At 60.3% G+C, this 45,940-nt stretch carries 37 protein-coding genes, 2 tRNA genes and 1 pseudogene (1 of these 40 only partly in view); 13 read left to right on the forward strand and 27 right to left on the reverse strand.

What is annotated here, in order from left to right:
* Together ptsI and crr are read left to right on the forward strand one after the other, a co-directional pair.
* Positions 1-934, forward strand: the 3' portion of a protein-coding gene (ptsI, locus tag AACT07_RS01010) for a phosphoenolpyruvate-protein phosphotransferase PtsI (RefSeq protein ID WP_021229076.1). It extends 794 nt beyond the left edge of the window; the window shows 934 of its 1,728 coding nt (coding positions 795-1,728); the start codon falls outside the window, past its left edge; it ends in the stop codon at positions 932-934.
* Between the two features lie 42 nt (positions 935-976).
* Entirely contained in the window at positions 977-1,486 is a 510-nt protein-coding gene (gene crr, locus AACT07_RS01015; RefSeq protein ID WP_005338264.1) for a PTS glucose transporter subunit IIA, read from the forward strand.
* 98 nt (positions 1,487-1,584) lie between these two features.
* On the opposite strand, the gene AACT07_RS01020 is transcribed toward crr, so the two are convergent.
* The 5 genes and pseudogenes from AACT07_RS01020 to pykF form a co-directional block, all read right to left on the reverse strand.
* Positions 1,585-2,517 (reverse strand): GGDEF domain-containing protein, encoded by a 933-nt coding sequence (locus AACT07_RS01020; RefSeq protein WP_069526334.1) that lies wholly within the window; start codon positions 2,515-2,517, stop codon positions 1,585-1,587.
* A 339-nt stretch (positions 2,518-2,856) separates the two neighbouring features.
* Positions 2,857-4,888, reverse strand: a pseudogene (locus AACT07_RS01025) (M13 family metallopeptidase).
* A gap of 54 nt (positions 4,889-4,942) precedes the next feature.
* The gene (locus AACT07_RS01030) at positions 4,943-5,347 is read right to left on the reverse strand and encodes a hypothetical protein (RefSeq protein ID WP_021230513.1); all 405 of its coding nucleotides are present in this window, start codon (positions 5,345-5,347) and stop codon (positions 4,943-4,945) included.
* A gap of 405 nt (positions 5,348-5,752) precedes the next feature.
* The gene (gene mscK, locus AACT07_RS01035) at positions 5,753-9,082 is read right to left on the reverse strand and encodes a mechanosensitive channel MscK (RefSeq protein WP_069526335.1); all 3,330 of its coding nucleotides are present in this window, start codon (positions 9,080-9,082) and stop codon (positions 5,753-5,755) included.
* Between the two features lie 150 nt (positions 9,083-9,232).
* Positions 9,233-10,645 (reverse strand): pyruvate kinase PykF, encoded by a 1,413-nt coding sequence (gene pykF / locus AACT07_RS01040; protein WP_031227651.1) that lies wholly within the window; start codon positions 10,643-10,645, stop codon positions 9,233-9,235.
* A 308-nt stretch (positions 10,646-10,953) separates the two neighbouring features.
* Between pykF and AACT07_RS01045 the strand changes: the two genes are divergently transcribed.
* Both AACT07_RS01045 and AACT07_RS01050 read left to right on the forward strand, forming a co-directional pair.
* On the forward strand, positions 10,954-11,190 hold the full coding sequence (locus AACT07_RS01045; RefSeq protein ID WP_069526336.1) for a hypothetical protein: 237 nt from the start codon (positions 10,954-10,956) through the stop codon (positions 11,188-11,190).
* A gap of 173 nt (positions 11,191-11,363) precedes the next feature.
* The gene (locus AACT07_RS01050; RefSeq protein ID WP_069526337.1) at positions 11,364-12,128 is read left to right on the forward strand and encodes a DODA-type extradiol aromatic ring-opening family dioxygenase; all 765 of its coding nucleotides are present in this window, start codon (positions 11,364-11,366) and stop codon (positions 12,126-12,128) included.
* Positions 12,129-12,221: 93 nt separating this feature from the next.
* On the opposite strand, the gene AACT07_RS01055 is transcribed toward AACT07_RS01050, so the two are convergent.
* The 3 genes from AACT07_RS01055 to AACT07_RS01065 all read right to left on the reverse strand — a co-directional run bounded on the left by AACT07_RS01055 (position 12,222) and on the right by AACT07_RS01065 (position 17,729).
* Positions 12,222-15,974 carry an AAA family ATPase gene (locus tag AACT07_RS01055; RefSeq protein ID WP_069526338.1) on the reverse strand — a complete coding sequence of 1,251 codons (3,753 nt, stop codon included), beginning with the start codon at positions 15,972-15,974 and terminating at the stop codon, positions 12,222-12,224.
* Positions 15,971-17,197: an exonuclease SbcCD subunit D C-terminal domain-containing protein gene (locus AACT07_RS01060; RefSeq protein WP_069526339.1), complete on the reverse strand. Its 1,227-nt coding sequence runs from the start codon at positions 17,195-17,197 to the stop codon at positions 15,971-15,973. Before AACT07_RS01060 ends, AACT07_RS01055 begins: the two co-directional genes overlap by 4 nt.
* A 103-nt stretch (positions 17,198-17,300) precedes the next feature.
* Positions 17,301-17,729: a GNAT family N-acetyltransferase gene (locus AACT07_RS01065; RefSeq protein WP_005338252.1), complete on the reverse strand. Its 429-nt coding sequence runs from the start codon at positions 17,727-17,729 to the stop codon at positions 17,301-17,303.
* A gap of 177 nt (positions 17,730-17,906) precedes the next feature.
* On the opposite strand from AACT07_RS01065, the gene rdgC reads away from it, so the two are divergent.
* Together rdgC and ggt are read left to right on the forward strand one after the other, a co-directional pair.
* Positions 17,907-18,818, forward strand: coding sequence for a recombination-associated protein RdgC (rdgC, locus tag AACT07_RS01070; protein WP_005347467.1), 912 nt, complete (start codon positions 17,907-17,909; stop codon positions 18,816-18,818).
* A gap of 177 nt (positions 18,819-18,995) precedes the next feature.
* Positions 18,996-20,777 (forward strand): gamma-glutamyltransferase, encoded by a 1,782-nt coding sequence (gene ggt, locus AACT07_RS01075; protein WP_069526340.1) that lies wholly within the window; start codon positions 18,996-18,998, stop codon positions 20,775-20,777.
* A 64-nt stretch (positions 20,778-20,841) separates the two neighbouring features.
* Here the strand turns inward: ggt and AACT07_RS01080 are convergent, their stop codons facing one another.
* Both AACT07_RS01080 and AACT07_RS01085 read right to left on the reverse strand, forming a co-directional pair.
* Positions 20,842-21,312, reverse strand: a complete 471-nt coding sequence (locus AACT07_RS01080; protein WP_005347462.1) for an FKBP-type peptidyl-prolyl cis-trans isomerase — start codon at positions 21,310-21,312, stop codon at positions 20,842-20,844.
* 174 nt (positions 21,313-21,486) lie between these two features.
* Positions 21,487-22,635, reverse strand: a complete 1,149-nt coding sequence (locus tag AACT07_RS01085; protein WP_005359054.1) for a sodium:phosphate symporter — start codon at positions 22,633-22,635, stop codon at positions 21,487-21,489.
* A gap of 249 nt (positions 22,636-22,884) precedes the next feature.
* On the opposite strand from AACT07_RS01085, the gene AACT07_RS01090 reads away from it, so the two are divergent.
* Positions 22,885-23,259, forward strand: a complete 375-nt coding sequence (locus AACT07_RS01090) for a hypothetical protein (protein WP_005359057.1) — start codon at positions 22,885-22,887, stop codon at positions 23,257-23,259.
* 94 nt (positions 23,260-23,353) lie between these two features.
* Here the strand turns inward: AACT07_RS01090 and AACT07_RS01095 are convergent, their stop codons facing one another.
* The 5 genes from AACT07_RS01095 to AACT07_RS01115 all read right to left on the reverse strand — a co-directional run bounded on the left by AACT07_RS01095 (position 23,354) and on the right by AACT07_RS01115 (position 30,228).
* A complete protein-coding gene (locus AACT07_RS01095) occupies positions 23,354-24,700 on the reverse strand; it encodes an APC family permease (RefSeq protein WP_069526341.1) in 1,347 nt (448 codons plus the stop codon).
* Positions 24,700-24,840 (reverse strand): hypothetical protein, encoded by a 141-nt coding sequence (locus tag AACT07_RS01100; RefSeq protein ID WP_171902751.1) that lies wholly within the window; start codon positions 24,838-24,840, stop codon positions 24,700-24,702. Before AACT07_RS01100 ends, AACT07_RS01095 begins: the two co-directional genes overlap by 1 nt.
* Before the next feature lie 664 nt (positions 24,841-25,504).
* The gene (locus AACT07_RS01105; RefSeq protein WP_005359067.1) at positions 25,505-26,854 is read right to left on the reverse strand and encodes an APC family permease; all 1,350 of its coding nucleotides are present in this window, start codon (positions 26,852-26,854) and stop codon (positions 25,505-25,507) included.
* 366 nt (positions 26,855-27,220) lie between these two features.
* A complete protein-coding gene (gene gabT / locus AACT07_RS01110; protein ID WP_069526343.1) occupies positions 27,221-28,510 on the reverse strand; it encodes a 4-aminobutyrate--2-oxoglutarate transaminase in 1,290 nt (429 codons plus the stop codon).
* 254 nt (positions 28,511-28,764) lie between these two features.
* Positions 28,765-30,228, reverse strand: a complete 1,464-nt coding sequence (locus AACT07_RS01115; RefSeq protein WP_069526344.1) for an NAD-dependent succinate-semialdehyde dehydrogenase — start codon at positions 30,226-30,228, stop codon at positions 28,765-28,767.
* 413 nt (positions 30,229-30,641) lie between these two features.
* Here AACT07_RS01115 and puuR point away from each other — a divergent pair, with 413 nt between their 5' ends.
* Both puuR and AACT07_RS01125 read left to right on the forward strand, forming a co-directional pair.
* Entirely contained in the window at positions 30,642-31,244 is a 603-nt protein-coding gene (gene puuR, locus AACT07_RS01120; protein WP_069526345.1) for an HTH-type transcriptional regulator PuuR, read from the forward strand.
* Positions 31,245-31,289: 45 nt separating this feature from the next.
* Entirely contained in the window at positions 31,290-32,567 is a 1,278-nt protein-coding gene (locus tag AACT07_RS01125; RefSeq protein ID WP_069526346.1) for an NAD(P)/FAD-dependent oxidoreductase, read from the forward strand.
* A 127-nt stretch (positions 32,568-32,694) separates the two neighbouring features.
* On the opposite strand, the gene AACT07_RS01130 is transcribed toward AACT07_RS01125, so the two are convergent.
* The 6 genes from AACT07_RS01130 to AACT07_RS01155 form a co-directional block, all read right to left on the reverse strand.
* Complete coding sequence (locus AACT07_RS01130; protein ID WP_005338226.1) at positions 32,695-32,943, reverse strand: DUF3297 family protein; 249 nt, start codon at positions 32,941-32,943, stop codon at positions 32,695-32,697.
* 112 nt (positions 32,944-33,055) lie between these two features.
* A complete protein-coding gene (locus AACT07_RS01135) occupies positions 33,056-33,484 on the reverse strand; it encodes an N-acetyltransferase (protein ID WP_069526347.1) in 429 nt (142 codons plus the stop codon).
* A 138-nt stretch (positions 33,485-33,622) separates the two neighbouring features.
* Positions 33,623-33,904: a putative quinol monooxygenase gene (locus tag AACT07_RS01140; RefSeq protein ID WP_069526348.1), complete on the reverse strand. Its 282-nt coding sequence runs from the start codon at positions 33,902-33,904 to the stop codon at positions 33,623-33,625.
* Between the two features lie 244 nt (positions 33,905-34,148).
* The gene (locus AACT07_RS01145; protein ID WP_139123722.1) at positions 34,149-34,799 is read right to left on the reverse strand and encodes a hypothetical protein; all 651 of its coding nucleotides are present in this window, start codon (positions 34,797-34,799) and stop codon (positions 34,149-34,151) included.
* Between the two features lie 372 nt (positions 34,800-35,171).
* Positions 35,172-36,557, reverse strand: a complete 1,386-nt coding sequence (locus AACT07_RS01150; RefSeq protein WP_005338217.1) for an ATP-binding protein — start codon at positions 36,555-36,557, stop codon at positions 35,172-35,174.
* Positions 36,557-37,231 (reverse strand): response regulator transcription factor, encoded by a 675-nt coding sequence (locus AACT07_RS01155; protein WP_040066247.1) that lies wholly within the window; start codon positions 37,229-37,231, stop codon positions 36,557-36,559. The genes AACT07_RS01150 and AACT07_RS01155 overlap by 1 nt, the downstream gene beginning before the upstream one ends.
* Before the next feature lie 199 nt (positions 37,232-37,430).
* Here AACT07_RS01155 and AACT07_RS01160 point away from each other — a divergent pair, with 199 nt between their 5' ends.
* Positions 37,431-38,111 carry a bactofilin family protein gene (locus AACT07_RS01160; RefSeq protein ID WP_069526349.1) on the forward strand — a complete coding sequence of 227 codons (681 nt, stop codon included), beginning with the start codon at positions 37,431-37,433 and terminating at the stop codon, positions 38,109-38,111.
* 87 nt (positions 38,112-38,198) lie between these two features.
* On the opposite strand, the gene AACT07_RS01165 is transcribed toward AACT07_RS01160, so the two are convergent.
* A complete protein-coding gene (locus AACT07_RS01165) occupies positions 38,199-38,747 on the reverse strand; it encodes a cytochrome b (protein ID WP_069526350.1) in 549 nt (182 codons plus the stop codon).
* A gap of 288 nt (positions 38,748-39,035) precedes the next feature.
* Positions 39,036-39,740: a tRNA (N6-threonylcarbamoyladenosine(37)-N6)-methyltransferase TrmO gene (gene tsaA, locus AACT07_RS01170; RefSeq protein ID WP_069526351.1), complete on the reverse strand. Its 705-nt coding sequence runs from the start codon at positions 39,738-39,740 to the stop codon at positions 39,036-39,038.
* A gap of 213 nt (positions 39,741-39,953) precedes the next feature.
* On the opposite strand from tsaA, the gene AACT07_RS01175 reads away from it, so the two are divergent.
* Positions 39,954-40,949: an NAD-dependent epimerase/dehydratase family protein gene (locus AACT07_RS01175; protein ID WP_069526352.1), complete on the forward strand. Its 996-nt coding sequence runs from the start codon at positions 39,954-39,956 to the stop codon at positions 40,947-40,949.
* Between the two features lie 160 nt (positions 40,950-41,109).
* On the opposite strand, the gene AACT07_RS01180 is transcribed toward AACT07_RS01175, so the two are convergent.
* The 4 genes from AACT07_RS01180 to cydD form a co-directional block, all read right to left on the reverse strand.
* Positions 41,110-41,496: a DUF488 domain-containing protein gene (locus tag AACT07_RS01180; RefSeq protein WP_069526353.1), complete on the reverse strand. Its 387-nt coding sequence runs from the start codon at positions 41,494-41,496 to the stop codon at positions 41,110-41,112.
* Positions 41,497-41,505: 9 nt separating this feature from the next.
* Complete coding sequence (gene rcsF, locus AACT07_RS01185; RefSeq protein ID WP_013723982.1) at positions 41,506-41,877, reverse strand: Rcs stress response system protein RcsF; 372 nt, start codon at positions 41,875-41,877, stop codon at positions 41,506-41,508.
* A 174-nt stretch (positions 41,878-42,051) separates the two neighbouring features.
* Complete coding sequence (gene cydC / locus AACT07_RS01190; protein WP_069526354.1) at positions 42,052-43,782, reverse strand: heme ABC transporter ATP-binding protein/permease CydC; 1,731 nt, start codon at positions 43,780-43,782, stop codon at positions 42,052-42,054.
* On the reverse strand, positions 43,775-45,544 hold the full coding sequence (gene cydD, locus AACT07_RS01195; protein WP_021230490.1) for a heme ABC transporter permease/ATP-binding protein CydD: 1,770 nt from the start codon (positions 45,542-45,544) through the stop codon (positions 43,775-43,777). The genes cydC and cydD overlap by 8 nt, the downstream gene beginning before the upstream one ends.
* Before the next feature lie 201 nt (positions 45,545-45,745).
* On the opposite strand from cydD, the gene AACT07_RS01200 reads away from it, so the two are divergent.
* A tRNA-Gly gene (locus tag AACT07_RS01200) sits at positions 45,746-45,819 on the forward strand.
* Positions 45,820-45,834: 15 nt separating this feature from the next.
* A tRNA-Gly gene (locus AACT07_RS01205) sits at positions 45,835-45,909 on the forward strand.
* Positions 45,910-45,940 lie beyond the last annotated feature (31 nt).

A 45,940-nucleotide genomic window follows, 5' to 3' on the forward strand; every position in this document is an offset into this window, starting at 1 on the left:
TGGTCACCAGGTCGAAGTGTGCGCCAACATCGGTACCGTCAAGGATACCGAAGGTGCTATCCGCAATGGCGCCGAAGGCGTGGGTCTGTACCGTACCGAGTTCCTGTTTATGGACCGTGACGCGCTGCCGACCGAAGACGAGCAGTTCAAAGCCTACAAAGAAGTGGCCGAAGCGATGCCGGATCAGCCGATCATCGTGCGTACCATGGACATTGGCGGCGACAAAGAGCTGCCGTACATGAATTTCCCGAAAGAGATGAACCCCTTCCTGGGCTGGCGTGCCGTGCGTATTTTCTTCGACCGCGAAGACATCATGCACGCTCAGCTGCGGGCCATTCTGCGCGCCTCTGCCTTCGGCAAACTGCGCATCATGTTCCCGATGATCATCTCTGTCGAAGAGTTCCGTAGCCTGAAAGCTACCGTAGAGACGCTGAAGGCCGAACTGCGTGCCGAAGGCAAAGCCTTTGATGAATCCATCGAAGTGGGTATCATGATCGAGACCCCGGCCGCTGCCGTGATGGCTCATCATCTGGCCAAGGAAGTGGATTTCTTCAGTATCGGTACCAACGACCTGACCCAGTACACCCTGGCTGTCGATCGTGGTAACGAGATGATCTCCGCCATGTACAACCCGCTGTCACCCTCCGTCCTGACCCTGATCAAGATGGTTATCGATGCGTCCCACGCCGAAGGCAAGTGGACCGGTATGTGTGGTGAACTGGCTGGTGACGAGCGCGCTACCCTGCTGCTGCTGGGTATGGGTCTGGATGAGTTCTCCATGAGCGCCATCTCTGTACCGCGTATCAAGAAGCTTATCCGCAACACCAACTTCGAAGATGTGAAGGCAATGGCTGATCAAGCACTGAGCTTTGCCACCGCCGCTGAAATCGAAGCGTGCGTAGATAACTTTATTAAGCAGAAGGCAGTCTGCTAAGATCGGCTGCAAACAGCGACAAATCATCTCTAGGAGCTTTATATGGGTCTGTTTGATAAACTGAAGAAACTGGTTTCCGACGATAGCTCTGACACCGGCGGCATCGAAATCTTTGCTCCGCTGTCTGGCGAAATCGTGCCGATCGAAGATGTGCCTGACGTTGTCTTCGCCGAGAAGATCGTTGGTGACGGTATCGCCATCAAGCCGGCTGGCAACAAGATGGTTGCGCCGTGCGATGGCACCATCGGCAAGATTTTCGAGACCAACCACGCGTTCTCTCTGGAATCCGACTCCGGTATCGAGCTGTTCGTTCACTTCGGTATCGACACCGTTGAACTGAAAGGCGAAGGCTTCAAGCGTATCGCTCAGGAAGGCCAGCAGGTCAAGCGCGGCGACACCATCATCGAGTTCGATCTGGCCGTTCTGGAAGCGAAAGCCAAGTCTACCCTGACTCCGGTTGTCATCTCCAACATGGACGAGATCAAAGAGCTGATCAAAATGACTGGTGCCGTGACTGTGGGCGAGACCCCGGTTATCCGTATCAAGAAGTAATGCCCGGCTGGCTCACGCCAGTTGCGCAGTAAAAAACCGAAGCCTTGTGCTTCGGTTTTTTTATGGCCGCGAGTCGGCTTTCCTTTCTGGTTATTACTCTATTCTGTCGAAATGACAACCCGGTTACGGCCCTGATCCTTGGCCTGATAAAGGGCCCGGTCGGCCATCATCAGCAGATAGTCGATGCCCTCCTGCCCCTTCATGCTGGCACACCCCAGACTGATGGTGAGGGATAGCTGCGTCCCTTGCCATGGCAAGCGGGTGGTACTGACATGCTGGCGCAGCTGTTCGGCGCGCCGTGCCGCCTGTTCAATATCGCAACCAGGCAGGATCAGCAGGAACTCCTCTCCGCCCCAACGGGCCAGACTCTCCCCCGGCAACAGCTGGCTCGCCATGGCGTGGGCGACGGCGCAGAGCGCGGCATCGCCCGCAGGATGGCCGTAGCGGTCATTGACCTGTTTGAAATGGTCGATATCTCCCAACACCACCGAGAGGGGCTCACCTTGCAACCAAAGGGCCTGCAACTGTTGCTGGGCGCCACGCCGGTTGGTCAGTTCGGTGAGCGGATCGGTGCAGGAGAGGCGGCTCACCTCTTCCACCATGCACTGCAGGTCGTGGATATCGCGAAAGGTGACGATATGGCCATCCGGGATGGCATCGGCTCCCAGCTGGGCAGTGACGATAAACCAGCGCGACTGACCGCTCTTGCAGCGGATCAGCGCAGGCATTTCGGCGACCTCCAGCCCTTGCGACAAGCTCTGTTCCACCTGGGAGTGCCAGGAGTCGATGATGGTGCGGCGATATCCTTCATCCGGGTAGGCGACCTGAAACCAGGAGGCCATGTCCGGCAGATCGTCAAGGTTGTAGCCCAGCTGCTCAATAAAGGCTTTATTCAGGAAGCGGTGGCGCCGCTGCGGGATCATGTCGGGTGAGCAGCCATCGTGACGGGCAATGGATTCGGACACCAGAATAGGCAGCGGGATCACATCGAAGGAGCGAAACAGGATCTGTTGCAGTTCTCGGTCATTCATAGGAAAAGCAGCTCCACGATGCATCTTTTATATGCTTTACCATAGGTCAGACCAGTGTGGTGGTAAACCGATTTATGGCGGTTACGCCGCCGGTTTTTCAGCCAATGGCAAAGGCGAGAAAACGACGGAGTTGTTTGCCGTGGCCGTATCGGGTGAAAGCTGGGCAGGCTGAGGAGAAGGGGTAGAGCAAAAGGGTCAAAAAAACCCACATGGTCAGGCACATGTGGGTCGGGAAAAACCAGGCAGGGTAAAACAGACACTCCCTGTGTCGGTCATCTTCAGCTCAGGTGGAGGTGGTCCATCTGCTGGAGCTTTTCGGGCCAGGGCCCCTGCTGGTGGTCACCAAATCTTCACACGCTCGGAAGGTGGCAGATAGAGCTTGTCTCCCGGCTTGATGGCAAAGGCGCTATAGAAGGCCGGAATATTAGCGACGACGCCGTTGACCCGGTACTCCAGCGGCGAGTGGGGATCTGTCTTGAGCAGAACGGCAGCGAGCTCGGGCCGGTACTTTCCTTTCCACACCTGCGCCCAGCCGATAAAGAAACGCTGCTCGGCAGTGAAGCCATCGAGCACCGCTGGCTGGCGGTTGCCCAGGGCGAGCCGGTACGCCTTGTGGGCGATGGTCAAGCCGCCGAGATCGCCGATGTTCTCGCCAAGGGTCAGCTGGCCATTGACATGCTCCCCCTTGATGGGCTCGAAACGGTCGTACTGTTTTGCCAGTTTTTGCGCTCTGGCGGTGAACTCCTTGAGATCGTCCGGAGCCCACCAGTTGTGCAAGGCACCGTTGCCATCGAATTTGGCTCCCTGATCATCGAAACCATGGCTCAGCTCGTGACCGATGACCGCGCCGATAGCGCCATAGTTGACCGCATCATCCGCCTTCAGATCGAAGTAGGGCGGTTGCAGGATGGCGGCCGGAAAGACAATCTCGTTGTTGTTCGGGTTGTAGTAGGCGTTCACCGTCTGCGGATTGTCGAACCACTCCTCCCGATCCACCGGTTGATGGAGGCGGGCAAGGTGCTCGTTGTAACGCACTGTGGCCGCTCGCTGGGCATTGCCGACCAGATCATCGGGACGGATCTCGATTGCGCTGTAATCCTGCCACTGGTCCGGATAGCCGATTTTGACCCGTACCTTCTCCAGTTTCGCCAGCGCCTGCTGTTTGGTCGGAGCAGACATCCAGTCGAGCTCGCCGATCTCCTGGCGATAGGCGGCGATCAGATTGCGCACCATGGTCGCCATCTGTGCCTTGGCCTCGGCCGGGAAGTAGCGCTCCACGTAGAGTTTGCCCACCGCCTGACCCAGATAGTCGTCCAGCACCTCCATGGCCTGCTTCCAGGGCTCCCGCTGCCGGAGGATGCCGCTCAGGGTCGTGCCGTAGAAAGCGAAGTGCAGGGCATTGCTCTGGCTGTCGAGATAGGGCGCATAAGTACGTAGCAGATGGAACAGGCAGTAGGATTGCCACTGCGCGATGCTGGTCTCCTGCATCACGGCGGCTAGCTTCTCCAGATAGTCCGGCTCACTGACGATGATCTCCGTTTCCCCGGCGATACCGGCCTCTGTCAGGTAGCGTTGCCAATCCAGGGGGGGCAGCAACTGACTGAGGCGGGCGAGGGGCAGTTTGTTGTAGGTGAGGTTGTCATCCCGCAGCTTGACTCTGTCCCACTGCAGGCTGGCGAGGCGGGTCTCCAGCGCCAGAATGCGATGGGCCTGTTCGCTCGCCCCCTCGACGCCGGCATGGTTGAGCAGGGCGGTAATGAACTGCTCGTAGCTGGCCCGCAGTGCCTTGCTGGCGGCATCTGCTTTCAGGTAGTAGTCCCGATCCGGCAGACCGAGGCCGGATTGCTGCAGGTAGATCCCGTAGCTGTCAGGCTGCTTCTTGTCGGCCATGAACCCGATACCAAAGGGAGCTCCGCCCCCCAGCTTGTTAACCCGGGCAAAGTAGGTGGCCAGCGAGGCGCCATCATGGATGGCCATGATCTCGTCACGTAGTGGCTGAATGGGGGTCAGCCCTTTGGCATCCCGTCCGGCCTGATCCAGATAGCTGGCGTAGAGGTCGGCTATCTGCTGGCGAGGGGGTTCCGGCTTGTTGCGGGCGCTTGAGCAGCTCCTCCAGCAACACCTTGCGATCCTCCAGCGACTTGTCCGCCAGCAGATTGCCGATGGTCTGCCCCGGCAGGTCATCCGGTATTTGGGTCTGGGCCAGCCAGTTGCCGTTGACGTGGCGAAACAGATCGTCCGCCGCGCGCACGCTGTTATCCATGCTGGCCAGATCCACCCCGGAGTGGCCGCTGGTGGCACCGGCGCATGGGACGAGGCCAAGCAGGGCCAGCGCAATGAGGCTGGCGATCATGCTGCGTTGCTGTTTCATCGTGAGTGTCCTGTATGGGGGGCCAGTGGTGAATTGGCTGTAACCGATGGTCAATCAGCTGCGAACGACCGAGAGGAAGCGACCGTCGTGATTGAAGGTGCAGGTAAAGTCGACCAGATCATCGTCGGTTTCGTACTGGCCATAGACCTTGTATCTCTGGCCACTCTCTTCTGCCGACTCGGTGGTGATATCGCGCGGGGAAACATGGAATTTGCTGGCCGCTTCCCCCGAGCAGTAACGGGGCATCTTGCTGGTGGCCATATGCTGGTCATCGCTATCGTCATGCTGGCCATCATGCTCGTGTTTGTTATCGCTGTGCTTTTTCCCGGCGTAATAGCCAGCGGCGCCGATGGCCCCCAGCGCAGCTGCACCTATCAGGACTTTCTTGGTGTCCATATTCTGGCAGCCGCTTAATGCCAGACAGGCGGCTATTCCCATTACCATCAAGGGGTGTTTCATCTCTCGGATCCTTTCAATTATCAAATGAGCAAGTCGGTGTCAGCCGGGCGGTGGTCACAGTGCCCGGCGCTGGAATGGCGCCACTTTGCAATGGACAGGATGAAGAGGACACTCAAATAAAATTAAAAAAAGTTATAAAAGTCCGGGAGCCGGAGCGAGCGCAGTATGGGGTAAGCGGTGAGGGGATAAGGGCGCAGGTTTCATCCATGCGGTAAGTAGTGGTGTGGGGCAAGTGTCTGTTTTTAGACTTTTATTTCTCTTTATATTTTATCAAGGGTGATGGCTTCTTGTTGTGCGGCGGCCAGCCATGCTGGCGGTGGATAGCCGTCTCTATCTTCAACTGGGCATAAAAAAGCCGCTCACCTGGGTGAGCGGCTGTTACCATCAGAACCGTGCAGTTCGCTATCAGGCTGGCTGCTTGCCATCTTCCGCGGGCGGCGGCAGGGCGGCGGAGTTGGACTCCACCTTCTGCTCTTCGCCCTGCATGTTCTTGATGTAGACATCCATCTGGTTGAAGGCGATCTCGATGCCATTCTCGCGGAACAGCTGGTCGATCTTGCGGTTCAACTCGTCCACCGCCGGGTTGCGGTCTCCCAGTTCGCTCACGAAGAAGCGCAGCTCGTGATCCAGAGTACTGGCGCCAAAGGTGAGGAAGTAGACGATGGGGGCCGGGTCTTTCAGCACGCGGCTGTTTTCGTCGGCCGCCTGTTTGAGCAGGGTGCGGGTCAGCTCCAGATCCGAGCCGTACGCCACGCCCACCCGCACGATCACCCGGGTGACGGTGTCACTCAGCGACCAGTTGATGAGCCGTTCTGTCATCAGCTGCTGGTTGGGGATGATCACCTCTTTGCGGTCGAAGTCGGTCAGGGTGGTGGCGCGAATGCGGATCCGCGAGACGGTACCGGAGAAGGAGCCGATGGTAACTGTGTCACCGATCCGCACCGGACGCTCGAACAGGATGATGATGCCGGAGACGAAGTTGGAGAGGATCTCCTTCATGCCGAAACCGATACCGACTGACAGACCACCCGCTACCCACTGCAGCTTGTCCCACTGTACGCCCATCATGGAGAGAGCGGTGAGGGAGCCGAAACCGATCAGCACGTAGTTGAGCATGGTGGTGATGGCGTAGGCGGTCCCCTGAGCCAGGTTGAGCTTGGAGAGCACCAGCACCTCCAGCAAGCCCGGCAGGTTGCGCGCCAGTGACCATGCACCGCCGAGCAGCAGGAAGCCGATCAGCACGTCACTCAGGCTGATGGGGAACAGCACGGCGTTGGCGCCGGTGCCTTCACTGCGGTGCCACAGCACCATGCTGTCGAGGTAGGAGAAGACCGCGACCAGATCGGACCAGAGCCAGTAGAAGGCGACACCAAAGATCAGCATCAGCACGGTACGGGTCAGACGCAGGGACTGCTGGCTGACATCCTCCAGATCCATGGGCTGCTCTTCAATGGATTCACCACCTTCCGCATCTTCCGAAGATTTGTGCTCACGCTTGGCCACCGCACGGCGGTAGGCCAGACGACGGGCAGCCAGCTCCAGACCACGCAGGGCGGTGCGGTAGACCAGGCTCCAGATGATGATGAGGTAGAAGGATTCGATCAGGCGACCGGTCAGCTTCAGCGCGGTGTAGTAGTAACCGAGCACCGCCAGCACGATCAGCGCCACCGGCGCCAGCGCCAGGGCGATGGCGATCAGCGACTTCTGCATGCTCGCCTCGCCCTTGATGCGGGCGCGGGAGATGGGGAACACCAGATAGGCGGCCAGCCCCAGCAGGGTCAGGGTCATGGCCTGGCCGATCACGTCGTTGCCCAGGGTGGAGGGTTCAACCACAGCCTTGGTTGCGAGCATGATGAGCGGCAGCAGTGGCAACCAGATGTAGCGCATGCTGTTGCGCTTGGCTTGCAGCTCCGCTTTCGGGATCCGGAAGTGGGTTTCGGCGATACCGCCCGGGCGCATCACCGCCAGATAGACGCTGAACACCAGATAACCGAGGGCGAGGTTCAGGGTGATCTGGAACATCAGCTTGGGACTGAGCAGACCGCAGTAGGTCAGCAGCAGACCGCCAGCCAGAATGAACATGCTGCCCGGCAGGCGTTGCAGTACGGTATAGAGCAGGGCGCGCGGGGTGTGCCACTGGCTGTCCTGACGGAAACGGCCAAGGTCCTTGGTGATCTTCTTCTCGCGCTCAACCAGCGCCGGACGTTTCCAGACCAGCAGGCCGCCGATCAGCAGCAGCGGGAAGGCGAGCAGGGAGATCCCCAGCAGCTCTTCGCGCCAGCGTTTCCAGTCCGGTTTCAATACCCAGTCGGAGGCCTGTTTGTAGGCCTGGGCGGGCCAGCTGATAAACCACTTGCTGTCGATGGGCTTGTTGCTGCTTACCCAGAAGATGTGTTGCTGCAGGGTAAATTCGATAGAGGCATAGACCCGCGCCAGCTGCTGCTGGGTCAGCTGCAGGCTGATGGCGTTGGTGAGCTGGCTGTCGAGTTGGCGGTTGAGCTGATCGAGCAGATTGATGCGGGTATCGAGCAGCTTGGCAAGGCTCTGCTTGTCCTCCTCGCTCACCGGATCCTTGCTGCCGGCGATCAGATTGTCCAGATAGAGGTTCTTCTGGAACAGCTGGTCACGCTGCTGGCTCAGTTCAAACTGGGCCAGATGGAGATCGGCGATCTGCTCTTCCAGGTTTTTGACGGCGATGGTGGGCGCCGCTTCCAGCTGCTGGTAGAGCTGATAGAGGATGCGTGACAGCAGCAGATTGCCCTTGAGCATCTGCACCTGTTCATTGAGGTTGCGCTCGGTCTGGATGCCGCGCTCCAGCCAGCTCTTGGCTTGCAGGTTCTTCTGTACCAGCGAGTTGAGGCTGGTGGTGGCACCGATCAGCTGCTGGCTGAGCTGGTGGTTGAGCTCCTGCTCTTTTTGCACCAGCGGGCTGTCTTCGGTCGCCACCAGTTCACCGGTCTGCTCGGCGGTTTTTTCGGTGTCGCCGAGGCGCTTGGCGCTGCTCTGATCCTGCAACAGCTGCAGTTTCTGCTCTTCGCTGGCGAGACGGGCACTCTGGTAGTCGCGCTGCTTGATCGCCAGATCCTGCATGCTGGTTCGGTTATCCAGCTCCTTTTGCAGGTGGGCCAGTTGCAGGTCGAGCAGGGCCAGCTCGGCACCGAGCTTCATCTTCTCGGCGCTGGAGACGCTTTCACCGGCGTTGAGGCGGGTACGGATCTCCTGACTGCGCTGGTAGGCGCGGCTCATGCTGGCCTGGGCCCGCTCCGGCAGGGTCTGCAAGCTGGTGAGCTGGCTGCCGATGGCGCCGAGGGCCTCCTGGGCCGCCTGCATGTTGGCCAGCACTTCCGGCTGACGGCTGTCGAGCTCTGCCAGACTCATGCTGGCGTATTCGCTCTTGATCTGCTCGGCACTCTTGCCCTTGGTCAGAGCATCGAGCTTGGCGCTGATCTCTCTGAGTTCGGTGGGCAGGTTGCGGATCCGCTGGGCCTGGGTCTTGGCCTTTGCCTCTTCCTTGTCGATGCTGTCGAGCAGGGCGAGGGTTTCGGTCAGCAACTTCTGATCCGCTTGCTGACTGACGGTCAGGGTCTCTGATTTACCCAGACCATCCAGCGCTCGCTGAACTGCGTTGCGAGAGGGGACATCTTGCGCCATGGCTTGCGGGACGCAGAGGCTGGCGAGGAGACAGAGCAGCGGCAACAAGGTAGCCGAGACTCTTTTAAAACGTATTGAGGGCATATAACTTCCGGGTTATTACGCGATATTCGGGAGATTTCCCGCATAGATTAAATTCGCGTGGATTCTAACACCGGGCTTGTCAGGTAAGCAGGGGGGAGGGACAAAAAAAACGGCGCCCGCAGGCGCCGTTTTCAACTCGTTCAGCTCTGATTAAAGAACGTGAACAGAAGCGGTGTTGGTGGTGCCGCTCGGTACCAGAGCACCGGAGACCATCACAACCACGTCACCTTTCAGACCCATGCCGATTTCCAGCGCGGCTTCTTTACCGATGCGATAGAAATCGTCGGTAGAGGCGATGCTGTCAACCACGTGAGCAACCACACCCTTGGTCAGAACCAGCTGGGCAGCAGTTTTCTTGTTGGTGGTGATAGCCAGGATCCAGGCTTTCGGGAAGTACTTGCGAATGGCCTTGGCAGACTTGCCGCCTTCGGTAGCGACCACGATCAGCGGGGCGTCCAGCTTCTCGGAGGTCTCTACGGCGCCTTTACATACGGCTTCGGTGATGCGCAGCTTGTTGCTGTCGTTGGCAGCAGACAGGTTGGACGGCATCACGGCATCGGTACGCTCGCAGATGGTGGCCATGATGGTCACGGCTTCCAGCGGGTACTTACCCTTGGCGGATTCACCAGACAGCATCACTGCGTCGGTACCGTCCAGGATGGCGTTGGCCACGTCACCAGCTTCGGCGCGGGTCGGACGCGGGTTCTTGATCATGGAGTCCAGCATCTGGGTGGCAGTGATAACCACTTTGCGGGCTTTGTTGCACTTGGCGATGATCATCTTCTGGGCGAAGATAACTTCTTCAACCGGGATCTCTACACCCATGTCGCCACGAGCAACCATGATGCCGTCGGAAACAGCCAGGATCTCGTCGAAGTTGTCCAGACCTTCCTGGTTTTCGATCTTGGAGATGATCTGGATGTTCTCGCCACCGTGGGCTTTCAGGTGCTCACGGATTTCCAGAACGTCTTCTTTCTTACGGATGAAAGAAGCAGCAACGAAATCAACGCCTTGCTCGCAACCGAAGATCAGGTCGCGCTTGTCTTTCTCGGCCAGGGCCGGCAGCTTGATGGAGACGCCCGGCAGGTTAACGCCTTTGTTCTCGCCCAGGTCACCGTTGTTCAGCACTTTACAGATAACTTCGCGCTCGGTGATTTCGATAACGTCCAGACCGATCAGGCCGTCATCAACCAGAATGCGGTTGCCGACGCGCAGATCGTTGGCGAAACCTGCATAGGTCACAGCCACTTTGTCTTTGTTGCCAACCACAGTCTGGTCGGTGGTGAAGGTGAAAGTCTGGCCAGCGACCAGCGCGACGTCGTTGCCGCCTTCCAGCTTCATGGTACGGATTTCCGGACCCTTGGTGTCCAGCAGGATAGCTGCGTGCTTGCCGGTCTCGGCCATCACAGCGCGCAGGTTGCTGATGCGGCTGCCGTGCTCGGCGTAGTCACCGTGGGAGAAGTTCAGGCGCATGACGTTCATGCCGGCGTCCAGCATTTTGGCCAGCATTTCTTTGGATTCGGTCTTCGGACCGATGGTGCAGACAATTTTGGTCTTTTTCATGTCAATCTTCATGGTTAAGGAATTTCCGCCGAGCAATATACACCAGTTTTTGGAATCTTTTTATGATCCAGAAACAACGTTTTGACCAGATAACGTTTTCTTTTCAGGGATAACGTTTTCCTGTGAGTCACATTTTAGAGCATACGGCCACAGGTTCGGGCTGAAGGGATACAAATGTTGCCATCTGTGGTTGTTTGGCCGGGTTGAGGTTCAGATGTTGTAAAATGACCACCCGTCCGCTGTCACCGTCTTGTCACCGGCTTGCGCAAAAATGTTAGTTCATTGGCGCAAGGGTGAAGGAGGTCGGGATGAAAAACAGCCATGAAACCGGATGGGCTCTGCTCTTGCTGGGCGCCGCCCTGCTGCTGGTTCAGACACTGCCAGCCCGCTACTGGCCTGATAATGCGCGACTGCTGGCGATTTTCTCCCTCCCAGTGAAAGGGGAGGCGGCCGCCGAGGGATTGGCGTGGCGAGAGTGGCAGGATCACAGTGCAGCGACCCGGATGGCGCTTCGTGCAGCCCGACCGCTGCCGGATGCTCCTTAGCCTTGATATCTATTGCTGTTTACCTGTCGTGAAGGCGTGAAATTATCAACCATTAGTTGATAGTTCTTATCTATCTTGCTGGATTGTCCACCTTTCATGGCGGGAGGATAATCGATTCCAACAGCGATATCCCCTCCGGTATCGCCCCCTGATACTTTGTTGGAGTCTGCTTTATGTCCCTCGCCCCCGTCTGGTTTATCTCTCACGGCGCACCGGATCTGGTGCTGCGTGAGCAACCCGCCACCCGCTTTCTGCGAACCCTGCGTCTGGGTGAGCTAAAGGGGCTGGTGGTCATCTCCGCCCACTGGTTCAGCCGCGAGCTGCAGATCAACGTCGAGCCCAAACCGGCCTTGATGTACGACTTTTACGGCTTCCCCGAGCCCCTCTACCGGATGCGCTGGCCTGCCAGCAGCCCCGAGTGGTTGCTGCAGGGGGTGAGCGACCAGCTGGCACTGGCCGGACTGACCGCTACCCCGGTGCGGCGCGAGCTGGACCATGGGGTCTGGTCACCGCTCTCCCTGATCGACCCAAACAGCGAGATCCCGCTAGTGCAGATCTCCATTCCCGCGAGCTTCACTCCGGCCCAGTTGTGGCAACTGGGAGAGGTGTTGGGGGCACTGCGTAGTCAGGGGATTGGCATCCTCGCCTCCGGCGCCATCACCCACAACCTGCGGGCGCTGGCACCGGAAGGCTCGCCGGTGCCGGAGTGGGCCAGCCAGTTTGTCGACTGGCTGGAGCAGAAGATGGCCGATGAGGATCGGCTGGCGCTGCTCGACTATCGCCAGCAGGCTCCAGGCGCGGTGGAGTCCCATCCCCACGACGACCACCTGCGCCCGCTCTTTGTGGCGTTGGGGGCGGCCGATGGTGTGGCGCCGACCCGGCTGCACGAGAGCTGGGATGGCGGCAGCCTCTATATGGGCGCCTACCGCTTCGGCTGATTGCCTCTCAACAAGACCCCGCCAATTGGCGGGGTCTTGTTGTTTACGGTGTGGGGGTTGAGCCGATGGTATTGGTGATGGAACTGATGCTACTCAGGGGACCACCACCCGGCTTTCGCCGCCGCCGAGGGCTTCGACCTTGATCTGCACGCCAATCCGCTCCACCAGGGTCTGGACGTGGGAGATGACCCCGATCTGGCGACCGGCGGCTTGGAGGGAGTCGAGGCTGGCGAGCGCCAGATCCAGACTGTCCGGATCCAGGGTGCCAAACCCTTCGTCAATAAACAGCGACTCGACCTGGGTCTGCCGTGACGAGAGGCTGGAGAGGGCCAGCGCCAGCGCCAACGACACCAGAAAACTCTCGCCACCGGAGAGGGAGTCCACCGAACGCACCTCATCCCCCATGTCGAGATCCACCACTTGCAGCGCCAGATCGGTGCCGGGTACCCGCTCCAGCCGATAGCGCGGCGACAGCTCGGCGAGCTGGGCGTTGGCCTCCAGCAACAGGCGCTCGAGGGTGAGGCTCTGGGCGAAGGTGCGGAACTTGGCGCCGTTGGCCTGCCCGATCAGATCGCACAGCTGCTGCCAGTGGTCGGCCACCGCCTGCTGGGCGGCCAGCTCCTGTTGCAGGCTACCCGCCTTGAGAGCGGCGGCTTCGGCCTGTGCCAGCTTGCTCTTGCACTCGAACAGCTGCTCTTCAAGGGCGCGACAGCGGGCATCGAGCGCCACCAGCTGCTCGCTCAGCTCTGCATCCGGCAGGGCAGCCAGCTCGGGGTGATGCTCGCGATAGCGATCCCGCTTGCTCTCCTCCAGTGCCAGCGCCCGTTGCCGCTCGGCAAGGCGGGTGCGCGCCTCACCAAGGGCATCTTCCAGCCCCTGTAGGGCAGAGCGGCGAGCCTTGAGTTCATCGGGGCTGATGGCGAGCAGACGGCGCAGGTCGTACTCGGCAATGCCGAGGGTACTGGCGTGGGCAGCCCAGCGCCCCAGCACCTCCCGCTTGCGGCGGCTGCTGGTCTGCTTTTCCTGCTCCACATGGGTGAGGCGGGTCTTGAGTTCAGTCTGCCGCTCCTGCAGAGCGCGGGCGCCGCTTTGCATCAGCTCCAGTTCGCTGGCGAGTTGTTGCAGTCGTTGCTGCCAGCGGCTCTCGACCAGCGGGATCTCCTCGCCACCGAGACAACCGCTGCGGCTGGTGAGCAGCCCCTGCCGTTGCTGCTCGTGCTCCTTGTAGTCCCGCTCGAGTTTGTGCAGTAGCTCGCGCTGGGTCTGCAGGCGCGCCTCCTGCGCACTTAGTGCTGGGGTGAGGCTGGCGATCTCGCTGGCCAGCCGCTCCCACTCGCTCTGGCCGTGCAGCCAGGCTTCGCAGGCTCGCTGCCACTCGTGCCACTGCTGGCTGCCGAGCCATTGGCGCCACGGTTGGCCCCCCATCTGCTCATCGAGGCGGTGGGCACCCTGTTCGAGGCGCTGGCGCAGGGTCGCCTCCTGCTCGCCCATCCCCTTCACTTCCCCTTCCAGCGCGATGCGCTGGCGGTCGGCCTCCTGCCACTGCAGGTCAAACTGCTGGTGCTGGGCAGCCAGTTGGCTCAGTTGTTGACGCACCCCTTGCAGCTGTTGTTGGCCAAGCTGGGCCTGACGCAGCTGCTGCTGGCTGTGGGCCAGCCCCTGCTCCAGCGCCTGGCCACGGCCAAGCAGGGTGCTCATCAGCTCGTTCCACTCAATGGGGCTCTGGCGCAGCGGCAGCGGATGGCCGAGCAGGGTATCGCCCCTCAGCTGTTGCCAGCGCAGGGTCAGCTGCTCGGCGCGGGTTTCCAGCTCCGGCAGATGTTGCTGACGCACCGCCAGCTGGCGGGCCAGCTCCTGACGCTCGCTCTCGCACTGAATGTATTGATGGTTGAGCCGCTCCCACTCCAGTTCCAGACTGCGGGCCCGCTCCGCCAGCTGACCCAGGATCCCCGCTACCTGGGGCTGGCTCTGGCTGTAGGGGTGCTCCCCGGAACCGCACAGCGGACAAGGTTCGCCATCGCTCAGGATATGGCGATACTGCTCGAAGCTGGCGATGGCGCGGGACTGCTCCAGCGCGTGGCGCGCCTCATCCCGCTGCAGGGCGAGCCGCTCGCGGGCGGGGGCCAGCTCTTCGCTTAGGGTGGCGAGCTTGCCAAGGGCCTGCTCCAGCTGGGCAATCTCCTGCTGCAAGCGGCCATGCTGTTCGCCGTGGTTGCGGCCATAGTCGGCCAGCTCCAGCAGCTGGCGCAGCTGACCCAGCTGTTCGGTCTGCTGCTGCCACTGCTCCTGCGCCTTGGCGAGGCGGCTCTCCCACTGCTGCTCCTGCAGCTCGTTCTGTTGCTGTTGCAGCCGAGCTTGTTCATGTTGCCAGTAGTCACGCTCCTGCTGACCTTGCTCCAGCTGGCGCTGCAACTGTTGCAGGGCGCGCAGCTTGTGATCCCGCAGGGTGAGCAGCTGTTGCAGCTTGTCGGCATCCTCGGCCCAATCCTGCATGGCGGTGAGCAGGGGCTGCCACTGGCGGGCAACCGGTGCCAGCTCCTTGTGCTCTTCGAGCCAGAGCCCCCACTGCTGGTGCTGCTGCTTGAGCAGCTCCACCTGTCGGTTCTGCTCGCGCCAGCCCTGCTCCAGCGTGAGTTGCACTTCTCGCTCCTGTGCCCCTTCCTGCTGGATCTTCTGCAACTGCTGCACTTTCTCCCTGATGCGGGTATCGAGCTCTTGTGCCCGCTTGAGTTCGGGTTGCAGGGCACCCCATTCCCGCTCGGCGGCGATCTTCTCCGCCAGCAGCTGCTGTTCGGTCAGCGCGCTCTGCTGGGTCTGCTCCTCGAGTTTGGCCAGCTCTGGTACCAGCTCGGCGATCACTTTCTCCTGCTGCTGTACCTCAAGGGTGAGGCGGGCCAGCTCGTCGTGATCGGCGCGGGCCACCTGGGCCTGTTCGGCACGGGCAAATTCCTCGCGCTCGGGGGCCGCGGCGCCGTGGGCCTGCAGGGCGGCATCGAGCGCCGCCTGCCCCTCGGCGCAGCCCTGCAACTGGGCTGCGATGCGGCTGTTGAGGTCGCGCAAGTCCTGCATCAGCTGCTGCTGTTGCTGCTCGTGCTTGAGGGTGGTGGAGAGGCTCACCTGCTGGCTCACCCACTGTTCGCGGGTGGCCTCGTCCATCAGCGCCACGTCGCCGAGGCGCTGGGCGATGGTGGCCAGCTTCTGCTGCTCTTCCCGCGCCCGTTCATAGGTCTGGATGGAGATGGCGGAGTAGAGCTCGGTGCCGGTCATCCGTTCGAGCAGAGCGGAGCGCTCGTTGGCATCCGATTTGAGGAAGGCGGCAAATTCCCCCTGCGGCAGGATCACCGCGCGGCGGAACTGCTCCCAGGAGAGACCCACCAGCTCGTCGATGCGATCCTGCAGCTCCCGCTTGCTGCCGGAGAAGACCTGCCCGGACTCCACATCGGTCAGGGTGCGCTCTTGCGCCTGAAAACGCCCCTCCGAGCGGTTTCGCGCCCGGCGTACCGCCCAGCGGGCCAGCCAGATGCGACCATCGCAGCCACGAAACTGCACCTCGGCAAAACCGCTGGCGTGACCGCGACTGAGAATGCCGCGCACGTCGTTGGCCTTGAGCTTCTCTTCATCATCCATGCGACCCACTTCGGCCACGTTCTTGCGATTGGCGATAAAGCGCGGCATCTCGTCGTATAAGGCCAGACAAATGGCGTCGAGCAGGGTGCTCTTGCCGGCGCCGGTATTGCCAGTGATGGCAAACAGACCCGCGGCGCCGAGCGCCCCCTTGGTAAAGTCGATGGTGAAGGGGCCGGTCAGACTGGCCAGATTCTCACCTGACAGAGACAAGATTTTCATTGGTTTGGCTCCTTCACCTGCTCCAGGATCTCTTCAAACGAGGCAACCAACCCAGCCTCGGGCTCCCCTTCGAACTGGCGCTGATAGCAGAGGCGAAACACCTCGGTGGGGGAGAGCTCATCGAGCCTGCGCCGCTCGCGACCATCGGCCAGTCCTTCTCCCGAGCCCTGATACTGGGTGCTGATGCGGGCTAGGCGTACCGGCTTGTCTGCGATGGCCGCCAGAATCCGTTCGCGGATGCGGGCTTCGGGCTTGGGCAGCAGCAGCCGCACTTCGAGGAAAGGTTGTGCCTCTTGTGGACAATCAGGCAGTTTGAGCGATGCGATGGCGTTCAGCGCGTCGTCGAGGGTGCTCTGGGGCAGGCGGATCATCTCCACCGCGCGGGGCACCGGGATCCGCTCCAATCCGGTCAGTTTGCCTTCTGCAAAGGTCACCTCCAGCACCTGATGGTTGTAGTTGGCTTCGGCAAGCGAAAGCGGCAGCGGCGAGCCGCTGTAGTGCACCCCCTCGGCCGGGCTCTGGGCCAGATGGAGGTGGCCGAGCGCCGTGTAGTCGGCACCGGCAAAGAGTTCGGCAGGCAGGGCGTGCTGGTTGCCACCAAGCACCCGCCGCTCCGACAGCTCCGAGAGCTGGCCCGCAGCCAGATAGGCGTGGCCCATGGCGATGAGCGGCAGCGCCTCCCCGCAGCGAGCGCGCCCTTCGGCCAGCACCTCGGCGTAGACCTGTCGAACCCCTTCGATCAGCCGGTCCTGCCCTTCTGCCAGCTGTTCCACCCGCAGATCGCTGCTGCGCAGGAACGGCACGGCGGCGCACCAGGCGGCAATGTTGCCCTCCTTGTCTTGCAGCGGTACCAGCAGGCGGTCGGTCTCGAGCTTGCCCTCACTGTCGCGGCTGATGCTGCCCACCAGATGCAGATCAAAGGCGCGCAGCAGCTCGTGGGGGGCATCGAGCTTGGAGGGGGAGTCGTGGTTGCCGCCGATCAGCACCATGTTGAGGCGGGGCATTTCGGCGCGCAGTCTGGCCAGAAAGCGGTAGAGCTGTTGCCAGGCGCTGGCGGGGGGATTGGCGGTATCAAATAGATCGCCCGCCACCAACAGGGCGTCGATCTCGCGCGCCTTGAGGGTGTCGCTCAGCCAGTCGAGGAAGGCATCGTGTTCAAAACGGCGGTCATGACCATGCAGTTGATGGCCAAGATGCCAGTCGGCGGTATGGAGGATTTTCATTGGAAAGCAGCCCGGTTGCAGGGACGGTGCCTGTGGCACCCGATGAGGACAAGATGAGGATGCCCCGTGCTTTTTTCAAGTAAAACAGGGGGCTGGCATCGATTCAGGCCGGTTCGCAGCACATCCGGTATTGGGGGTGGCCGGTAAGGGGATCGGACTCCTCGGCCTCAATGACGAAGCCGTGGCGGCGATAGAAACGCACCGCCTGATCGTTCTCGACAAAGACCCGGGCGTGGAGCGACGCTCCCTGACGCTTGGCCTCCTGCAGCAGGGCGTGGCCGACGCCGCGCCCCTGACGGTCGGGGCGCACGAACAGGGCGGCGAGATAGTTGTCCACCAGTGCCATGAAACCGAGCAGATCGCCGCGCTCCTCGAACACCCAGATGGCGGCGCGATCGAGATAGCGGGTACGCAGATCCTCCTGGGCCTGCCACCAGCAGGAGGCATCGACGAAATCGTGGGCCTGCAGGGAGGCCAGCAACCAGATTTCGACGATCTCTTCCATGTCTTCCGGGCGACTGGGCCGCAACATACCTTCATCCTTATTAACAATTTACTTTCGCAGTCTAGGAGAACTTGATGAACAAACCGGTGACATAAATGAGACCCTGTGAGGTCGATCGCCCTTTATTTAGCGAGAATGATTGGCTGATCACAAAGCGCCTCTCTAGTACAATGCCCGCCGGACAATCTAGAGACCGAGGACGCCATGTGGTTTAAAAACCTGCAGATTTATCGCTTTACCCGCCCCTTTGACCTGACCGTTGATCAGCTGGAAACCCAGCTGGAAGCCTGTGCCTTCACCCCTTGCGGCAGTCAGGACATCTCCCGTTTCGGGTGGGTCAAGCCCCTTGGCAAATTCGGCTCAACCCTGACTCACTCTGCCTCCGGCCACATCCTCATCTGCGCCCGCAAAGAGGAGAAGATGCTGCCCGGTACCGTGGTCAAGGAGATGCTGGCCGAGAAGGTAGAGGCGATCGAGTTCGAACAGGGACGCGCCCTCAAGAAGAAAGAGAAGGAAGCGCTGAAAGAGGAGATCCTCCACACCCTGCTGCCTCGTGCCTTTAGTCGTACCAGCCAGACCTTCGCCTGGATCAATCCGGCCGACAATTTGATGGTGGTGGACGCAGGTTCTGCCAAGAAGGCAGACGATCTGCTGGCGCTGCTGCGCAAATCCATCGGCTCCCTGCCGGTGGTGCCGGTGGCTCTCAAGAACCCGCCGGAGATCACCATGACCGAGTGGTTGAACGAGGGCAACCTGCCCGCCTCCTTCACGCTGGAAGATGAAGCCGAGCTGCGCAGTGCTATGGAGCACGGCGGCATCATCCGCTGCAAGCAGCAGGATCTGATGACGGATGAAATCAAGAACCATCTGGCAAACGACAAGCTGGTGACCAAGCTGGCCCTCAACTGGGGCGAGACTGTCAGCTTCGTGCTGGGGGATGATCTCTCCATCAAGCGTCTGAAATTCAGCGAAGAGCTGCGCGAGCAGAACGACGACGTCACCAGCGAAGATCCGGCCGCCCGTCTGGATGCGGACTTCGCGCTGGTGACCGCCGAACTCTCCCAGTTTATCCCGGCGCTGTTTGCCGCCCTGGGTGGCGAAGAGCAGTCCATCTAAGCGAACTGGCTCTGCCTGATTGAAAAAAACCGCCTTCGGGCGGTTTTTTTATATCTATTACGGATTGCCATTATTGATAGATGAGTAAGATATTGATCTTGTTCAATAACTTGAGCTGTCAGCGCCAATAGTGACATAGTCCCTCTTCATGGTCATAAAACAGACAAGGAGAGTGTCATGTTGCGCAAACCTCTGGGGCTCGCTATCGCCCTTGCCCTGCTGGCCGGTTGTGCCAGTGACAACGGCTTTCACTACACCCCGCCAGTCCAGACCCTGATCGCACCCGAAGCCGCCAGTGGCTGGACCGACAAACAGGGCTGGCAGGGCCATGACTTCATGGTGGCGGCCGCCAACCCGCTGGCGGTGGATGCGGGCTACCAAATCATCAAGGCCGGTGGCAGTGCCGTCGATGCCGCCATTGCGGTGCAGCTGGTGCTGACGCTGGTGGAGCCGCAATCCTCCGGGATCGGTGGCGGGACGCTGCTGCTGGTGTGGGATGGCCACAAGGTGAGTGCAGTGGATGGCCGCGAGACGGCGCCGGCTGCCGCCACCGACCAGCTGTTCCTGCAAGAGGGCAAGCCGCTGGCGTTTTATGACGGGGTGGTCGGGGGCCGCTCGGTCGGCGTTCCCGGCACCTTGCGCGCCCTGGCGCTGGCCCATCAGCGTTATGGCAAGCTGCCCTGGGCTGCGCTGTTCGAGCCCGCCATCACGCTGGCAGAACAAGGATTTGTGATAAGTCCACGGCTGGCCACATTGCTGGCCAAGGATCCCTATCTGGCACGGGATCCGCAGGCGCGAGCCTACTTCTATCAGGCAGATGGCAGCCCCAAAACGACGGGTACCCGGCTGACCAACCCGGCGCTGGCCAAGGTGCTGCGCACTCTGGCTACAGAGGGGGCGGATGCCTTCTATCAGGGGCCGCTGGCGGATGCCATGGTGGCCAAGGTACGCCAGCATCCCACCAACCCCGGGGTACTGGCGGCCACCGATCTGGCCAGATATCAGGCCAAAGTGCGGGATGGCCTCTGCTTTGACTATCGCCAGAGCAAGATCTGTGGCTTCCCCACTCCCTCGTCCGGCACCTTGGCGCTCGGCCAGATCTTCGGCATGCTGGAGAGCCGCGATATGGCAGCCCTCAAGCCGATCACTACGAAGGAGGGGGGACTGGCTGCCTCCAGCGAGGCTATCCACCTCTACAGCGAAGCGGCGCGTCTGGCCTTCGCCGATCGCAACCAGTACGTCGCCGACAGCGATTTTGTCAGCGTGCCGGTGCAGGGGCTGCTGGACAAGGGCTATCTGGCCGAGCGCGGCAAGCTTGTCGGTCAGCTCTCCATGGGGATTGCCAAGCCCGGTACGCCGCCACTGGCGCTGGCGCGCGGCAAGGATGCGACTCCGGAACTCCCCTCTACCAGCCATGTCTCGATCGTCGACAAGGCGGGGATGGCCATCTCCATGACCAGCTCCATCGAGGATGGTTTCGGATCGCGTCAGATGGTCAACGGCTACCTGCTCAACAACCAGCTCACCGATTTCTCCTTCACCTCGGTGGATGCAGCCGGTCTGCCGGTGGTAAACCGAGTGGAGCCGGGCAAGCGGCCACGCTCCTCCATGTCACCCCTGCTGGTGTTTGACAAGCCAAGCGGCGAGCTGACCATGACACTGGGCTCGCCGGGGGGCTCCGCCATCATCAACTACGTGGGCAAGACCCTGCTCGGCACTCAGGATTGGGGCCTGAACCTGCAACAGGCCATCAACCTGCCCAACTTTGGCAGCCGCAACGGCCCCACCGAGCTGGAAGCGGGACGCACCCCCATGTCGGTGGTCGAGGGATTGAAGGCGAGGGGACATGAGGTGGTACTGAATGAGCAGACCTCCGGCCTGCAGGGGGTTGAGCGCAACACTGGCGGCTGGTTTGGCGCAGCGGATCCGCGCCGGGAAGGGATCGCCAAGGGGGAGTGAGGTTTCCATAGCAACAAGGCCAGCATAATGCTGGCCTTGTTGCTGATGGAGCGTGACGGAGCGCTTACTGGATACCCAGCAGCTCCACATCAAAGATCAGGACTGATCCCGGCGGGATTTTGCCAGCGGCACGGTCGCCGTAGGCGAGGTTGGCAGGGATGTAGAAACGGGTCTTCTCACCTTCCACCATCAGCTGCACCCCTTCGGTCCAGCCTGCAATCACCTGATTGAGGCCAAACTCGATGGGCTCGCCACGGGCGACCGAGCTGTCAAAGACGGTGCCGTCCAGCAGCTTGCCCTCGTAATGCACCTTCACCTTGCTGGTGGCGGTGGGGTGAACAGTGCCGGTGCCCGGGGTCAGCACTTCGTACTGCAGGCCGGAGGCGGTGGTGGTCACCAGCGGCTTCTCCTTGTTGCTGGCGAGGAACTCGGCGCCAATCCGCACGTTGTCGGCCGCCAGCTTCTTGTTGTTGCTGCTGGAGTAGAAGTAGTAGGCCACACCGGCGATGAGCAGCGCGATCAGTATGAATTTCATCGGTTTTTCCTGTTCCATGAAATGTAAAAAGTGCAATGAGGGCGCCATCTTATCGCGCACCGTCCCTGATGGCGAGCCACAGGGCGGGAGGATGTGAGCGGGCAGGCAAAGCTCGGAGACGCAGACGCAAAAAGGGGCGAGTCGGTGACTCGCCCCTTGTCATGGCGGCGGCGCTTACTTGGCGGCCACCATCATCAGGGCGGGCAGGGCGAAGAAGAGACCCGTCACATAACCCAGAGCCAGCAGCTTGTTCTCGCTGCCTACCCGGGCCAGCCCCTCGGCGGCGCGCACCGGCAGGTCGCGCAGGAAGGGGATGCCATAGATGATGACTACGGCAAAGAGGTTGAACAGCACGTGGACCAGCGCGATGGTCAGGGCCAGCTGGGCACCAGCTCCGCTGATGGCGGTGGCAGCCAGCAGGGCGGTGATGGTGGTACCGATATTGGCCCCCAGGGTGAAGGGGTAGAGCTGACGGGTACTGAACACGCCGCCGCCGGCCAGCGGGATCATCAGGCTGGTGGTGGTGGAGGAGGATTGCACCATAATGGTCACCAGCGCACCGGAGGTGATGCCGGTCAGCGGGCCACGGCCCAGCGCCTTGTGCAGCACCTCTTTGGCACGGCCAACCAGTACCTGTTGCAGCACTTTGCCCAGATAAGTGACGCAGGCGAGGATCAGCAGGATACCGATGACGATGGTCGCGATGGCGGCACCCTTGCCCGGCAGGAAGGCAACAGCGCTGTCAATCAGCTGCTGGGCCGGTGCGGTCAGCGGCTTCATGAAATCCATGCCCTTCATCGACATGTTGGCGGAGCCTACCAGCAGGTTGGCCAGCCACTCGGCGCTGTGTTGCAGCAGGCCGAACATCAGCTCCAGCGGCAGGAAGATGAACACCGCCAGCAGGTTGAAGAAGTCGTGCACGGTGGCGGCTGCGAAGGCGCGGCGGAACTCGGCGCGATCCCGCACATGGCCCATGGAGACGATGGTGTTGGTGATGGTGGTGCCGAGGTTGGCACCCATGACCATGGGGATAGCCATGCTGATGGGCAGGCCGCCAGCCACCAGACCGACGATCACCGAGGTGACGGTGCTGGAGGATTGCACCAGCGCGGTAGCGAGAATACCCAGCAGCAGGGCGACAAAGGGGTTGTTGGCAAAGGCGAAGATCTGGGCTGCGCCCTCGGCGCCGCCGGAGAAATCTTTGAAGCCGTGGGAGATGGCGCCCACGGCAACCAGGATCAGGTAGACCAGTACGATGACACTCATCCAGTTGAACAGGGCGCGGGTCGCGGGCGGCTGTGACAAGGAGTGATGGTGTTGCATAAAGCCTCTTGAGACGGTCGTTCCGTCTTGGGTTGTTGATGACCCGCGCATTTAATCAATGGTTAATGACAGAAATATGACAACGTGACATTTCGATGATGTTTTTATGACGACGAACTGCGGCGACAGGCGCTGACCGAGCCGGTTGGCTCTGGGGTGGCAAAAGGGGGGGCGAAAGCACTGCCGCCTTGTCAGCCGGAATGTGATCGCTACACTGCGCCCCTTTATTGGCAAGCAAGAGTAAACAAGATGATGCGTGCATGGATCCTCTCTCTGTCGCTGGGGCTGCTCTCGGCAGGGGCACAGGCCAGCCTATTGAAAACCGACTGCAACCTCGACAAGGCCCTCAAAAACGAAGCGGTGAATGCCACTCTGGGGGTCAAGGGCAACTGTGATACCAGCAAGCTGGTGAAGCAGGAGAAAGAGAAGGTGAAAGCTGAGGTGCAAAAAGGCCGCAACGACCTGCTGGGCGAGAAGCGTGCCGACCTCAAGGAGAGCGGCAACGGTATGCAGCAGAAGATGGACAAGGCAAACCAGCAGTTGCACAAGGCGGAGCAGGATGCCAAGACCATCGCTCGCGATCCGCTCAAGGCTGCGGCGACCGCCGTACTGGATAAGCAGTAAGCAGACCGGGCCCAAGCCCGTGTGACCGGCCACAGACCGGCAGCAAAAAGGGGAGCCATGGCTCCCCTTCTGTCTATCCGTTATCCGCAAAGGATCAGGCGTCAGCTGCTTCTTCGTACTGACGGAACGGGATGCGGAACACCGCCAGACGCAGGAACAGATAGGTTGCGCCGAGGCCAGCCCAGATCAGGCCCAGCTCCAGCGAGCTCTGCTCCAGGTTGATCCAGAGTGCACCGATGGTGGCGGCGCCGAGCAGCGGCATCAGCAGATAGACGATGTGGTCCTTGAGAGTCTTGTTGCGCTTCTCGCGCACCCAGAACTGACCGATCACCGACAGGTTGACGAAGCTGAACGCCACCAGTGCGCCGAAGTTGACCAGCGCCAGCGCGGTATCCAGATCAAACGACACGGCGGAGAGGGCCAGACCGCCCACCATCAGCACGTTGATGGCCGGAGTACGGTATTTCGGGTGGATGTAGCCAAACACCCGCTCCGGGATCATGCGATCACGCCCCATCACGTAGAGGATGCGCGAGACACCGGCGTGAGCCGCCATGCCGGAGGCCAGTACCGCGACCGTGGTGCAGACCAGAACCACGGACTGGAAGAAGGTGCCGCCAACGTAGAGGGCGATCTCCGGCAGTACCGCATCCGGATGCTGGAAGCGGGAGAGGCTCGGGAAGTAAAGCTGCAGGCAGTAAGAGACCACCACGAAGATGATGCCGCCGATAAGGGCAGTCAGCACGATCGCCTTGGGGATCACCTTGCCAGCGTTCGGGGTCTCTTCGGAGAGGGAACTCAGACCGTCAAAGCCCAGGAACGAGAAGCAGAGGATGGTGGCACCGGTGAAGAGCGGTACCAGCTGTGCTGACTCGAAGTGGAACGGACGGCTGCTCATCAGGGTGCCAGCCCCTTCACCGTGATAGATGCCCCACGCCATCAGGCCGATAAAGAGGGTGATGATGGCCAGCTGGATCACCACGATCAGACCGTTGAAGTTGGCTACCAGATTGATGCCACGCAGGTTCAGGAAGGTCATCACGGTCACCAGACCGAAGATGAATACCCAGGGCTCGACGCCCGGGAACATGGCGGTCAGGTAGATCTTGGCCAGCAGGATATTGATCATCGGCATGAACATGTAGTCGAGCAGGGATGACCAGCCGACCATGAAACCGACGTAGGGGTTGAACACCTTCTGGGCATAGGTATAGGCAGAGCCCGCAGAGGGGAACTTGCGTACCAGATGTCCGTAGCTGAGAGCGGTGAGCAGGATGCCACCCAGAGCCAGCAGATAGGCGGTGGCGACCCGGCCATCGGTGATGTCACCGACGATGGCGAAGGTGTCGAAGACAGCCATGGGGGTCAGATAGGCCAGACCCATCACAATCACTTGTGTCAGGGTAAGGGTCTTGAGCAGCTTGGCGTTTTGCGATGCCATTACGCTTTCTCCTCAACCAGTGCCGCAGCACGTGCTTGCAACGAGCGCAGGGATACGATGGATTCGCAAGCCTGTACATCAAGGGCGCCGGGGAGGCGCATACCGGGCTGTACCGGCAGGAAAGCATTAAAACGCCCCATTGTTATCCTCTCAACGTCGGGAGATTGTTTGGCAATCTCGAATATCACTTCCGGAAACGTTCCGGCCTCTTGTGGTGGGTTTGTACTGCACTTCAAAAATACAAAAACCGATGTCGCAGTGAACATCGGTCCTTTATTGGCGGCGTATTGTGCATTCGGTCAGCCCCCTTGACAAGCAAAAAAGGGCAGATTAACGCATTTTTTTGCATACGCACGGGGCAGGTAAGTGGTCACTCGCCCCCTGCAGCCGTCCCCGAGCCGCTCCCCCTTTTTCGGGGGGGAAGAGAACCCTGTCGTGGCGTATGAAAAATCGGCAAATCGGGGCTGCAGGGTGCATAGCGCCTCAACATTGATCCTGATCATATTTGCCGGCGTCCCCCCGGGCTCGAGTCCAGCGATCTTATCGGTTGGCGGGGGATGGGAGGGGGGGAAGTGGAAAAAGATCTATTGCATATCCATTCACATTAATGACTGAGGATAGAAGGCAACACGGCTCGGGCCATGGCCCGGGGAGCAGTCCGGCTGGGTAGTTATTTGAAATCAGTCACACTTCCTGCAGAAACCGCATATCTGGCAACCCGTGCTGCTGGCAATCAGAGCGCCGCAAAAGCAACAAGGAGCCCGCAGGCTCCTTGTTCGCTATCGGGGGGAGGGGCGCCAGCGGTTACTGGGCGATCTCCACCTTGTCGGCGGTATGCAGCGGGATGCGGAACACCGTCAGGCGCAGGAACAGGTAGATGGCCCCCAGCGCCGCCCAGATCAGCCCCAGCTCGAAGGAGGAGGGCTCGAGGTTGAGCCACAGAACCCCGATGCAGGCGGCGCCACAGAGCGGCAGCAGCAGGTACATCAGGTGGTCCTTGAGACACTTGTTGCGGCCCAGCTTCACATAGAAGTGGGCAATCACCGCCAGATTGACGAAGGTGAAGGCCACCAGGGCGCCAAAGTTGATCAGCGCCAGCGCCATCTCCAGATCCAGCGATACCGCAGAGAGGGCCAGCAGGCCGACCAGCAGCACGTTGAACGCCGGGGTCTGCCACTTCGGATGGATGTAGCCGAAGAAGCGGGCAGGCAGGGCGCGATCACGACCCATCACGTAGAGCAGGCGCGATACACCGGCGTGGGAGGCGAGCCCCGAGGCCAGCACCGCTACTGTGGTGCAGACCAGCACCACCGCCTGGAACAGCTTGCCGCCGACATAGAGGGCGATCTCCGGCAGTACCGCATCCGGATGCTGGAAGCGGGAGATGTCCGGGAAGTAGAGCTGCAGGAAGTAGGAGGTGGTGACAAACAGCACACCGCCGATCAGCGCCGTCAGCACGATGGCGCGGGGGATCACCCGATCCGCGTCCGGGGTCTCTTCCGACAGGGTACTGATGGCATCAAAACCGAGGAACGACAGACAGAGGATAGAGGCCCCCATCAACAGCGGTGACACCTGGATCTGCTCGGAGAAGAAGGGACGGCTGCTGGCCACTGTCCCCAGCCCCTCACCATTGTGAACGCCCCAGGCGATCAGGCCGATGAAGATGGCGATGATGCTGAACTGCATCACCACGATCAGGCTGTTGAAGTTGGCCACCAGCTTGATGCCGCGCAGGTTGAGGGCGGTCATCACCGCCGCCAGACCGAAGATATAGGTCCAGGGCTCTACATTCGGGAAGAGGGCTTCCAGATAGATCTTGGCCAGCAGCATGTTGATCATCGGCATGAACATGTAGTCGAGCAGGGAGGTCCAGCCCACCATAAAGCCGACATAGGGGTGAAACACCTTCTGGGCATAGGTATAGGCAGAGCCGGCTGACGGGAACTTGCGCACCAGATGGCCGTAGCTCAGGGCAGTGAACAGCATGCCGATCAGGGCAAACAGGTAGGCGGTCGGCACATGGCCTTCGGTGATCTCGGTAACGATACCGAAGGTGTCGAACACCGCCATAGGGGTGAGGTACGCCAGTCCCATAACCACGACCTGCCACAGTTTGAGGGTCTTTTTCAGACCAACCTGCTGGGCCGCCATTATGCATGTTCCTCATGCAGTGCCAGAGTGGCACGGTCCATCAACGAAACCGGGAGAGAGGCCCGGGAATCAAGGGCGCCAGGGCGGCGCACACCGGCCATGGCCGGTTGGAAAGCATTGAGATGCCCCATGTTGTTCCTCACTAGACTTGGTGTCGGGAGATTGCTGCCAATCTCGCTATCTTTTCCGGGGGTGATCCGGCCTCGTTTATGGGTTTGTTCACTGTCTAAAAAAGAACCGATGCCATTGTTTTACATCGGTTCTTTCAGTGGCGGCGCATTGTGCATTTGCAGGGCCCCCTTGACAAGAAAAAAAGGGGGCAAAATTGCATTTATTTGCACAGGTGAGTGGTCACTTTCCTGCTGGTCAGGCCAGCACGGCCTCCAGTGATTTTTCAAGGAGTTGCAGCCCCTCGTCAATCACTGCCGCAGGGGCTGTCAGGGGGGCGAGAAAACGGATGACATTTGCGCGCACCCCGCATGAGAGCAGGACCAGACCGCGTTTGCCCGCCTCGGCCACCAGTCGTTTGGTAAGGTCGGGGTCGGGCTGACTGGCATCACGCCGTTTCACCAGCTCCATGGCCACCATGGCACCGGGGCCGCGAATTTGACCTATGCAGTCAAAACGCTCGGCTATGCGTTCCAGCCCCGCCTTGATCTGCTCCCCCTGATCCAGCGCTTTCTGGTTGAGCTGCTCCTCTTCGATCACCTGTAAAACGGCCAGCGCAGCGGCGCAGGCGATGGGTGAACCGGCATAGGTGCCACCCAGACCACCCGGCTTGGCCGAGTTCATGATCTCCGCCTTGCCCACCACGGCTGACAGGGGGAAGCCGCCCGCCAGACTCTTGGCCAGGGTCATGATGTCCGGCTCGATGCCGGCATACTCGGTGGCGAAGGTCTTGCCGGTGCGACAGAAGCCGCTCTGGATCTCGTCGCAGATGAGCAGAATGCCGTGCTGATCGCAGACGCTGCGCAGCTTCTGCATAAAGCTCGGGGAGGCGGGATAGAAGCCCCCTTCGCCCTGTACCGGCTCGATAATGATGGCGGCAACGCGGGAGGGTTCTATGTCGGCGCTGAAGCAGAGCTCGAGGGCGTGCAGGGCATCCTCTTCACTCACCCCGAGATAATCGGCGGGGAAGGGGATGTGGTAGACCTCCCCCGGGAAGGGGCCAAAGCCGGTCTTGTAGGGGACCACCTTGCCGGTGAGCGCCATCCCCATCATGGTACGACCGTGAAAGCCCCCCTTGAAGGCGATGGTGCCGCTGCGACCGGTGTGGGCGCGGGCAATCTTGATGGCGTTCTCGACTGCCTCGGCGCCGGTGGAGAGAAACAGGGTGCGTTTCGGGGTCGGGCCGGGCACCAGAGCGTTGAGTTTTTCGGCAAGCTCGATATAGCCCGGGTAAGGGGTGACCTGAAAGCAGGTGTGGCTGAATTTTTCCAGCTGCTCGCGCACCGCTGCCACCACTTTCGGATGGTTGTGGCCGGTGTTGAGCACGGCGATGCCGGAGGCAAAGTCGATGTAGCGGTTGCCCTCCACATCCCACAGCTCGGCATTTTGCGCGCGGTCGATAAAGACCGGCAGCAGGGTGCCAACGCCGTTGACCACGGCCGCTTCGCGGCGCGCTTGCCACGCCTTGTTTGATTCTGACTGACTCATCTTTCCTCCCTGAGGGGCCGCAGCCCCGGATATTCCCTGAAAATGTGGCGGGCGATTTGGCGCCCATCACCGCCAATTAGCCCATAGGGCCAGATCGGCGGCGTGTGGTGTGTGTTGCAGAAGCACTCTTGGGAGGCAGCGCAGGCCAAATTTCGCCCCTTGCCGCCTCGGGTGAACGTCTGTATCTATCTGTAAAAGCGATGAATCTTGCGGCTAAAGCATCGATGAATACGATGCTTTAGCCCTCTACTGCCCTAGCGAATGGCGCCAAAGCAGAGGTATTTGGTCTCCAGATACTCCTCCAGCCCCTCGGCGGCACCCTCCCGGCCCAACCCCGACTCCTTGATGCCGCCAAAGGGAGCCAGCTCGGTGGATATGATCCCCTCATTGATGCCGACCATGCCGTATTCCAGCTGTTCGGCGACGCGCCACACCCGGGCGATATCGCGGCCATAGAAGTAGGCGGCCAGGCCATAAGGGGTGTCGTTGGCAATGGCGATGGCCTCGGCTTCCGTCTCGAAGCGCACCAGCGGAGCCACCGGGCCGAAGATCTCCTCCTGCAGGATGGGGTTGGTTTTATCCACCTTGCCCAAAATGGTGGGGCGGTAGAAGAGGGGGCCGGCGGGGTGAGCTTCGCCCCCCAGCAGCACTTCGGCACCGGCGGCGACCGATTGCTGCACCAGCTCGGCCACCTTGCTGGCGGCAGCCGGGTTGATAAGCGGGCCGATCTGGGTGCCTTCCGCCATGCCATCTCCCACCTTGAAAGCCTTGACGGCGGCAGTCAGCTTCTCGGCAAAGGCGTCGTAGACGCTGGCCTGCACCAGAATGCGGTTGGCGCAGACGCAGGTCTGCCCGGCGTTGCGGTATTTGGAGGCGAGCGCCCCTGCCACGGCGGCGTCGAGGTCGGCGTCGTCAAAGACGATAAAGGGGGCGTTACCGCCCAGCTCCAGCGACAGCTTCTTCATGGTGTCGGCGCACTGGCGCATCAGCAGCTTGCCGATGCGGGTAGAGCCGGTGAAGGAGAGCTTGCGCACCACCGGATTGCTGCACAGCTCGTTGCCCACCGCGCTCGCCTGATGGCTGGTGACGATATTGATGACACCGGCGGGGATGCCCGCCTGCTCGGCAAGCAGCGCCAGTGCCAGCGCGCAGAGCGGCGTCTCGGCGGCGGGCTTGATGACGATGGTGCAACCGGCGGCCAGCGCCGGGCCCGCCTTGCGGGTGATCATGGCAATGGGGAAGTTCCACGGAGTGATGGCGGCGACGACCCCGACCGGCTGCTTGATGGTGGCCAATCGGCGATCGCCGCTAAAGCCCGGGATGGTGCGGCCATAGGCGCGCTTGCCCTCCTCGGCGAACCACTGGATAAAGCTGGCGCCGTAAGCCACCTCGCCCTTTGCTTCCGCCAGCGGCTTGCCCTGCTCGCAGGTCATGATGCGGGCCAGCTCGTCGCTGTGGGCGGTGATGGCGGCAAACCAGGCGTAGAGCTTGTTGCTGCGCTCCTTGGCGGTCAGCGCCGCCCAGGCGGGTTGCGCCGCGTGGGCGGCCGCGATGGCGCGGCGGGTATCCTCGGCATCCATGTCGGGCACCTGGGTAATGACGGCACCGCTGGCGGGGTTGGTGACCTCGAAGGTGCGGCCGCTGGCGGCCTCGCACCACTGTCCATCTATATAGGCGCGGGATGTGATCAAGCTGGAGTGGGATGTTGTTCCTGACATGAGAAGCCTCGAGTGTGGGTCAGAGCAGCTGGTTGCCGGAGTGAGCCGACCCTTCCTGCGCCGCTGCCGTATAAAATAATAAGCACAGGAAGACCATAATTTGAGCTGAAATGTTTTTCAAGTGTTAAATATATTTGAATTGCTGGGGGGCGCCATGCTAGAAAATGGGCTGTGTAGCGCGCTTTCTCCGGTTCGCTTGCAGGCTGTAAGTGGGCAGACGACCGGGAGATGGTAAATCAGGTGTGCAAAATAATGAACGGCTGTGCTGTGTAACATAGTGAACGGCAAGGGAAAGCTGGTCGGCTATTTTAACCAGCAGGGTAAACAGGCTGCGCCTGATCCGATGCGATCACGCGCAAGCAGGAGAGGCTGATGATGCAAGGATGCAGAGATGGCGCAGCAGGGGGCCTTTCATGAGCGGGCCACAGAGCCGGGAGGGCGTGGCTCGACCGTTGAGTGTGGCTGATGCCGGGGCGCGCACCATGGGGGAACGGCTGGCGGCGGTGCGCCATCAGCTGGGGCTCTCCCAGCGGCGAGCGGCCGAGTTGAGCGGCCTGACCCACGGCGCCATCTGCATGATCGAGCAGGACAAGGTGAGCCCCTCGGTCGCCTCCCTGCAAAAGCTGCTCACCATCTACGGCCTGCCGCTGTCGCGCTTCTTCGCCGAGGAGGAGAGCCGCACTCCGGAGGTGGTGATCAAGGCTGATCAGCTTATCGAGCTGGGCAGTCAGGGGGTCTCCCTCAAGCTGGTGCACAACGGCAACAACCGCCGCCAGCTCGGCTTTATGCTGGAGACCTATCCCCCCGGCACCGACACCGGCGGTCAGGTGACCCATCAGGGGGAGGAGGTCGGCACCGTGCTGGAGGGGTCGGTGATCCTGACGGTGGCGGGCCAGAGTTATCCGCTGGAGGCGGGCGACAGCTATGTGATCGACACCGGCGAGCCCCACAGCTTCAGCAATCCGTCGGGGGAGACCTGTCGCATCGTCAGCGCCCACACTCCGGCGAGCTTTTAATCTAGGCAGTAGTTTGGCAACCGAACCGGTAAGGAAACAGGGATCATGACCGAACATGTAAACAGTTACTACGCAGCCAGCGCCAATCAACACGCGCCCTATCCGACATTGACCGAGCAGCTGGAGTGCGATGTCTGTGTCATCGGGGCGGGCTATACCGGCCTCTCCAGCGCGCTGCATCTGGTAGAGAAGGGCTACAAGGTGGTGGTGCTGGAAGCCGCCCGGGTCGGCTTTGGCGCCAGCGGCCGCAACGGCGGCCAGATCGTCAACTCCTACAGCCGCGACATCGACACCATAGAAGCGAACTGCCCGCCGGATCAGGCCAGGCTGCTCGGTTCCATGTTGTTTGAGGGGGGGCAGATCATCCGCGAGCGGATCAAGCGCTACAACATCCAGTGCGATCTGCAGGAGGGCGGTGTCTTTGCCGCCGAGACCGAGAAGCAGCTGCACGAGCTCAAATCCCAATACGCCCGCTGGCAGAAGTGGGGCAACGACCAGCTGGAGCTGCTCGATGCCAAGGGGGTGCGCGAGGTGGTGGCGAGCGATCGCTACGTCGGCGCTCTGCTCGACAAGAGTGGCGGTCATATTCACCCCCTCAATCTGGCGTTGGGGGAGGCGGAAGCCATCCGCATGCTGGGGGGGCAGATCTTCGAACAATCCGCCGTCACCAGTATCACCCCGGGTCAGCCGGCGCTGGTCAAGACCGCCAAAGGAGCGGTGAAGGCGCGCTTTGTGGTGGTGGCGGGCAATGCCTACCTCGGCAATCTGGTGCCGGAACTGGCCAGCAAGAGCATGCCCTGTGGCACCCAGGTGATCGCCACCGAAGTGCTGGGAGAGGAGCGGGCCCGTTCACTCTTGCCGCAGAACTACTGTCTGGAGGATTGCAACTACCTGCTCGACTACTACCGCACCTCCGGCGATCACCGATTGATCTATGGCGGCGGCGTGGTCTATGGCGCGCGGGATCCGGCGGATATCGAGCGGCTGATCATCCCCAAGATGCTCAAGACTTTCCCGCAGTTGGCCGACGTCAAGGTGGAGTACACCTGGACCGGCAACTTCCTGCTCACCCTGTCGCGGCTGCCGCAATTTGGTCGCATCGGCCCCAACATCTACTACATGCAGGGCTACAGCGGCCACGGCGTCACCTGCACCCATCTGGCTGGCAAGCTGCTCTCGGAGGTGCTGAGTGGTCAGGCGGAGCGCTTCGATGCCTTTGCCAAACTGCCTCACTACCCCTTCCCGGGTGGTCGGTTGTTCCGCATCCCCTTCACCGCCGCGGGCGCTGCCTGGTACACCCTGCGCGACCGGCTGGGGGTATAAGAGCCGCTCTGCGAGAAATGTGGGTTGGTGGCTGCCGCTTAGATAACGCTGACGCCAGCACCAATACCGGAAACAACAAGGCCACCGCGAGGGTGGCCTTGTTGTTTATCAAACAGCAGCGCGCTGATTAGCTGTAGAAGGCTTCAACGGTGCCCTTGAGCTTGATCAGGATGGGCTGACCACGGCGATCCAGCGCCTTGGGGGAGGGGATCTTTACCCAACCTTCGCTGATGCAGTATTCCTCGACATCGGTGCGCTCTTTGCCGTTCAGGCGAATACCGATCGGGTGCTCGAAGCAGGCGGCCACATAGTGAGGGCTGCGGGGATTGCAGGAGAGGTGATCCGGCAGAGCCGGTTTGGTGCTGGTATCGCTCATCGATATAACCCGAAATGAATAAAAAGTGGGTCATTGTAGAGAATGCCGTCATGGCATTCAAGGCGACCACAAAACAGGTAAAGGATACCCGCCATCGCTATGGGAGACCCGCTTAATCCCGTTGCCAATGCATCACCAGCTCGGGGCGGCCGCTATGCTCGCACAACTGCTGCTCACCCTCTTTGAAACCGTTGCGGCAATAGAAGCGCCGCGCCTGCTCATTTTCGGCGTATACCGTCAACTCGAGTCGATCATATTGGGCTTTGAGGTGTTCGAGCAGTTGGCGACCCAACCCGTGTGCTTGGTGATCCGGGGAGATAAACAGGGCGGCAACAGACCCCTGATACCAGGAGATAAAGCCCAGTAGCTGTCCATCCTCCTCATATACCCAGCTCTTGCTGGCGGGCAGATAACTATCACGCATCGCTGCCTGTTGCTCACGCCAAAAGGTGGCGGGAATAAAGTCGTGGGCCTGCACCGATGCCTGATACCAGAGCTCGACGGCGGCATCCAGATCGGTGGCAGATAATGGGCGGATCATAGTGGCCTTAATAACAAAGGGTGGAAGTAACGCAGGCTCGATAAGCGCAGCGTAATCGGGCATTCGCGGTAGCGAGAGGGGGGAGAGTTCTGCGCCATTCCCGATTCGTCACCTTGGCCAAAATGGCAAGACTGTGATTTATGCAATCCCTGTTACCGTATAGTGTCGCTCGACATTGACGGTAATTTCACCCCAGCGGGAGGATTTGACTCTGGCTTGGTGCGCTTGAAAAGCTGCCTCATCAACAAACTCTTCATAGACATCGAATCTGCAGGGATTGAGAGGGTCTTGAGTCACCTCAAAGATCAGGCAGTCTTTTTCCGCACGAGTTAAACGGATATGGGCATCAAGCTCGCGCTTGACTATCGTAAGCTCGGAGAGAGGCACAATAATAAATCCCTGTAAAATCACTTCACCCATATTGCATTCCTGAATTATTGTGCTTTTTAATGAGGGGGATCAACCCGCTTCTCGGAATTTTAGGATAAAACAGTACACTGTTCATGGTATGAATCTTACTAAAAAATAATTATTGAATTAATTGTTTTTTAGAGTGAGTTTAGATAGGTAATACGTGAAATACAGATGCTTAGTTTTTCGTAAGCTAACAAACAAGCTTACAGTAAATCTGTTGTAAGCTATCAATGGCGTAGAAAATACAAAATCAATTCCCCCATCCAGTTTTAATACCAGTAATCAGTTCTCTCTTTGCTATTTCTTTCGCGCATATTTTAATTGCATCACCAGTTATTGCCTCAATTTCTTTTGCGAGTTCTTGTAATGGTATAGCCTCTGGAACATCAATATGATTGTTTTTTGTAACAGCGGAACAAAAATCAGACCAATGTTCAGCAAGTACATTCAAAGCTCTACCTATAGTTAAGGCATCTAGTGATAATAACCCATCTGGAATTTCAAATGTGGGGAGAGCCATTAATGCAGTGTGTGTATCAACCATCAGTAATGGTGTAACGGAATCAAAGTCAGAGTCTTTTTGAGTGGCAAATGCTGTTGTTATATCTTTACTTAATTGGTATGACCTTGCCATGAGCGCTTTTACCACCATCAGTTTTTGTATTTCTGATTTAGCTATTCGTTCAGCCTCCAGCCGTTTTTCATTTTTATATTGATTGCTTGAAATTAATGTGGCTGCGAATATTGCTGCTATACTGCCTATGGCTTGTATCCATGCTGGTGCGTTACTTGACAGCCATTCATTTGTCACTTTTGGTATAAAGTATAGAGTGGCAGAAATTGAAAAAATAAGTAATGATAAAAATAATATTGATAGAGAATGTTCTTTTATACTATTCATTTTATTTTGCTTTAATATTGATTTATATTGGGTTGTTAGTGGTTAATATTTTTTCAGACGAAGGTTCATATAATGAATAATTAATTTTTAAATGCTACCGCCCTCAAGTTACAGCCCCTTGCTTGCTGCTTTCCCCCATTTTTTGCGGATAACACACTTATGAAAACGAATGCTCATGGTGTGGCTCCGGAAGCAGCTTTGTGCCGCGCCACCATGATACCGATTGAAGCCGGTGGTGGAAGAGCTGCGGGGTGATAATCAGTGCCGGATCAATAAATTAAAACAACTTGGGTGGTAGAAACGACAAGGCCCCCGAGGTCGGAGGCCTTGTGGTAGGGCCATCACTGGCGAGGCTGGGCAGGGCAATGCCGATCAGGGAAGATCCAGCGTAAAGCGGGCGCCGCCGAGGGGGGATTCATCGACCCGGATCTGGCCGCCGTAGCTGTGGACGATTTCGGTGACCACCGCCAGACCTATGCCCTGACCCGGCGAGCTGTCAGCCCGCACGCCGCGCTGGAAGATCTGCTCCGATTTGGCCGGATCGATACCCGGGCCATCATCTTCCACTTCGATGCGTAGCCGCTCGAGATGGCGGCGCACCGTCACCTTCACTTCGCTGATGGCAAACTTGCAGGCGTTGTCGAGCAGGTTACCCATCAGCTCCATCAGGTCGCCCTGTTCGCCGTGAAAGAGGGCGTCATCGTCGAACTTGAAGTGGGTTTGCAGTTTCTTGTGGCGATAAACCTTGGTCAGGCTGGCCAGCAGTTTTTCAATCAGCGGCACCGGTTCGGTGCCCTTGCTGGCAAGGCGCTGGCGGCCTGTCACGGCCCGTCTGAGCTGATACTGGATCATCTGATCCATGGTGAGGATCTGCTCATTGATGTTGTCGTGGATCTCCCGCCCCAGCTTCACTTCGCGGGTGGTGATCTGGATCAGCGCCAGCCGGGTTTTCAGGCTGTGGGCGAGATCGTTGAGGGCGTGCTGGTAGCGCTGGGTCTGCTGGCGTTCGTTCTCCAGCAGCTGGTTGATGGAGTCGGTCAGCGGGGCCAGCTCCCGCTCAAAATCGCTCGAGAGGTCATCGCGCTTGCCGGCCCGGATATCGTCGATCTGGCGGGCGATGGTGCGCAGGGAGCTGAGGCTCCAGAAGGTGGTGAGCAGCAGCAGCCCGGCCAGCAGCATATAGGCGAGCAGCGCCTGTTTGGCGGTCTGGTAGAGATAGGTGCGGGACTCTTCGTGGTAGCGTTTGGCCGAGTCGATCATCACCACGTAGTAGGCGGTGGTGCCGCTGCCGGGATTGCGGATAAACCGCAGGCTGTAGACGAAGTAGCTCTCTCCGTTCTTGATGGTGTGCTTCTTGAAGAAGTAGTCGAGATCCATCCCCCCCAGATACTTCATCAGGTCGCCGCAGATGGTCTGTTTGGCCTTGATCACCTCCGGCATATGGAGGCTCGACCAGACCAGATCGCCATCGGCGCGGCAGATCAGGGTATCGAGGTTGCGATCCCCCGCACCACGGGATATCCGCCCCAGCTCGACGTTCGACCCCTTGTCATCCGGCTCGGTGGAGGAAAACAGCTTGGCCAGGTTCTCCTGCATCCGGGCGCTGGCCTTCTGGGTCTGCTCCTCGACGTGGCCAAGATAGAGGGCGTAGACGGCAAACCCCATGATCAGCGCGATGACCAGCAGCGAGCTGAGCAGCAGTTTGATGTGCAGTGAGCTGCGGATCATCTTGATGGGGCGCGGCAGATGAAACTGCATCAGTTACAGGAGAGGTTGAAGATATAACCCTGACGCCGGATGGTGGAGATGGGTTGAATCGTCCCCTCCGGATCCAGCTTCTTGCGCAGGCGGCTCACCATCACTTCGATGGTGTTGGGGTCCCCTTCGCCATCGCCGTAGAGCTGGTCGAGCAGTTGCTGCTTGGAGACCACCTGACGGGCGTTACGCATCAGGTACTCCAGAATCAGGTATTCAAAGCTGGTGAGCACCGCCACTTCTCCGGCGATGGTCAGCTCCTTGCGGGAGAGATCCAGCTCGTAATCACCGGCCTTCACCTTGGGCGAGATAAAACCGGCGCTGCGGCGCACCAGCGCATTGAGTCGGGCCAGCAGCTCATCTTTCTGGAACGGTTTGACCAGATAGTCATCAGCACCCGCTTCCAGTCCTTCGACCTTGTCCTGCCAGTTGCCACGGGCGGTCAGCACAATGATGGGGAAGGGGATCTGCCGTTCGCGCAGTTGCCGGATCAGTTGCAGGCCGTCCATATCGGGCAGACCGAGGTCGATGATGGCCACATCAATGGGATAGTCGGCGGCGTAGTGCAGTGCAATCCCGGCCTGGTCGGTGCTGTAGACCTGATTGTCGGCTTCGGTCAGCAGAGAGGAGAGGTGGTGATTGAGCAGCTTGTCGTCTTCGACCAACAGAATTTTCATGATGTGAGCGGTCATAGGGATCCAGGCTGTCAATTAGAAAGTGTATGTCGCTTCGAGTCAATTCGAATCCTAATGCATCCCGGCTGTATCGGGACTGAATCAGCGGGACTTCAGAGTTCGCGCCAACTGGTCGTTTAACCATGGTCCGGGTTGTCGATGGCATGCTGGTCGGCAGCCATGCTGCGAAAGGTTTGATGTGATGAGAGATATGGCCGGGAGGCTGCTGGCGCGACTGCAACAGCGTGAGCGCAGCGACCTCCTCTATATTGTCTGGCTCTGCTGGGGGGCTGCCTTGCTGCTCTACGTGCTGGGGTCGCCCTGTTTTCTGTGGCCAGTGGCGCCGATGCCGCTGGTTCTGCTTGTGTGGTTGGTGGAGAGAGTACGGATGTTTGGAAGAAACAAAGGTGGTGTGGCTACTGGGTCGGCCGGCGCCACTGTGATTGCAGCCGGTGCCCGCTTCAAGGGCGAGTTGCAGGTTGAGGGGGATCTGGAGGTGCGCGGTCAGATCAATGGCACCATCCAGCTCATCGGTGGTGTGCTGCGCATCATGCAGGGCGGTAGCGTTGAGGGAGAGGTGAGTGCGCCCCACGTGATCATCAATGGTCTGCTGGAAGGCACCTGTACCTCCGCCGAGGTGGAGATCCTGGAGAGCGGCAAGATGCAGGGGATCTTCAAGGGGGGCAGTCTCTCTATCTGCAAAGGCGGCAACTTTGTTGGCCAGTCCCAGCCCACCGTGGCCGGCAAGGCTGATCCCGTGTTGCAAGCCTTGTCTGAAAACAGTGCGTCCGGGAGCAAGCAGCCGGAGAGCAAGAGCAATGTGAAAAAGCTGCCGCACGAGCCGAAAGGCAAGCCGACCGAGGAGCTGGCCAAGCAGGCGTGATGCCGTTTGCCAGCGGTGCAGATGACGGTTGTTCAGGAAAACAGAGAGGGGGCCACGATGGCCCCCTCTGCGTTTCTCTGTCACCCGTTAGCTGCGGCGCGGCGGCAGCATGTTGGTGAGGGTGTTGTCTTTGAGAATATGGTGGTGATAGAGGGCCGCCACCGTGTGCAGGCCGATCAGGGCGTAACCGATATTACCCAGCGTCTCGTGTACCTCTTTGATCAGCCCTTTGAGGTCAGGACTGGGGGAGAGCAGGGCAGGCAGCTCAAGCCCGAAGAAGGGGATGGGCTTGCCCGCGGCGCTCAGCAGCAGCCAGCCAAACAGCGGGGTGAGAATCAGAAAACCGTAGAGGGCGAGGTGGGCCACTTTTGCCAGCTTGTGCATGATCGGGGAGAGCTCGGGCACGATACGCGGTGTCGGGCTCATCCAGCGCAGGGCCAGTCTGACAAAGACCAGGGCGAAGATAAGCAGCCCCAGCATAAAGTGCCACTCCTTCATCAAATCACGGCCAGGGTCCCCTTTGGGGAAAATATCGCGAAATTCGATCAGGGCGTAGACGGCGATCATGGCCCACAGGGTCAGCCAGTGCAGCCCGATATTCAGGGTGCCATAACGTTGTTCACTGTTCATCAGCATAGGTTTGTTCCTTCGAAGTGCTGTCACATCCGTGTGGCATCCCCGCACTCAAACGTGTCGGAGCGAGGCCTGATCCTTTGGCGGCAACAGCCGGGCTACCATGCTTGCCATACATCGATAGCCTGCTGCTGGCATCAGTCAGAGAGGAGATCCCCTCTGCTGTCTGCATGGTATCACTGGCAACCGGGTGGATAGTCTGATCAATGCCACACAATTTACAGGCTCATTAAGCCCCTTGTGACGTGAAGAAGGCGTGAAATAGCATCAGTGATGTCGGCCCGCCCAGGTTCAGGCGGGCTCGATGGCCAGCACTACGCAATCCGGTTCGTTGATGCGAAAACGGACATTGCAGTCAAACAGCCGCACACCGTACTCCTTCTCATCGGGCTTACCCTTCTTGTAGGCGGGGCGTGGATCTTGTGCCAGCACTTCGCTCACCAGCTGGCGCAGCTCGGGATGGGCCTTGAGCCAGGGTTGCAACTGCTGCTCGGCCTCGGCACTGAAGCTCACCGCCAGTGGCGGGGTGGGGGCGTCGGGGGCAAAGCCGCCACGGGCCCCCGGCAGGCTGTCGGCATAGGGGATGTAGGGTTTGATATCAACGATGGGGGTGCCATCGAGCAGATCCACCGCCCCCAGCTCCAGCCACAGTTTGCCCCGCTCGCGGCCGACCCCGTGCAGTTCGACCACCGAGAGGCCGAGTGGATTGGGGCGGAAGGTGGAGCGAGTGGCAAAGACGCCGACCCGCTCGTTGCCGCCAAGGCGCGGCGGGCGCACCGTCGGGTGCCAGCCCTGCGCCATGGTCTGATGAAAGACGAAGCTGAGCCACAGATGGGAGAACTGCTCGATGCCGCGCAGCACATCCGGCTGATCGTAAGGGGGGATCAGCTCGAGGCGGGCGCGGGCCGATTTGACCAGTCCGGGCTGGCGGGGGATGGCGAACTTCTCCTTGTAGGGAGAGCGGATGATCCCGAGGGTGTCGATTTCGAACTTCATGGCGGATCCTGACTGAAAACCCCGGCAATTTAGCACAGACAGCCCCAAAACGCAGGCTTGGCCTCGATACGCCCTTTTCTGCGGCGCTGCCGTGATCCCTGTCCCATCCCGGCCAGTCGGGGGCTGTGCCCGCGCGCCAAGTTGCGTAGGGTGAAGGCAACTGGCGTGTCAGGATGAAATATGCGCACATGCGCCGAAGGGGGAGGGAGAGGGATGAAACTGCTGATTATCGGTGGCACCGGCTTTTTGGGGCGCCACCTTACCGCGCTGGCGCTGGATTGGGGCCATGAAGTGACGCTGTTCAACCGTGGCCTGCACCAGCATCCGGACTGGCGCGATCTGGTGCAGCTCACCGGCGACAGGGACAAGAGCCTGATCGCCCTGCAAGGGGCCGGGTTGCAGTGGGATCTCGTCATCGATACCTGCTGCTATCGCCCCGAGCAGGCGGCGAACCTCTCGGCGGCCTTGCTCGGGCGCTGCGCGCGGTTGATCTTTATCTCCACCATCAGCGTCTATCGCGATTTCTCAATGCCCGGGATGAATGAGTCGGCGCCGCTGCACCCTATCGTCGAAGGGGAAATGCCCAGCGACTATGGCCCGCTCAAGGTGTTGTGCGAGCAGGTGTATCGTGCCCGCTGGGGTGAGCGGCTCTGCATCCTGCGCCCGGGCGTGCTGTGCGGCCCCCATGATCCTACCGGGCGCATGGCCTGGTGGATTAAGCGGGTGCAGCAGGGCGGGCCCTGGTTGCTGCCGGGCAGTGGCGAGGATCGCTTGCAGTATCTCGATGTGCGCGACTGTGCCGAGTTTGTGTTGCGTGCGGCGGAGCAGCAGTTGGGGGGCACATTCAACTTGCTCAAGCCCGGCATTACCCTCTGCGACTGGCTGGAGCGGCTGAGCGCCCGGTTGCAGCCCGCCCGCCCCATCCAGCCCGAGTGGTTGCCCTGGTCGACCCTGATGGCGGCCGGTATCGAGCCCTGGCAGAGCTATCCCACCCTCTTGCCTTGCGCGCAGGCGGAGTTTGCCGGTTACGGCTCTATAAGCGCCGAGGCGGCCATCGTCCACGGGTTGAACTTCCGGCCGCTGGAGGAGACCGCCGCCGACCTTGCCAATTGGCTGGCCATCGAGCCTGCCGCCGGGGTAGCGGCGAATGCCATGACTCAGGCCGAGGAGACTTCGCTGCGGCAGCAGTTGCTGGAGCCCAGTCTGTAATAGGAGAGTGCATCGAGCCGCTGCTACCGAGCGTGGCGCGGCAGGTGTGAATACAACGAGAGAGGGCATCCCGCGGGATGCCCTCTCTGTCTATTCATACCTGATGGCTACCGAAGATCGGTTGACGAGATTCCCCATGGGGCCGTCTTCGCTCGCCGTCCTAACGAATGGCGGCCCCCGCGGCTACCAGCAGCTCTTTCAAAATGGTGCGATGGCAGCGGGACTCCTGCTCGCAGTAGCAACCGACCGAGAGGTTGGTGGTGTGGGAGAGGGCGGCCAGTAGCGCCAGATCATGCCTGGCGGCAGGTTGCGCCATCTCGGCCTTGTACTGTTTGCCAAACGCCGCCCATTGGGCGGGTGTCTCGGCTGCCTGCCCCAGCTTCATGGTCTTGCTGCTGGGGGCCAGATTGGGGAACCAGACATCGTACCAATGCTGGCTGGCAAATTCGCTCTTGGGTACGCCGCGGGGTGGGCGGCGCACCGTGCCGATCCGCAGCCCCTCATCGGGCAGGCGCGGGCTGCCAAGGCGAACGATAGCGAGGGCCATGACAGCGAGTTACTTCTCTTCGGCCACTTTCAGCGCCTGCCCGTAGCAGATCACCTGTTTCAGGCAGCCCGGGGTGTCGCTGAACTCGGCGCACTTGTCGATGGTGACGCCGTTGCCGCCCATGTCGGCTGCGCGGCGGCGGGCCAGGGTGCGCGCTTCACCGGCGTTGGGCACCGGCTGGTTGGCATCGGCCTGGCAGGATTCACCCTCGATGGTGCCAAGGTAGAGGTAGTTGAGGTCCGCCAGCTCATCCTGTTCATAGATGCGCACGCTACCGGGTTTGAAGTATTCGTCGAAGTTCTCTTTATCCAGATTGCTGTTGAAGGCGTAGTTGGCACAGCCGGAGGCAATCAGGGGCATCATCAGGATCAGGCGTTTCATCGTCTCGTATCTTGTGTCGGTGATGAGGACAGTAGAAATGCGCAGGCGCTCCATGTCGGCATCTTGTTGAATAATGAGGGGGACATTATAGGGGCCAGCCGCCTGCGGCGACCAGCCCCGTTTTGCGCCCTGTTGTCGGGGTGTGACCCCCATCAGCCTGATATCAGCCTGATATCAAACAGGAGCCAGCCGCTGATAGAGGCTGCGGTAGTAATCATCCCCCAGCAGCTCGTTGTGCGGGGCGCAGAGGCGGATCTGTCCCTCTTCCATCAGGGCAATCCGGTCCATTTGCTCCATCCCCAGCAGGCGGTGGGAGATGAGCAGCAAGGTGCGATCTGCCCCGAGCCGGAACAGCAGATCCATGATCTCCCGCTCGGTCTGGCTGTCGAGCCCTTCGGTCGGTTCGTCCAGCAGCCAGAGCGGCGCATCGTGCAGCAGGGCGCGGGCGATGCCGATACGGCGACGCTCACCACCGGAGAGGGGGCGGCCGCCGTCACCGAGCCAGGCGTCGAGGCCCGCCTCATCTTCCAGCAGATTGGCCAATCCGACCTGGGTCAGTACCGCAATCAGCTGCTCGTCAGTGGCGGTCGGGGCGGCCAGTTTGAGGTTGCCGCGCAGGGTATCGGCAAACAGATGCACCCGCTGGCTCACTACCGAGATGGAGGCGCGCAGTGCCCCTTCGCTGTAGTCGGTGAGCGGCTTGCCACCCAGCAGGATCTTGCCAGCCTGCGGGCTCCACTCACGGGTCAGCAGCCCCATCAGGGTCGATTTGCCGCAGCCGGTCTGGCCCAGCAGCGCCAGCTTCTCACCGGCGTGCAGTTGCAGGGTGCAGCCACGCAGCACCGGCTGAGGGTTGCCGGGGTAGCCAAAATAGAGGTCATTGATCTGCAGGGCGCCAGCACTGGCATGGGTCTGCTCGTCGCCCCACACGGGGGCTTTTGCCTCTTGCAGGATCTCGTTCAGGCGGCGTGCCGAGGTGAGGCTGGTGGAGAGGTGCTGGAAAGCCCCCGCCAGTGGCATCAGTGCCTCGAAGCTTGCCAAGGTGGCAAAGACCATCAGTGCGGTAATGGGGTCGGGCGCCGCACCCGCTACCCCATGACCGGCCAGCCAGAGCATCAGGGTCAGGGTCCAGCCGCTCAGCAGTTGCACCGAGAAGTTGGCCAGCCCGCTCACCTTGGCCATCCGGGCCTGCGCGACGAGCAGCGCCTGTTCGGCTTGTTGCAGCTCAACCAGCGCCTTGGGGGCGGCGGCAAACATCTGCAGCTCGGCCTGACCATCCAGATAGTCCACCATCCGGGTACGCAGGATTGATTTTTCGGCAATCAGCGCCTGACCGGGGCGACGGCCGAGGAAGTAGAACACCAGCGGCAGGGCAATCATGCCAAATAGCAGAATGGCTCCCAGGATAAGGGCGAGACGGCTGTCGAAAAACGACAGGAAGAAGACCAGTCCGGCGGTGCTGAGCAGGGCCGCGCTTATGGGGGTGATCAGCCGCAGGTAGACGTGATCCATCGCATCGATGTCGGCCACCAGTCGGTTGAGCAGATCCGCCTGACGGAAACCGGCCAGGGTACCGGTGGAGAGCGGCGAGAGTTTCTGCCAGAACCAGACCCGTAACCGTGTCAGTACCCGGAAGGTGGCATCGTGGCTCACTACCCGCTCACCCCAGCGACCGGCGGTGCGAACGATAGAGAAGAAGCGCACGCCGCCCGCGGGGGTCATGTAGTTAAAGGCATGAGTCGTCGCAACTGTCATTCCCGCCACGGCGGCGGCGGAGAGGAACCAGCCGGAGAGAGAGAGCAGCCCCATGCCGGCGGCCAGGGTCACCAGCGCCAGCAGCAAACCAATGGTGAGGCTGAGCCAGTGTTGGCGATAGAGGCGCAGAAACGGCAACAGATCACTCATCGAGAGAACCTCCGGAACGTTGGGAGAGCAGGCGGGCAAAAGGCCCCTGCCCAGAACTAAGTTGCTGGAAGCTGCCTTGCTCCACCAGCTGGCCGCGCGCCAGCACCATTATCTTGTCCATCTTGGTGAGCTGGTCGAGGCGGTGGGTGATCATCAGCAGGGTCTGGCCAGCCATCGCCTGCTCGAGGGTGGTCATGATGGCGCGCTCGGAGTGGCGATCCAGACTGGCGGTCGGCTCATCGAGCACCATCAGCTGGGTTGATTTGAGCAGGGTTCGCGCCAGGGCAAGGCGTTGGGCCTGACCAACCGAGAGGCCGCCTGCCTGATCGCCGACCGGATAGTCGAGCCCCTTCTCCATGGCAAATTCCCACGCCTGTGCCCGTTTCAGGGCATCTTCCAGCTCGGCATCGCTGGCCGTTGGCTTGGCCAGCAGCAGGTTGTCGCGCAAGGAGGCGTGGAACAGCTGCGGGTTTTGCGATAGCCAGCCTAACTGCAGGCGCCACTGGCTCATGTCGAGGGTGGCGAGCTCCTGCCCGTTGACCTTGAGCTCGCCGCGATAGGGGGCAAAGCCGAGCAGGGCGTTGACCAGCGAGCTCTTGCCTGCGCCGCTGACGCCGATGAGGGCGGTGCGCGAACCGGCTTCCAAAGTGAAGTCGATGGGGCCGACCAGCACCTTGCCTTCGGCGCTCAGCACTTCAAGGCCTTTTGCTTCTACCTTGACCGGGCTGTCGGCATGGAACGGCGCCGTGCCTGCGGCCGGTTCGCTCACCTCGGCTTCAAGGAACTCCAGCAGCTGCTCGGCAGCGCCAATGGCCTGCGCCTTGGCGTGGTAGTGGGCACCCAGTTCCCGCAGCGGGGCGTAGAACTCGGGGGCGAGAAACAGCACGAACAGGCCGGTAAAGAGGGTGACCTTGACCCCATAGCTACCAAAGTTCAGATGGTCGATATAAGAGAAGCCGAAGTAGACGGCAACCAGCGCTACCGAGATGGCGGCGAAGAACTCCAGCACGGCGGTGCTCAAAAACGCCAGGCGCAGCACTTCCATGGTGCGCTCGCGAAAATCTTCCGAGGCGTCGCGAATAGCGTCACCTTCTGCCTGGGTACGCATAAAGAGTTGCAGGGTACGCAGCCCCTTCAGGCGATCGAGGAAGTGGCCGGAGAGACGGGCCAGCGCCTGAAAATTGCGGCGGTTGGCATCGGCGGCGCCCACACCCACCAGGATCATAAAGATTGGGATGAGGGGGGCAGTGCCCAGCAGGATCAGACCCGCAGCCCAGTTGACCGGGAACACGGCCACCAGAATGACCACCGGAATAAAGACGGCGATGGCCATCTGCGGCAGATAGCGGGAGAAGAAATCCTGCATATTTTCAATCTGTTCCAGCAACAGACTGGCCCAGCTACCGGCCGGACGGCGCTGGATATAAGCAGGGCCGAGACGACTCAAGCGCGTGAGCACCAGCTGGCGGATGGTCTGGCGCACCGCGCTGCCCGCCTTGAAACTGGCCACTTCCCGGCCGTAGGCCAGTGCCGCCTTGCCAAGCGTCACCAGCAGCAGGGTAATAAAGAGCGTGATGGATTGCTCAGGCGTGGAGCCTTCGATGATAAAGCCGTGCAACAGGGTCGCCAGCAGCCAGGCTTGCGCCACCATCAGAATGCCCTGGCCAAGGCCAAAAGCGATGGATATCGTGATCCAGCGGCGACCGTGACTCGATTGCTTGCGCAACCAGCCATAGAGACGTTTTTGCGTTTTTTTATCCATTACCACCATCCTCGCGTCGAGTGGCGCAAGACTATCCTTGCCGTTTGGCCTTGGCAACCTTGTAAATTATCTGTGTTGAAAATGTTTGATTGAAAAAGCAACCGTCTGTTCAATCCTTGTCCGAACAGATTGATTTATTGAAAAAAGTGGCAAAGGCGCCATTGCGCTCGGCGGCAAAATGCATATAGTAGGAGCCCTGACGCGGGTGTAGTTCAATGGTAGAACGGTAGCTTCCCAAGCTGCATACGTGGGTTCGATTCCCATCACCCGCTCCAAATTTCAGATGCCAGGCGGGCATCGTATAATGGCTATTACCTCAGCCTTCCAAGCTGATGATGCGGGTTCGATTCCCGCTGCCCGCTCCAGCTTCAAAGCGAAAAGCCCACTCCTGCGAGT

It is taken from the genome of Aeromonas sp. ANP5 (assembly GCF_963870295.1).
GTDB classification, from domain to species: domain Bacteria; phylum Pseudomonadota; class Gammaproteobacteria; order Enterobacterales; family Aeromonadaceae; genus Aeromonas; species Aeromonas veronii.

What these genes read in the sequence shown, in the direction of transcription:
- crr (WP_005338264.1), top strand. Translation starts at nt 977, where the DNA reads ATGGGTCTGTTTGATAAACTGAAGAAACTGGTTTCCGACGATAGCTCT.
- AACT07_RS01020 (WP_069526334.1), bottom strand. Translation starts at nt 2,517, where the DNA reads ATGAATGACCGAGAACTGCAACAGATCCTGTTTCGCTCCTTCGATGTG.
- AACT07_RS01030 (WP_021230513.1), bottom strand. Translation starts at nt 5,347, where the DNA reads ATGAAACACCCCTTGATGGTAATGGGAATAGCCGCCTGTCTGGCATTA.
- mscK (WP_069526335.1), bottom strand. Translation starts at nt 9,082, where the DNA reads ATGCCCTCAATACGTTTTAAAAGAGTCTCGGCTACCTTGTTGCCGCTG.
- pykF (WP_031227651.1), bottom strand. Translation starts at nt 10,645, where the DNA reads ATGAAAAAGACCAAAATTGTCTGCACCATCGGTCCGAAGACCGAATCC.
- AACT07_RS01045 (WP_069526336.1), top strand. Translation starts at nt 10,954, where the DNA reads ATGAAAAACAGCCATGAAACCGGATGGGCTCTGCTCTTGCTGGGCGCC.
- AACT07_RS01050 (WP_069526337.1), top strand. Translation starts at nt 11,364, where the DNA reads ATGTCCCTCGCCCCCGTCTGGTTTATCTCTCACGGCGCACCGGATCTG.
- AACT07_RS01055 (WP_069526338.1), bottom strand. Translation starts at nt 15,974, where the DNA reads ATGAAAATCTTGTCTCTGTCAGGTGAGAATCTGGCCAGTCTGACCGGC.
- AACT07_RS01060 (WP_069526339.1), bottom strand. Translation starts at nt 17,197, where the DNA reads ATGAAAATCCTCCATACCGCCGACTGGCATCTTGGCCATCAACTGCAT.
- AACT07_RS01065 (WP_005338252.1), bottom strand. Translation starts at nt 17,729, where the DNA reads ATGTTGCGGCCCAGTCGCCCGGAAGACATGGAAGAGATCGTCGAAATC.
- rdgC (WP_005347467.1), top strand. Translation starts at nt 17,907, where the DNA reads ATGTGGTTTAAAAACCTGCAGATTTATCGCTTTACCCGCCCCTTTGAC.
- ggt (WP_069526340.1), top strand. Translation starts at nt 18,996, where the DNA reads ATGTTGCGCAAACCTCTGGGGCTCGCTATCGCCCTTGCCCTGCTGGCC.
- AACT07_RS01080 (WP_005347462.1), bottom strand. Translation starts at nt 21,312, where the DNA reads ATGAAATTCATACTGATCGCGCTGCTCATCGCCGGTGTGGCCTACTAC.
- AACT07_RS01085 (WP_005359054.1), bottom strand. Translation starts at nt 22,635, where the DNA reads ATGCAACACCATCACTCCTTGTCACAGCCGCCCGCGACCCGCGCCCTG.
- AACT07_RS01090 (WP_005359057.1), top strand. Translation starts at nt 22,885, where the DNA reads ATGATGCGTGCATGGATCCTCTCTCTGTCGCTGGGGCTGCTCTCGGCA.
- AACT07_RS01095 (WP_069526341.1), bottom strand. Translation starts at nt 24,700, where the DNA reads ATGGCATCGCAAAACGCCAAGCTGCTCAAGACCCTTACCCTGACACAA.
- AACT07_RS01100 (WP_171902751.1), bottom strand. Translation starts at nt 24,840, where the DNA reads ATGGGGCGTTTTAATGCTTTCCTGCCGGTACAGCCCGGTATGCGCCTC.
- AACT07_RS01105 (WP_005359067.1), bottom strand. Translation starts at nt 26,854, where the DNA reads ATGGCGGCCCAGCAGGTTGGTCTGAAAAAGACCCTCAAACTGTGGCAG.
- gabT (WP_069526343.1), bottom strand. Translation starts at nt 28,510, where the DNA reads ATGAGTCAGTCAGAATCAAACAAGGCGTGGCAAGCGCGCCGCGAAGCG.
- AACT07_RS01115 (WP_069526344.1), bottom strand. Translation starts at nt 30,228, where the DNA reads ATGTCAGGAACAACATCCCACTCCAGCTTGATCACATCCCGCGCCTAT.
- puuR (WP_069526345.1), top strand. Translation starts at nt 30,642, where the DNA reads ATGAGCGGGCCACAGAGCCGGGAGGGCGTGGCTCGACCGTTGAGTGTG.
- AACT07_RS01125 (WP_069526346.1), top strand. Translation starts at nt 31,290, where the DNA reads ATGACCGAACATGTAAACAGTTACTACGCAGCCAGCGCCAATCAACAC.
- AACT07_RS01130 (WP_005338226.1), bottom strand. Translation starts at nt 32,943, where the DNA reads ATGAGCGATACCAGCACCAAACCGGCTCTGCCGGATCACCTCTCCTGC.
- AACT07_RS01135 (WP_069526347.1), bottom strand. Translation starts at nt 33,484, where the DNA reads ATGATCCGCCCATTATCTGCCACCGATCTGGATGCCGCCGTCGAGCTC.
- AACT07_RS01140 (WP_069526348.1), bottom strand. Translation starts at nt 33,904, where the DNA reads ATGGGTGAAGTGATTTTACAGGGATTTATTATTGTGCCTCTCTCCGAG.
- AACT07_RS01145 (WP_139123722.1), bottom strand. Translation starts at nt 34,799, where the DNA reads ATGAATAGTATAAAAGAACATTCTCTATCAATATTATTTTTATCATTA.
- AACT07_RS01150 (WP_005338217.1), bottom strand. Translation starts at nt 36,557, where the DNA reads ATGCAGTTTCATCTGCCGCGCCCCATCAAGATGATCCGCAGCTCACTG.
- AACT07_RS01155 (WP_040066247.1), bottom strand. Translation starts at nt 37,231, where the DNA reads ATGAAAATTCTGTTGGTCGAAGACGACAAGCTGCTCAATCACCACCTC.
- AACT07_RS01160 (WP_069526349.1), top strand. Translation starts at nt 37,431, where the DNA reads ATGAGAGATATGGCCGGGAGGCTGCTGGCGCGACTGCAACAGCGTGAG.
- AACT07_RS01165 (WP_069526350.1), bottom strand. Translation starts at nt 38,747, where the DNA reads ATGCTGATGAACAGTGAACAACGTTATGGCACCCTGAATATCGGGCTG.
- tsaA (WP_069526351.1), bottom strand. Translation starts at nt 39,740, where the DNA reads ATGAAGTTCGAAATCGACACCCTCGGGATCATCCGCTCTCCCTACAAG.
- AACT07_RS01175 (WP_069526352.1), top strand. Translation starts at nt 39,954, where the DNA reads ATGAAACTGCTGATTATCGGTGGCACCGGCTTTTTGGGGCGCCACCTT.
- AACT07_RS01180 (WP_069526353.1), bottom strand. Translation starts at nt 41,496, where the DNA reads ATGGCCCTCGCTATCGTTCGCCTTGGCAGCCCGCGCCTGCCCGATGAG.
- rcsF (WP_013723982.1), bottom strand. Translation starts at nt 41,877, where the DNA reads ATGAAACGCCTGATCCTGATGATGCCCCTGATTGCCTCCGGCTGTGCC.
- cydC (WP_069526354.1), bottom strand. Translation starts at nt 43,782, where the DNA reads ATGAGTGATCTGTTGCCGTTTCTGCGCCTCTATCGCCAACACTGGCTC.
- cydD (WP_021230490.1), bottom strand. Translation starts at nt 45,544, where the DNA reads ATGGATAAAAAAACGCAAAAACGTCTCTATGGCTGGTTGCGCAAGCAA.